Below are 55,456 nucleotides of genomic sequence, written 5' to 3'. Positions count from 1 at the left end.
GCTTCCGCGGTGACAGGATGCTTGGCGAAAGCTTGTCGCTCGCCCGACGGCAGCGCCAGCCATAGCGCTGTGCCGGCGACGCTGAGCAGCGCCACCGTGCCAACGGCGGCAATCACCAGATGAGATTGCGCCTGCACTTTCTGCCAGAAGGACGGCCGTGTATTGTAGCCGAACTGCATCGAGATGCGGTGCGGCCTGGGTGCTCGGAAACCGAGCGGCCTTTTCAACGCGGCCTCCGCTGACCGCTTTGGGCCCGATCGCTTATGGTGTCGACGGTCCCGCCGTCCGCGAAACAGAACTGGACCAACTTGAGCATCTGAGGTTCTGGTTACCCCTGAACACGGCCGACGTTCTTCGATCAAGGGCAGCGCCATGATCAGCGTCGGTCCCGAAATCCCTCCGGCCAATGCGAAGCTCTAGTTTCACAATGCCCAGTCTGGATCATCTTGCAGACGATTGTGGCATCTATGCGCCTTTCAAGCTTAAACGACAACCATTCGAACAAAACTTATGCGCAAATTTTATTGTCGCGGCTCGTAAAAATGCTTTTTGCAAGGATTTTGTAAGTGGTGACTTACTATAAAGGGGCGTCTGGCGAATCAGTTGGATATCCCAAATCGCCGTTAGGCGCCGGGTGATTGTCCCGTCTTTTCCTGCAATGTCCGGGTAATCTAGCGAGGTTAGCAGCGGAGCAGGGACACTACACGGGATCCATCATGCCTTCTCATAACATTCGTGCCGCATGCTGCGTCGCGGCATTTGCCGCGGCGATCTTTCTTGTCGGCTGCGCTTCCGACATCATGAAGAACTATGTCGGCCGGCCGGTCGAGGAAGTCATCGTCGATTATGGGCCGCCCTCCACCGTGCTCGAGCTGAGCCGCGACGAGCGCGCCTATCAGTGGCGCAAAGTCTCGACCAGCGTCGTTCCGGGATCGACCAGCGGCGAGATCAAGGACACCCGGCGTGGCACGCGCTACGAAGAGACGGTGACGCCGGGTTATGTCGAGGAACAGGAGTGTTTCTACACATTTTACGCGCGCCGCTGGGGGAAGGGCTGGTATGTGACCAGCTTCCGCAAGCCGAAGCTTGAGTGCGAGTGAGGGAAAGCCGCCTCGGCGGCAATCTGTGGGCGAAGGACAATGCGAATTCTGCTGCTCGAAGACGAGCCGGAGATGGCTTCGGTGCTGAAGACGGCGCTGGAGCGTCGGCATGTCATTGTCGATCATGTCGCGACCATCGCGGATGCCGAAGCCGCTGCCGCCTTCGGCCCTTATGATGCGCTCGTCCTCGACCGCCGTTTGCCCGATGGCGAGGGGCTCGACCTGATCCCGAAGCTGAGAGCCAGCCGCGTCGACGCGCCGATCCTGATGCTGACGGCACTCGGCGGGCTGGACGACCGTGTCGCCGGCCTTGACGGCGGCGCCGACGATTATCTGGCCAAGCCCTTCGCCGTGGAGGAACTGATGGCGCGGCTGCGCGCCTTGCAGCGCCGTCCGGCGGTCTTGCGTTCTGACCTCGTCGCGGTTGGCCGGCTGACCTATGATTTTCGCCATCGCGAGGCGCTGGTCGGCGACAAGCCGCTGGAATTGCTGCGCCGCGAACAGCTGGCGCTGGAAGCCCTGATCCGTCGTCCTGGCCGGGCGGTGCTGCGCTCGACGTTGGAGGAATCGGTCTACGCCATGGATGACGAAATCGGCTCCAATGCGCTGGATTCCCATCTTTCCCGGCTGCGGCGCAAGCTCGATGAGGTCAATGCGGGGGTCGAGATAAGAGCGATCCGCAATCTCGGCTATCTTCTGCGCGCCGTGACATGAAGAAGCCGCGTCCGCGTTCGCTGCAATGGGTGCTGGTGCGCAGGCTTATCCTGCTGCAGGCGGCCATGCTGCTTGTCTTCCTCGGCCTACTCACCTTGGTGTTCTTCATCGCGCAGCCGCGCCTTCTGGTCGACAATGAAGAGGCGGCTGTCGTCGTCGGCAAGGCGCTCAGCCGCGACGGCAATGGGCAGCTTGTGCTCAGGGATACAGAGGAGCTCAACAATTTCCGTCGGAGTTTTCCGAACCTCTGGTTCGTGGTGCGTGACCAGGCAGGTCAGGAACTGCGGCAGGGCAACGTTCCTCCGGTTTACGCCGGTGGCGGCGACGGGTTGCTCAAGAACATAGATCGCGCTGCTCTGGATTTCGCACAGAACGATCTGCGTCCGGCTGCCTCCTATGCCAATCTGGATACGCCGGCCGGCCGCGTCGGCGTGCTCGCCTCCACCCTGTCCTCCCGGGACGAGAACGACGGTGTCGAGGTCAATATCGACCTGCAGATCGAGCTCGCCCGCAATCCCGACGGCACCACCAACTGGCTGCGCGTGGGGCCGATCCTGGTCATCCTTACCATCGTCATGCTGTTGCCGATCTTCATCGTGATGGGCTTCACCACACTGGTGACGACACCTGCAGTCGTACGCCGCTCGCTCGCCGGGCTCGTCGCCACTGCCGATGAAGCCAGCGCCATCGACATCGACAATCGTGCCGTGCAATTGCCGACCGAACGGGTGCCGCAGGAGGTTGCGCCGCTGGTGCAGGCCTTCAACCGTGCGCTTGCCAGGCTGGGCGAAGGCTACGAGAAGCGTAATCGTTTCCTTACGGATGCGGCGCACGAACTGCGCACGCCGATCGCCATATTGCGCACGCGTGCAGAACTGTTGCGCGAGGATCCGGAGAGCCGGCGCCTTTTGAAGGATATCGAGCGCTTGTCGCATCTGGCTCAGCAATTGTTGGATCGACAGGTGCTCGACCATTCGGCCGGTCCGCGCGAAGTGGTCGATCTGGTTGCTCTGGCAAGGACGCTTGCCGTCGATTTCGCGCCGCTGGCGCTGGAGGCCGGCTACGAACTGTCGTTCGAACCGGCCGAGGGCAGGGTTCTGGTCAGCGTTCGGCCGCAGCAGATCGAACGAGCCGTGGCCAATCTTCTACGTAACGCCATCGAGCACGGCGGCGGTTCGGGCACCATCACCGTTCTGGTCGACGATAAGGGCGGGCTGGAGATCCAAGACGAGGGGCCGGGCATTCCCCCGGAAGAGCGCGAACGCGTGTTCGACCCATTCTACCGGCTGCGCCCGCGTTCGACCGGCGCGGGCCTGGGTCTTAACCTTGCCCGCGAGATCGCGCGCCTGCATGGCGGCAGCATCGAAATCATCGACGGCGCCTGGAAAGGCACGCGTGTCCGTTTGCAGTTGCCTTTGGCGAATGCTGTCGGACCGAAGGCCAGGAGTGCCTAGCGGGCCGGGTTTGCTGCTCTAGATCCGGTCGCGCAGCGCGAACCAGTTGAGTGCCAGGAACAGGAGCGGCGCGCGGAAGCGACGTCCTCCGGGAAATGGCGGTATCTTCAGGTCCTCGATCAATTTCAGCCGATCGCGATTGCCCGCCACCGTCTCGGCATAGAGCTTGCCGAAGAAGTTCGACAGCATGACGCCGTGGCCGGAATAGCCGCCGACGGAGATGACATTCGGCATCACCTCGCGCACGAAGGGCTTGCGCGGCACGGTGATGCCGACATAGCCGCCCCAGCCATGCGTGATCTCGATATCTTTCAGGGCCGGATAGATTTCGGCGATCTGCTTGCGGATGTGGATGTGGATGTCCTTCGGATCGTTGACGGCATAGACCTCGCGCCCGCCGAACAGCAGCCGGTTGTCTTTCGATTTGCGGAAATAACGCACCACGAAACGGGAATCATCGACCGACTCGCCACCCGGCAGCACCTTCAGCTCGTCGCCCAACGGCACGGTGGCACCGATGAACGAACCGATCGGCATGATATGGGATGCGCTGACGGGTTCCAGATTGCCACCGTAGGCGTTGGCGGCAACCAGGCACTTGTCGGCCGTGATGGTGCCGCGTGCCGTCGTCACCTTCACCTTGCCGCCTTGCGCCGAGATGCCGGTGGCCGGTGTCTTTTCGAAGATATTCGCACCGGCAGCGGCGGCTACACGCGCCGTGCCGATCACCAGTTTCAGCGGATGGATATGGCCGGTGCCTGTGTCGCGGCTGCCGCCGTAATAAAGCGTGGAGCCCAGCCGCTCGCCGGTTTCCCTGGCGTCCATGAATTTGATGTGCGGATAGTCGAAGCGCGTCGCCATGATCTCGGCATGCGCCTTGTAGTCATCGACGTAGCGCTGCTTGTGCGCCACCGACAGCTGGCCGGGCATGTAGTCGATCTCGATGCCGTTTGCCGAAGAGAATTCGAGAAGATGCGCCTTGGCTTCTTCGGCGAGATCGAACAGCGCCTTGGCTCGGGTAAAGCCATATTCGCTCTCCATCTCTTCGGCCCAGGCACGCTGGCCGGTGCCCATCTGGCCGCCATTGCGGCCAGATGCGCCATCGCCGAAACGATGGCTTTCGATCAGCACGACATTGCTGCCGGCCTTGGCCAGATGCACGGCGGCCGAAAGGCCGGTGAAGCCACCGCCTATGATGACGACGTCGGCCTGCCGGTCGCCGTCCAGCGAAGGATACTCAGGACGCGGCCCGGCGCTGTCTTCATACCAGGAACGGCCGGGGGAGACGGGGGATTGGTATTTCATGAGCGAATAGTGAGTAGCGAATAGTGAGTGGGGATCAGGGCGAGGTGTGGAAATAGCGAATAGCTGGAAGACGTTAGTGGCCGGTAGCCACTATTTGCTACTCACTATTCGCTATTCACTCCCTAGACATTCAGCAACAGATACTCCCGCTCCCATGGACTGATCACTTCCATGAAGGTCTCGAATTCCGCACGCTTGATCGCCGCATAGGTGGCTGCGAATGGGCGGCCGAGCATGGCGGCCAGTTCCTCGTCGCTCTCGAAAAGATCGACGGCTTCGAGCAGGCCGCGCGGCAGGTCGATCTCATCCTCGTTGGCGGTGGTCAGCACCGGCGGTTCGGCCGGCACCTTGTTGTTGATGCCGATCAGGCCGCAGGCAAGCGATGCGGCGAGCGCCAGATATGGGTTGGCGTCCGACGACGGGATGCGGTTTTCAACGCGGCGCGCATTGGGGTCCGAACGCGGCACGCGGAAAGCCGTGGTGCGGTTGTCGTAGCCCCATTTGTTGTTGACCGGGGCGGATGCCGCCTGCGTGAGGCGCCTGTAGGAGTTGACGTAGGGTGCGAACATGACCAGCGCATTCGGCACGTGCTTTTGCATGCCGCCGATGAAATGGAAGAAGGCCTCCGTCTCGGTGCCGTCTTCCGCCGAGAAGATGTTCCTGCCGGTCTTCTTGTCGACGATCGACTGGTGGATATGCATGGCCGAACCCGGCTGACCCTGGATGGGCTTGGCCATGAAGGTGGCGTAGACGTCGTGCTTCAGCGCCGCTTCGCGCAAGGTGCGCTTGAACAGGAAGACCTGGTCGGCCAGTTCGATGGGGTCGCCATGGCGCAGGTTGATCTCGAGCTGACCGGCGCCTTCCTCGTGGATCAGCGTATCGATTTCGAGGCCCTGAGCTTCCGAGAAATGATAGATGTCATCGATCAGTTCGTCATATTCGTTGACGCCGGCGATCGAATAACCCGAACCGCCGGCGATCGGCCGGCCCGAGCGGCCGACCGGCGGGGTCAGCGGATAGTCCGGGTCCGGGTTCTTGCGCACCAGATAGAACTCGATCTCCGGCGCGACGACGGGCCGCAAGCCATGCCGGTCATAGGCGGCGACCACGCGCTTCAGCACGTTGCGTGGCGTGAATTCGACCGCGCGGCCGTCCTGATGAACAAGGTCGCAAATGACGGCAGCGGTGGGGTCTTCCTCCCAAGGCACGACGGTCAGCGTCGAAAGGTCGGGCACAAGCTTCAGGTCACCATCGTCTTCCGGATATTCGAAGCCGTTGCCGTCTTCCGGATATTGTCCGGAGATCGTCATCATGAAGGGTGCGGAAGGCAGCGCCAGCGAGGTGTTCGAGGTGAATTTGGAAGACGGCATCATCTTGCCGCGGGCGACGCCGGCCTGGTCCGGCGTGATGCATTCGATGTCTTCGATACCACGCGATTCCAGCCAGATGCTCGCCTCCTTGAAGCTCTTCACTCCCCTGAGGTTTTTCAGAAAGGCAGGCGCGCGGGTTCGCGTCCCCCGGCTCGACGGACGGACTTCCTTCTTGGCAGGCGGCATCAATCACCAGATTGTGGTTGCAGATTGCCGAGTATAGCCGTGCCCTCGGAGGGAAGAAAAGGGGGGATCATGGGCGTTTTTGCTGGCACATGCGTTCCAAAGCGCTGGTTTTGGGCTGTTTTTCGCCCTAGATGCTCCGCATGACCACGTCGACGAACACCCTGACCATCATCGGTTTCGATGCCGACGACACGCTCTGGCAGAACGAACAGTTCTTCCGGCTGACCGAGCGCCATTTCGCCGAGCTGCTCTCCGAGCACGCCGAAAAGGAGCATCTTCTGGAACGGCTTCTGGAGGCTGAAAGACGCAATCTCGGCACCTACGGTTTCGGCATCAAGGGCTTCACGCTGTCGATGATCGAAACGGCGATCGATGTCACCGGTGGGAAGGTACCGAGCGAAGTCATCGGCAGGATCCTGGCTGCCGGGCGCGAGATGCTGAGCCATCCGATCGAGACGCTACCGCATGTGCACGACACGCTGGAGGCGCTGGCCGGGCGCTACCGCCTGGTGCTGATCACCAAGGGCGATTTGTTCGATCAGGAACGCAAGCTCGCCCAATCCGGCCTCGGCGACTTCTTCCAGGCCGTCGAAATCGTGTCCGACAAGTCGCGCCCGACCTATGAACGCATCTTCGCGCGCCATGGCGACGGTGCCGAGCATGCGATGATGGTCGGCAATTCGCTGAAATCGGACGTCGTCCCGGCAATCGAGGCAGGCAGTTGGGGCGTCTTCGTGCCGCACGAACTGACCTGGGTGATCGAGCACGTGGAAGCACCGACAGGCGCGTCGCGTTTTCGCGAGATCGGCCATCTCGGCGAATTGCCGGGGCTGCTTTCGGATATCGGCTCGGTTTCCGGCAAGATCTGAGGCTGTCCGCCGCCTCCTGGTGTATTCCAGGAAAAGTGCGTAGCGGCCGGCGCTACGTCCTGGTGCCGCTCTTAAGGCGATCGATGATCTGCTGCAGCCGATCGGGCGTGATCGGCTTGGCCACCACGAAATCCACCGCGCGCGGCAAGGCAAGGCTGTCGATCGTGCCTGTGCGGTTGGAAAGGAAGACGATGCAAGGCGCCGACCTGCCGATCATTCCGCGAATTGCCGCAACACCTGAAAGCACCGTATCGCAGTCACCGTTTTCGGGCCCCCCATCCAGAATTACGGCTCCGGGAATGACATCCGTCAACGCCGCCGGGGCCGTCTCGGGCGATTCCGCGATCGCCTTCAGTCCGCTTTGCTCGATGATCCTTGAGACGACGATACGGTTGATCGGAGACCGGCTCACGACCAGCACCTTGCTGAAGTCCAGCCTGGGTCCGTCACGTGCTGGTGGGGTTTCGTCAGCAACCGTCATGTCGTTCTCGTCGTGTCTCAGAAAAATGGGCTTGCGCTGTTTGTCCATAATTCAATGCTAGGTTGTACTCACGCCGGACAATGGGTTGAGGCCATCGCCTATGTCAAGCGTGCGGCTGTACTAGCCGGCCCGTTTGCGGATCACAATAATATTAGTGGCAGCCATGCAACTAAAGTCGCAGGCGATCGTCCGATAAAAGCACCCGCAAAACAAAAAACCGCCCCGCGGCTGTCCGCAGGGCGGTTTTTTGCTTTTATTTGGTAAGTATTGACTTTCGTCAGCCGTGACTTTGCTGCGTGACGATCACCGGGATCAAAAGATCACCCCAGTTGCCGTCGCCGCCATGATGGCGGGCCGAACGAACCAGTTCGACCGAAACGCCCGCCTCGACCGCCTTCATGACCGACTGGTTGAGGCGGTGCAGATCGTTGGCCACGATCCGGATCACCGCCTGCTGGTCGGCACTCATGGTGGTGGCCTGTTCTTCGGCTCTTTCCTTGACACGGGTACGCGGTGCCATCGTTATTCTCCTCGAATGTTCCTTCGCCTTCTCGGCGGTTCCTCTGTTGCCGCCCCGGCACGTCCGCGCCGGGGATGATATGCGGTCGGGCTTACTCGGCGGCCGGGCGGAACTGTTCGTGCTCGGTCGAGTCGTGCATGGCTGTCGTCGATGACTTGCCGCCGGTGATCGCCATCGAGACGGCATCGAAATAGCCGGTGCCGACTTCGCGCTGGTGCTTGGTTGCGGTGTAGCCGTTGGCCTCGGCCGCGAATTCCGCTTCCTGCAGCTCCGAATAGGCAGCCATCTGGCGATCCTTGTAGCCGCGAGCCAGTTCGAACATGCCGAAGTTGAGCTGGTGGAAGCCAGCCAGCGTGATGAACTGGAACTTGTAGCCCATCGCACCCAGTTCGCGCTGGAACTTGGCGATCGTGGCGTCGTCGAGGTTCTTCTTCCAGTTGAACGACGGCGAGCAGTTATAGGCCAGCTTCTTGCCCGGATGCGCCTTGTGCACGGCTTCTGCGAACTTCCTGGCCTGGGCGAGGTCCGGCTTGCCGGTCTCCATCCAGATCAGGTCGCAATGCGGCGCGTAGGCGATGGCACGGGCGATGCAGGGCTCGATGCCGTTCTTCACCTGGTAGAAGCCTTCCACGGTACGACCGGCATCCTTGTCGACGAAGGGCTGGTCGCGCTCGTCGATGTCGGAGGTGAGCAGCTTGGCAGCCTCGGCGTCGGTACGGGCGACGATCAGTGTCGGCACGCCCATCACGTCGGCGGCAAGCCGTGCAGCGTTCAGGTTGCGGATATGCGCGGCGGTCGGGATCAACACCTTGCCGCCGAGATGGCCGCATTTCTTTTCCGATGCCAGCTGATCCTCGAAGTGGACGCCCGCGGCGCCGGCTTCGATGAAGGCCTTCATGATCTCGAAGGCATTCAATGGCCCGCCGAAGCCGGCCTCAGCGTCGGCGACGATCGGCGCGAACCAGGTATCGACCGAAAGGCCCTTGCCTTCGGAGGTCTCGATCTGGTCGGCGCGCTGCAGCGTGCGGTTGATGCGCTTGGCCAGTTCCGGTGCCGCGTTCGCCGGGTAGAGCGACTGGTCCGGATACATGGCGGAAGCTGTATTGGCATCCGCCGCGACCTGCCAACCCGACAGATAGATCGCCTTGAGGCCGGCACGGACCATCTGCATGGCCTGGTTGCCGGAGAGCGCGCCGAGCGCGTTGACGAAGTCTTCCTCCTGGATGAGCTTCCACAGGCGGTTCGCGCCCATCTCGGCAAGGCTGTACTTGATCTGCACGGAGCCGCGCAGCCGCTTTACATCCTCCGGCGAATAGGGCCGTTCGACGCCGTCGAACCGGCCTTCTGCGGCCGAGGGGACGAGGTTGTAAAAATCGGTCATTGTCTGCTCCGCTTGTCAAATTGCGTTTCGCGAAACCGCCTCGTATTCTTCGGTTTGTGGCGATTTCCTGTGACTTGATTTACATTGCGGTGCGAAAACTACCCAGTGAATTCACGATTTTGACCAGAAAATAAGGGAAAATCTGTGTTGTGTTTGACAATGCGGCGCTGTAAATTTGTAAAATCTGTAAAGGCAAGAGACGCCGGAATTGCATGATTTCGATGTCAAGTTTTGTAAAATGGCTGACACGATATGGCTGAGCAGAAGATCTTCGCCGGGCCGCGCATCCGCCGCATCCGCAACCAGAAGGGGCTGACCCAGACGGCCATGGCCGAGGGGCTGGGCATTTCGCCTTCCTATCTCAACCTGATCGAACGCAACCAGCGTCCGCTTACAGTTCAGCTCATCCTCAAGCTCGCTTCCGTCTACAAGGTCGAGCCGGACGAACTGCAGGGCGAAGCGCGCGGTTCGATCTCGGCATTGCGGGAAGTCTTCACCGACCCGCTTCTGGCCGGCGAGTTGCCGGGCGACCAGGAACTGGTCGAGATCGCCGAGGCCGCGCCCAATGCGGCGGCGGCTGTCATCAAGCTGTTCCGCGCCTATCGCGAACAGGCCGAACGCCTGTCGGATCTTACGGAACTGCTTGCCCGCGAAGGCCATACCACCGCGCTTTCCGGCGCACGCCTGCCCATCGACGAGGTGCATGAGGTGTTCGAGCGCCGACAAAACCATTTCCCGATGCTCGAAGAGGAGGCCGAAGCCTTCACGACGTTGCTTGGTCCTGGCGATGACCTGCTCGGCGCTTTGAAGGAATGGCTGCGGCGCGAACACGGCATCGTCGTCAAGGTGCTTCCGGTCGCGACCATGCCCAATTGGCGTCGCCGTTATGACCGTCATTCGCAGCGCCTGTTCCTGTCGGAACGTCTGTCGCCTTTCGATCAGTTGCGCGAGGTGGCGATGGAAGCGAGCCTCATCCGCATGCAGGTGGCGGTGGCGGCAGAGATCGCGGCGCTCAAACTGTCGTCCGACGAAGCCAGGCGGCTCGCCCGCTTCGAGCTTGGCCGCTACGTAGCGCATGCGCTGATGATGCCGTACCAGGCCTTTCTCTCCGCCGCCCAGCGTGCCCGCTACGATGTCGATGTGCTGCGTTCGCGCTTCGGCGTCTCTTTCGAGCAGGCGGCCAACCGGCTAACCATGCTGCAGCGTCAGGGCGCTTCCGGCGTGCCGTTCTTCATGCTGGAGGTCGACAATGCCGGCAACCGTTTCCGCCGCGCCGGCGCGCAGGGTTTTCCGCACAGCCGCTTCGGCGGCGGCTGTCCGAAACTGGCCGTGCATGCTGCCTTCACCCAGCCTGGTCAGATCTTTGTCGAGGCGGTTGAAATGCCGGACGGCGCCGAGTTCCTCACTGTCGCGCGCACACTGGAAGGACCGCAGGGCGCTTTTTCGGAGCGACCGCGCCGCACCGCTATCCTGCTCGGCTGCGACATCGCCTTCCGTGACGAGATCGTCTATGGCGCGGCGCTTCCGGCATTGGCCCTGGGCGGCAAGGCGGGCGCCGTGAAGGCGACGCCGGTTGGGCCGGCATGCCGCCTGTGCGAGCGCTCCGGCTGCCTGTCGCGTGCCGAGCCGCCGGTCACCCGCCCGTTGGGGCTCGACGAAATGGTGACGGGACTGAGCGCCTTCGATTTCCAGTAAAGATCCGGCGGCGGTTGCAGAGCAGAGCCTCGCCGGCAATGGCAGTTGTCGTCAGGATCGCTTCAGCAGAGGTGGCATTTTAGCCGTCACTGACATTGACGCCTCTGGGCTCTGTCATCATCTTGCCGCTCGACGTTGTGTAACCGGTGAGGGAACCGATGGCTGGTACCGATCGTCCCGTGCGGCGCTGGTTGAAGCGCGTCGCTATTTTCCTTGCCGTGGTCCTGATCCTCGTGGTCGCTCCTGCCGCCTTCATTCTCTATCCGACCTTCAAGTCTTACCCGGCGGTGACGTTCTCGCCGGCTGCGTCCCAGGCCGAAAAGAACCAGCAGGATCTCGCGCTGCTGCGTCGCTTGCCTGAAGTCGAACGCAGCTTCACCGATAAGACGCGTTCGGCGTTCAACGCTGCGATAGGCGAGCTTTCCGGCCGCGCGTCCGACCTCGACCGCGCCGGCTTTGCGATGGGCGCTGCCCGCGCCGTGGCTCTGGCCGACAATGGCCACACCAGCGTGATGGCGCTGGTCGGTGGTCACGGCTTCAACGCCTTGCCGCTGCGTTTCGGATGGTTTGCCGACGGGTTGTTCGTGGTGTCGGCGCGTCCGGACCAGCGTGATCTCCTGGGGGCACAGGTCATGACGCTCGACGGCCATTCGGCAGAGCAACTGGTGGAAGGACTGGGCGCCTATGTCGGCGGGCCTGCCAATCTGGCGCGCGAGCTTTCGCCGAACCTGCTTGCCTCGCCAGAACTGCTTCATGCCGCCGGCCTTGTCGAAAAGGCGGACTCCGCTGCGTTGGTCCTGCGCCTGCGCGACGGAACGCAGGCGTCACATACACTCGCCGCTGAGCCTGGCACGCCGGAGCAGCTGACCAGGACATTCTGGCCGAAGCGCTATCTGAGCCCCGTTCCCATGCCGGATGACAGCGGTTCCTGGACCCATGTGCTGCAGGGCAGTCAGGTGCCACCGGCGCTGACGCGGCCCGATCAGTTTTTCTGGCATGACTATCTGGCCGATGGCAGCACCCTCTACATACAGATCAACCGGGTGCGCGATCAGGACGGCAAATCCCTGCACGGCTATCTCGCCGACGTGCTGGCCGAGGCCAAGACGCGCCAGATCAAAAATGCGGTTGTCGATCTGCGTTTCGATCCGGGGGGCGACTACACGCTAAGTGCCGATTTCTCGAAGCAATTGCCTGGGCTCCTGCCGCAGGACGGGAAGGTGCTGATCCTCACCAGCGGGAACACCTTTTCCGCGGCACTCAGCACCGCGGCGATGTTGAAGTATCATGCCGGCTCGCGTGGTATCCTGATGGGGGAGCCGATGGGCGACAGGTCCAGGTTCTGGGGCGAGGGCGGCAACGTCATCTTGCCGAATTCCAGGCTGGCGGTCCGCTACACCACCGCCTACCACGACTGGGAAGATGGCTGCAGCCTGGCGCAGCTCACCACGTGTTTTTTCCTCAACTATGTCTACGGCACGCCGTCCGGATCCCTGGCGCCTGCGGTCCCTGTCACGCAAACATTCGCCAGTTATGCCGCCGGCAAGGACGCGGTGCTGTTGGAGGCATTGAAGCAGGCGAAGTAGTGGCCCTCTTTGCCCTTCGGCGGAAGATCGGCGGCGGCCGGGTCAGGCTTTGGGCAGGAGTTTGGCGAGGGCTTCTTCGATCAGCGAAGGGATCCTGGCCGGATCGTCCAGATAGGCCCCCTCCAGCAGGCCGTCCGACAGCGCGACAAGCAGGCCGGCCGTCATCGCGGGAGATGGATCGCCGCTGGCGGCACAGAGTTTCTGCAGGCTGTCGCGATACCACACACGGCGTGCATCGATGGCACGCCGCACCGGGCTGGCCGGGTCCGGATATTCCGCCGCCGCATTGAGAAACACACAGCCCCGATAGTCGGCATCGGTCGCCGCGTCGCCGATGCGTCCCAGGATCGCAGCGATCATCTCGCGCGGTGGACTGGCCGGTAGTGCCGCGACATAGGCGCGGCCAAGCCGGTCCTGCTCTTCGATATGGGCGACGACGAGATCGTCCTTCGAGGGGAAGTGCTTGTAGAATGTCGCCTTGGCCACGCCTGCCTCGGCGATGATGCGGTCGATGCCGACGGCATGGATGCCTTCAGCATAGAAAAGCCGGGTCGCTGTATCCAGCAGGCGGCGGCGGGCAGGGGAACTGTCGTTGGTGTCAGGAGCCTTTTGCATGGGATTGACGCTAACAGACAGGTCTGTATATTTCAATTGATAGACAGACCTGTCTGTTCACGTAGGGAGGAAGACATGCAATCGAATGACACATTTGAAATCATGCAGCGGTTCAACCAGGCATTCCAGGAACATCAGCCCGCGATTCTCGACGACCTGATTGCCGAGGACTGCGTCATGGAATCGATCCAGCCTGCGCCCAACGGCACCCGCTATGAAGGGCGCGAAGCCTGCCTTGCCTTTTGGCACGCCATCGCCACCGATCGTGTTTCCTATTTCGAACTCGAGGATATCACGGCAATGGGGGACAACGCCGTCATCCGTTGGCGCTTCAATTTCGGCGATGGTGGCTCGGTACGCGGCGTCAACCTGATGCGCGTCAGGGACGGCCTGATCGTGGAGGCGCTCGGATACGCCAAGTCGCCTGGTCAGGCTGCCCCGCTGCCGGAGTGAACCCTGGATTGGCTCAAGCGATGCGGGCGGTTCGGCCCTTGAATGCCCGCGTCGTTTCTTCCACGCTCGGCCGCCTGGAAATCGGCAAATTCTGTCGTCTCCCGCACGATGCATCGCCTTAAGAAGGGCAATAGTGGGCCATGAACGCTACCGTGTCCGCTCTACCATCGGCATCGCGCGAGGAGCGCATCGGCTATCTGCTGGTGTTCCTGTCCGCCCTGATGTGGAGCCTCGGCGGCACGATTGCGCGTTTCATTGCTGTCGATGACAGCTGGGCGGTGGTGTTCTGGCGCTCGATCTGGGCGGCGGCCTTCCTGATTGCCTTCATGGCGTGGCGCGACGGTCCGCGCGGAACCCTGAAACTGTTCCGCGACATGGGCCTGCCGGGCCTTGCGGTGGCCGTCTGTTTCGCCACCGCTTCGACCTGTTTCGTCGTTGCGCTCGCCTACACCAAGGTCGCCAACATCCTGCTCATGCAGGCCGGCGTGCCGCTGCTGGCGGCGTTGCTGAGCTGGCTGCTGTTCCGCGAAAAAGTCTCGGCTGCCACCTGGGCGGCGATCGCGGGTGTGATCATCGGCGTCGCCATCATGGTTTCGGAATCGCTGGGCGGCGCGGTGTCGCCGATCGGTGACGGGCTGGCGCTGCTCATCGCTTTCATGTTTTCGGTCGCCACCGTGATAACCCGCCGCTTCGCCCAGGTGCGCATGACGCCGGCCACGTGCCTCGGCACGATCCTTGCGGCCCTTTTCGCTGCATCGCAGGTCACGCAGTTCGCGGTTTCGCCACGCGACATGGGCTTTCTTTTCGCCTTCGGCGTCATCAATCTCGGCGTGGGCCTGGCCTTCTTCGCTACCGGCGCCAGACTGGTTCCGGCCGCCGTGGCGGCGCTGCTTGGCACGTTCGAGCCGATCCTCGGACCGATCTGGGTCTGGCTTGTGCACGACGAGGTGCCTTCGGCCCGCACCATGATTGGCGGTGTCGTGGTCGTTGCCGCGCTGCTCGTCCATATCGGCCTGGAACTGCGGCGTCAGTCGCGGCCGGCGCGACCCGGCACCACCGGAATTCCGTCGCCTACCTGACATGCAAATGAGATTTGATTGTCAGGAGCGATTGGAACATCTTTGCCCATTGACAAGCCTGCTGCGCGACGGGCAGGCTGGGAATACGGCAACAACAAGACAGGCGCATCTTGCCACGTGACACAGCCGGCCAAACCAGGACCGAGCCTCACCGCCACGACCTGCCAGTCAGGCAGCAACGGGCGGTAATATCTCCAGGCAGCCTGCGCGCTGCAGCGCCTCTTCTTTCCATCGCACGCGTTCCCGGCCCCGTCGCTTGGGCAGGCCGTTGTCGTCGTGCGTTGCCGGGACACCGTTTAGCAATACATGCCGGACGATGGCCGTGATGCCATCTGTCGGTACGGGAACACTGACAAAGGGAGTGTGAAGAAAATGATCCGCAAAGCGATCTGGCTGGCGGCTACGGCCGTCCTGTTGACGTTGCCCGCGGCGGGGACCCAGGCACAGGAACGTGTCGTCAACGTCTACAACTGGTCGGACTACATCGACCAGTCGATCATCGCCGACTTCACCAAGGAAACCGGCATCAAGGTCGTCTACGATGTCTACGATTCCAACGAGATCCTGGAAACCAAGCTGCTGGCCGGCGGCTCAGGCTATGACGTTGTCGTGCCGACCGCCACGCCGTTCCTGGTCCGCCAGATCGCGGCCGGCGTCTACCAGAAGCTCGACAAGTCGAAGCTGCCGAACCTGAAGAACATGTGGGACGTCGTTCAGGAACGCGTGGCTGCCTTCGATCCGGGCAACGAATATTCGGTCAACTACATGTGGGGCACCACCGGCATCGGCTACAACACCAAGAAGATCAAGGAAGCGCTCGGCGTCGACACGATCGACAGCTGGGATACGGTGTTCAAGCCGGAGAACCTCGAGAAGCTCAAGGGATGCGGCGTGATGATGCTGGATTCGCCAACCGACATCCTGCCGACCGCGCTCAACTATCTGAAGATCGATCCGAGCTCGAACAAGGCCGAGGACCTCGCCAAGGCGGAAGAGCTGATGCTGAGCATCCGTCCGTCCGTCCGCAAGTTCCATTCGTCTGAATACATCAACGCGCTCGCCAACGGCGACATTTGCCTGGCCGTCGGCTTCTCCGGCGACCTGTTCCAGGCTCGCAATCGCGCCGAGGAAGCCAAGGCCGGCGTCGAGATCGCCTATACGATCCCGAAGGAAGGCGCCGAGATGTGGTTCGACCAGATGGCCATCCCGGCCGACGCCAAGCATCCGGCCGAAGCGCTCGAGTTCATCAACTACATGATGAAGCCCGAGGTGATCGCCAAGTCGTCTGACTATGTCTTCTACGCCAACGGCAACAAGGCCTCGCAACCGCTGATCAACAAGGAGATCACCGGCGATCCCACGATCTATCCCGACGAGGAGACGCTGAAGAAGCTGTTCACCGTCAAGCCATACGACCCCAAGACCCAGCGCACCATCACGCGCATCTGGACCAAGGTCATCACGGGACAATAAGCACTCCAGAGAACCCCGGCAGTCTGGCTGCCGGGGTTCTCTTAGAGCCGCGCCGTCCATTCGGACGCGCAAAGGACGCTCTGACACTTTGAGTTGGCGCATGACGGGCGGCGGATGCCGTCCCTCCTTCCCGAAGATCGATGCCGATTTTCGGGGTCACGCCAGGGGACACGAGAACGGGAGTGGGACATGAAATCGCTGGGCAGCATCCGTAGAGACTTTGCGCCGTGGAACGATCCGAACGCGAAGCCCTATATCCAGTTCGAAAACGTCACCAAGCGGTTCGGTGATTTCACCGCCGTCAACAATTTGTCGCTGACCATCTACGAGCGTGAGTTCTTCGCGCTGCTCGGCGCGTCGGGCTGCGGCAAGTCCACGCTGTTGCGCATGCTGGCAGGCTTCGAACAGCCGACTTCAGGCCGCATCCTGCTGGATGGCGAGAACCTTGCAGGAACGCCGCCCTACCGGCGTCCGGTCAATATGATGTTCCAGTCCTATGCGCTGTTCCCGCATATGACGGTGGAAAAGAACATCGCCTTCGGCCTGAAGCAGGAAGGCATGCCCAAGGCCGATGTCGAAAAACGCGTCGCCGAGATGCTGAAGCTGGTCAAGCTCGAGCCTTTCGCGAAACGCAAGCCGCACCAGCTTTCTGGCGGCCAGCGCCAGCGCGTCGCGCTCGCCCGTTCCGTCGCCAAGCGCCCGAAGGTGCTGCTGCTCGACGAACCGCTCGGCGCGCTCGACAAGAAGCTGCGCGAGGAAACCCAGTTCGAATTGATGGATCTGCAGCAGCAACTCGGCCTGACTTTCGTCGTCGTCACCCACGACCAGGAAGAGGCCATGACCATGGCCGACCGGATCGCCATCATGGACAAGGGGGAGGTCATGCAGGTGGCCACTCCCGCCGAGGTCTATGAGGCGCCGACCTCGCGCTTCGTCGCCAACTTCGTCGGCAATGTGAACATGTTCGAAGGCAAGGTTGCCGAGCGTACCGAGAGGACCGCGAGAATTACCGGTTCGACCGGCGCGCAGATCCTGGTCGAGAATGCCGGCGATGCGACCGCTGGCGCCGATGTCTCCTTCGCCATTCGCCCCGAGAAGATCCGCATTTCCTCGGCCAAGCCGGAAGGTTCGACCAACGCGCTGGAGGGCGAGATTTACGACATCGCCTATCTCGGCGACATGACCGTCTATCACGTCAAGCTGAGCGATGGGCAGATCGTGCGTGCGCAGAGCATGAATGCCGCGCGTATCTCGGACGACCCGTTGACCTGGAACGACCGCGCCTGGGTTTCTTTCCGGCCCGACGCCGGCGTCGTGCTGACACGGTAAGGGGGCGACCATGGCGGGTGCTACACTTTCTGCCACCACGACCGCGAACGGTACCGCTCAAGCGCAGGCAGCGCCCCAGCAGGCGACCAGTTTCACGGGCAAGCTGGTCATCATCATTCCCTACGCCTTCCTGCTGGTCTTCTTCCTCGTTCCCTTCTTCATCGTCTTCAAGATCTCGCTGTCGCAGACTGCGATCGCGATGCCGCCCTATACGCCGGCGCTCGATTTCAGCGGCGGCATCTCGGGCATCGTCGGCCAGCTCAGAGAACTGAACTTCGACAACTACCTCTTCCTCACCGAGGATCCACTTTATCTCAACGCCTATATCACCAGCGTCATTGTCGCAGGCATATCGACCCTCCTTACCCTGCTTGTCGGCTATCCGATCGCCTATGGCATGTCGCGGGCGCCGGCCACGCTCCGGCCGACCCTGCTGATGCTGGTCATCCTGCCGTTCTGGACGTCGTTCCTGATCCGCGTCTATGCCTGGATCGGCATCCTGAAGCCGGAGGGCCTGCTCAACCAGCTTTTGATGAGCACCGGCATCATCAGCGAGCCGCTGATCATCCTCAACACCTATACTGCGATCTTCATCGGCATCGTCTATTCCTATCTGCCATTCATGGTGCTGCCGCTCTATTCCGCGCTGGAAAAGATGGACTATTCGCTGGTGGAGGCGGCCCAGGACCTTGGCTGTCCGCCCATCACCGCCTTCTGGAAGATCACCTTCCCGATGTCGCTGCCCGGCGTTCTGGCCGGCTGCCTGCTGGTTTTCATCCCGGCTGTCGGCGAATTCGTCATTCCGGATCTGCTCGGCGGTTCGCAGACACTGATGATCGGCCGAACGCTCTGGAACGAGTTCAACGCCAATCGTGACTGGCCGGTGTCGTCGGCGGTGGCGGTGCTGCTGCTGCTGGTGCTGATCGTTCCAATCGTCATCTTCCAGCACGCCCAAGCGCGCGCACAGGAGCAGGGGCGCTGACATGAACACGACCTGGAGCCGTTTCAACATCACTTCGGTCACGCTGGGCTTCGCGTTCCTCTACCTGCCCATCGTGCTTCTGGTGATCTTCTCCTTCAACGAATCGAAGCTCGTCACCGTCTGGGGCGGCTTCTCGACCAAATGGTACGTGTCGCTGTTCCAGAACCAGGCGCTGATCGACGCGGCCTGGGTGACTATCCGCGTTGGGCTGATTTCGGCAACCGTGGCGACTGTGCTGGGTACGCTGGCAGCGCTTGCGCTGACCCGCTACACGCGCTTCCGCGGCCGTGTGCTGTTTTCGGGCATGGTGTTTGCGCCGCTCGTCATGCCGGAAGTCATCACCGGCCTGTCGCTGCTGCTCCTGTTCGTCGCGGTCGGCCTCGACCGCGGTTTCTTCACGCTGACGCTGGCGCACATCTCCTTCACCATGTGCTTCGTCGCGGTCGTGGTGCAGTCGCGCCTCGTCACTTTCGACCGGTCGCTCGAAGAAGCGGCGATGGATCTCGGTGCGTCGCCGGTGGCTACCTTCTTCCAGGTGACGCTGCCGGTCATTCTGCCTGCCATCGTATCGGGCTGGATGCTCGCCTTCACCCTGTCGCTGGACGACCTGGTGACCTCGTCCTTCACCTCGGGGCCGGGGGCGACCACCCTGCCGATGAAGATCTATAGCCAGGTCCGCCTCGGCGTGACGCCGGAGATCAACGCCGCCTGCACGATCCTGATCGCGATCGTGGCCACCGGCGTCATCATCGCTTCGGTCGTCAACAAGCGCCGTGAAGTGCAGCGCCTGCGCGACGAACAGGCGGCGTTGCGCGGGTAGCGCAAACGAAAAGCGGCCTCGGCTGCCTCTTCTATTCGCCAGCCTTGCGCCGCGCGATCGGTGATACGAATGGCGTGGTCCAGGTTCCGCCGACGAAGAAGGTCGCCTCGTTGCCATCCTTGCCCGGTGTGGCTGGCGCTGGCGGCGTGGCGGGAGGCGGCGTAGCAGCCGTGGTCTGGCCGGTCTCTGTCTGACCGTCGGGCGCGGTGCCCGGTTGGGCCTGGTCCGGCTGGTCAGTTGGTGTCGGCTGGGGCGCCGGTGCCGGCTGGGCCGCCGGCTTTGGCTGGACAATACCGCCCGAAAGCGCCAGGCCGCGTCCCGCATAGGGCACGATGCCCGACAGCCAGATCTTGGTCTGGCCCGACTTTGCCTCCGCGCGGTCGATGCGGGCCACGCCCTTGGCAATGTTGGCCTTGAGCTCGGCGCCGTCGATCGGCAAGGTGCCGTCTGATACTTCGTCGAGTGCGAAGAACCCGCCCTCATCCGTGCGTTTCAGGAAGGCCGGCAGGTTCAGCGACGTCAGATTGCCTGGACCGAAGGTGGCGGAAGCGGAGCCGTCGGCATTCTGCAGGATCGAGTTCCACGATTTGCCGGGACCTTTCAGGATCAGCGATACGGTGCCGGTTCCCGTCGGCATCAGCCGCGTCATGCCGGCTGCGGACGCGAAGTCGGCGCCGTTGACGTCGGATGCCAGCAGCTTCATCTCCACCTGCGTGCCTTCCGGGCGCAGGTCGAAGCGCACGCCGGCCTGGATGTTGCCGCCAAAGGCGGCGGCATCGGAAATATCGAACACCGCAAGGCCAGTTTTCACCTGTGCCGTGGCGGCAACATCGGCAAGCTGGATCGGCCCGGCCGTTGCGTGCGCCGCCGATAGCCTGAGGTCGAGATTGAACCGGTCGGCGAAGGATGTGTCGATCGCATCAAGATCGCCAGGTGTGGCTGCATTGGTGGTGAAGGCAGCCAGGAAGGCGGCAAGGTTCACCGTGTCGAAGGCCAGTGTGCCGGAGATAACCGGCAACCCCTCGGAGAAGGAGAGGTCAAGCGCGCCGGTTCCCGGGTTCTTGTCGACATTGATCTCGGCATTGTCGAATTTCACCCGGTCGGTGTTGCCCGTGACCTTGCTGGTTACCGAGACGGGCCCGGTGGTGGCGCCTGGGGCAATGCCGGCTCGCAGCCACCACAGCGCCCGACGCAGCGACGGAGCCGAGAATTTTGCCTGGCCGTCGAAGAACGACTTTGCCGAAAAATTGCCGTTGCCTTCGAACGAGAAGTTGGCCGGCGGCGCCTTCAGCGACACGGTGAAGGGCGCGGCACCTCCGGCGAGCAGCAGCATCGGTTGCGGCGAATTGGCCTCGACGGACACGTTCTCGCCGCGCCAGGTGCCGCTGGCCGAAACTGAACCGGAGGTGTTGAGTGCCTCCCAGTCGACCATGCCGGACAGGCCGGTCACCACGTCTTCCTCGGCACCGTCGATGCTGGCTATGACACGGCCGTCACGGAATTCGATGCTGCCGAAGCCTTCGGTTGGCAGCCTGACGGCATTGGGCTTGTCAGGATTGGCTTTGACGGTTTCCCTGGCTGCGTCGATGGCGCGGGCAACGCGTCCACCGGACGGCGCCGGGGGCAACAGCAACCCGTGCTCGGCCGGCTGGATTCGGAAGATCGGCTTGATCAGCTGCACGCCGGAGAACACGACATCGCCACGCAGCGCGGCCATGGCCGAAAGATCGATATCGACCCTTTCGGCCTGCATGACCGGCGGGGCCTTGTCGTCGCTCCATTTCGACAGCGTGACGCCCGACAGCGTCGCGCGGAACTGCGGCCAGATCGAGATTTCGGGCGTGCCCTCGATGGTGACGCGAAAGCCGCTCCAGGCGCTCATTTCCCAGGCGATGCGGTCGCGCACGATGCGGTTGGACGCAAAATAGGGTACGGCCACGAACGCCACGACGGCGACGATGACCGCAATCGAAACCGCCCAAATGGCACGCCAGATCAGGGGTGATGGCATCTGGTCCTTAGCGTTTTAGTTCAACCGCATTGAGGGGTGTAAACCCTGGCGGCTGCATTTCAAGTCTTTGTGACCATGCGATGGCGATAGCACACATGCTGTCGCAATACGCTGATCTTGCGTTGTTGCAATGCAGTATGCTTAACGGGTGACGCCACGGGAGGAACATTCATGGTCGCAGATACACCCCTTTGGACCCCGTCGGAGGCACGGATCGCCTCGGCGCCGTTGACGGAATTCACGCGCGCGGCGGAGCGGGTGAGCGGGCTGGAATTCGCCAGTTATCGCGATCTGCACAGCTGGTCGGTTGCCGACCGCGAGGCGTTCTGGGGTCTGGTATGGGAATTCTGCGATGTCGTCGGCGACAGGGGCGAGACGGTGCTGGCCGATGGCGACAGAATGCCGGGTGCCAGGTTCTTTCCCGATGCCCGGCTGAATTTTGCGGAAAACCTGCTGAAAAAGACAGGTTCCTCCAATGCGCTCGTTTTTCGCGGCGAGGACAAGGTCGAGCGGCGCCTGTCATGGGATGAACTGCACGCCAGGGTCTCACAGCTACAGCAACTGTTCGTGAAGCTCGGCGTCAAGCAGGGCGACCGCATCGCCGCGATGATGCCGAACATGCCCGAAACGGTTGCCGCCATGCTTGCCGCCACCTCAATCGGCGCTGTGTGGTCGTCCTGCTCACCCGATTTTGGCGAACAGGGTGTGCTCGACCGTTTTGGCCAGATCGAACCGGTCGTGTTCATCGTTCCGGACGGTTACTGGTATGCCGGCAAGGCCATCGAGGTCGCGGACAAGGTGGTTGCGGTCACTTCGAAACTGAAGAGCCTGCGCAAGGTGCTGGTGGTCGATTATCTCGGTACTGCGGAAGATGTCGCCGCCATCATCGAGGGGGCGGAGGCGCTGGAGACGGCACTGCAGCCTTTCGCGGCCAAGGCCGTCACCTTCGAGCGGCTGCCTTTCGCGCACCCGCTCTATATCCTGTTCTCCTCCGGCACGACCGGCATCCCGAAATGCATCGTGCATTCGGCGGGCGGCACGCTGATCCAGCACGTCAAGGAACTGCGCCTGCATGCCGGCCTAATCGATGGCGATCGCTTCTTCTATTTCACCACCTGCGGCTGGATGATGTGGAACTGGCTGGTTTCGGGCCTGTCCTGCGGCGCCACGCTGCTGCTCTATGACGGCTCGCCCTTCCACCCTTCGGGCAATGTGCTGTTCGACTTCGCCGATGCCGAGAAGATGACCTATTTCGGCACCTCGGCGAAGTTCATTGATTCCGTGCGCAAGGCGGAGCTGAAGCCAATCACCACGCATGATCTTTCCACCGTGCGCACCATTTCCTCCACTGGTTCGCCGCTGTCTCCGGAAGGCTTCCGCTTCGTCTACGAAGGTATCAAACAGGATATCCACCTCGCTTCGATCTCCGGCGGCACCGACATCGTCTCCTGCTTCGTATTGGGTGTGCCGACCGAACCGGTTTGGGAGGGTGAGATCCAGGGGCCGGGACTTGGCCTGGCCGTCGATGTCTGGAACGACGATGGCCAGCCGGTGCGGCAGGAAAAGGGTGAGCTGGTCTGCGCCAAGGCATTCCCGGCCATGCCGATCGGTTTCTGGAACGACCCTGATGGCAAGAAATACCACGGCGCCTATTTCGAGCGTTTCGACAATATCTGGTGCCATGGCGACTTTGCCGAATGGACGGCGCATGGAGGCATGATCATCCACGGCCGCTCGGATGCTACACTGAACCCTGGCGGGGTGCGCATCGGCACGGCCGAGATCTACAACCAGGTCGAGCAGATGCCCGAAATCCTTGAGGCGATCTGCATCGGCCAGGATTTCGACGACGACGTGCGCGTGGTGCTGTTCGTGCGGCTGGCTCCGGATGTCACCCTCGACGAAGAGCTGGAAAAGAAGATCAAGGCGAAGATCCGCATCGGTGCCAGCCCGCGCCATGTGCCGGCCAAGATCGTTGCCGTCACCGACATTCCACGCACCAAGTCAGGCAAGATCACCGAGCTTGCCGTGCGCGATGTCGTCCATGGCCGCGCCGTCAAGAACAAGGAAGCGCTCGCCAATCCCGAGGCGCTCGACCTGTTCAGGGATCGACCGGAATTGCGGAGCTGAGCCAGCAGGTTGTGGCTGAGAACAAGGTAAATAAAGCGTAGCGCCCAAATTTACCGCGTTTTCAGGAATGGTACACTTTCGTAAATTTTTCCGGGACCGGGTAAGGATTTGTTTACGACCCGGCCCTGATAGTCGCGGGTAACTTGAGGGAGAAATCCCATTCCCATTAGAGCATTTCCGTTTTTACGGAAACGCGGAAACGCTCTAATTCTTTGTTTCTACGCAATTCCGGACGGAAAACCGTTACACTTTTCCTGGAATTGCTGGAGGCGGGAACAGTATCGCTCAAGCCCGTTGTGACATTCTTTTCAGGCGCCCGTCGGGCGCCTTTTTCTTGTTCTATTTGCGGTCAGTCAGCCAGCACGCGTGTCGACGGGAAAGCAACTTCCACAAGCGTGCCTTCACCCGGTGTCGAGTTGATGGTGAACCTGGCGCGGTTGGCTTCCACCATCGCCTTGGTCAACGGCAGGCCGAGGCCGGTGCCGTCATTGCGCCCGCGCTTCAACGCATTGACCTGCTTGAATGGCTTCAGCGCATGCTCGATTTCGACCTGGGTCATTCCGACGCCGGTATCGCGCACCCGCATCACAACATCACCAGAGGTTTCATAGGCTGTGGAGACGATCACCTGGCCGCCGGCCTGCGTATAGCGCACGGCGTTGGACAGGACGTTGAGCGCGATCTGGCGGATCGAGCGCAGGTCGGCCACCACCTCCGGCAGGCGCGAGGCGAAGGATGAGCGGATGATCACCCGTTCACGATTGGCTTGCGGCTGCATCAGCGCGACGGCTTCGGCGAGCGTGTCGTTGAGCGACACCGCCTCATAGTCCATCTCCTGCTGGCCGGCCTCGATCTTGGAAATGTCGAGCAGGTCGTTGACCAGGTCGAGCACATGGTTGCCGGAGCGATTGATGTCGCGCAGATAGTCGCGATAGCGCTCGTTGGCGATCGGTCCGAATTTCTCGTCCACCATCAGTTCGGAAAAGCCGATGATGGCGTTGAGCGGCGTGCGGATTTCGTGGCTGATGCGGGCGAGGAAATCGGTCTTCTGCGAGGACGCCCGCTCGGCCACGGCACGCGCCTGGGTGAGCTCTTCTTCGGCTCGCTTCCACTGAGTGATGTCTCGCACGACCGCGCAATAGCCGCTGTCGCCAGGCAGGCGGCCAATGGTCATGAACAGCGGAATGAAACGGCCCTCGGCCTCACGGCCGATCACTTCGCGGCCGTCGTTGAGCACGCTGGCCACGCCGTTGTCGGAAAGCCCGGCGAGGTAATCGCGCGCCGCCTTCTGGCTTTCGATGGCGAACAGCGAGGCGAACGGCTTGCCGGCGACGTCGTCGCCGTCGAAGCCGAACAGGGCTTCTGCCGGCCGGCTGATCGAACGGATGGTGCCGTCGCGGTCGATCAGAACGACGCCGTCGGTGGCGGTATCTATGATGGTCCGCATTTCGGCGATGCGTGCCTTGAGTTCGGCATTGTCGGGCTCGGCGGACGGAAATGGCACGACCCGTCCCGGTTGGCTTTCCGTGGTGGCATTCAGCACCAGCATCAGCGCCTTGCCTTTGCCCCAGGGTACGGAACGCAGCACCGCATCGACCGGGACTTCCTCGCCATCGGCTTTCTTGAGCCGCAGCTTGTGGTCTGAATGATCGGGCGCGTCGTCGCTGGCGTAGGCATCGGCGAACAGTGCATCCAGTCCGCCGGCTGCTTCGAGCGCGGCAAGGTCGGCATAGCCGGTCAGGGTCAGGAATTCCGCATTGGCATAATGCAACCTGTCGCCGGAATGGATGAGCAGCGGCACAGGCAGCCTGCCCACAAGCGAGGTGTCGGGCACCGTTTCGCCGATGGAGAAGGCAGCGGGCACGAAGCCGCCCGCCTGCAGCGGCGGTGCGACGCGGTGGGCGGGCGAGAGCGTCGGCGGCGCGGGAACCGGCTGCACGGCCTCTGCGGCAATGGGCACTTCCGTTTCGTCGCGCGGGTGCGTCAGGTCGCCATCGTCTTCCAGGCGGGCCAGGTCGGCTTCGTCTTCAGCCGGTTCTTTTGTCTCTCCATGAGCCGCGTCGCGGCGCTTTTGTGCCGCCTTCGCGGCTGCCGCCCTGACATCGCCGGCGTCATCCAGCGCATGCGCTGGTCTGTTATCTCCGTCCGCCTTGTCTTCGTCGGGGGTAGCAAAGGCCAGCAGCGAGCGCGGCGCAGCCGGCTTGGCTGCAGGCTGAGCGCCTGGGTCCGAAGATTCACCAGAAACAGCAACCTGTGACTCGGATTCCGCCCATATCTCGGACGTCGCAACGGCGTCCTCGATTTCGGAAATCTGCTCGGCATCCGCGCCGTCGAGTCGGGCAAGGTCTTCGATGTCTTCGGCTTCCTGCGCTTCGGTCAGCGCTGCGCTATCGTCTTCGGCGACAACCGTCTCATCCGCCAAACCTATCTCGCCTTGCGCGATGGAGGCTTTCGGCTCCACCGCGTTTGTCCTGTCATCGTCCAGCGGCGGCTGCCGCTCGCCAGTGGACGCAACAGCAGGCGGGGTCTCGGCTTCGATCTTGTGTTCGGGCCGAGCAGCGTCGGCAGGTTTCGCGGCTTCGCCGTCACGATCGGATGCCGCCGTCGTTTCGATCTTGTCCGTCTGTGGCGCCGTAGCGCGGCTATCCGTCTCAGGCGCGGATGGAGCCGGGCTTCCGGGAACAGTCCTGGCTTGCGGGGCCTTGCCGGTTTCCGCGGCACTGTCCTTCTTCAGGCGCTCGCCGATCTCGCGGAAGGCGGTTCGCTCGACGTTCGACAGCCCCTTGTCGTTGGCAGGCGTCCGGTGTTCGGCCAGCCGTATCACCTTATCGGTGAAACGACGCTCCGGTGTCGGAGCGATGGCCAATGCCGGCGCCTCGCCATGGAACGGATGGTCTTGGGTCGCGTCTTCGTTCGACGAAGGCTGCTTCGCTTCCGGCACGACCGGATTGGTCGGTGCGGCGGAAGCGGATGCCGTTTCGGACGGCGTCCAGCCCGGTGTCAGCGCCTCGCCGACCTTTTCGTGATCTTCGGTGGCGTCCGCCAGCCGGGCGACGCCGAAGCCGCGAAACCCTTCGAAGTTGCGGTTGCGATCGTAGACGGGCAGGGCAGCGAGGTCGACCGGCACTTTGAGGCTGCTGCCGGCGATCGGCCACGCGACCGAACGGCCAGACCAGGTATCGCGTCGCTCCAGCAACCCGGCGATCTCGCCGGAGGGGTCGAAGCCGAAGGTTGTTGCCACGTCCTTGAAACGGCGGCCGATGACGTCGGCCGCCGCTTCCCCGACAACGGCGGTGAATTCCGGTGAAATCGCACTGAAGCGGCCGGCCTCGTCGGTACGCCAGACGAAGCGCACCGGGGCCGCGCCGCGGTCGATGGCCGGCTTGGCGGTCGGCGTCGTTTCGGCCGATTCGGATGGCGTACGATCCTCGCCGCCTTCCTCGGTGTCGCTGAAATACCAGCCATCATGATGCTGGTCGCTCGATGCCGCGTTTATTGGAGCGCTGTCATCGGCCGCACGCCAGCCTTCCGCTGCAGTGGCTGCAGGCTGCTCCGCCGAGGGCGATAGAGTGCTGGCGGAGTTCGTAACGGCAGGAGCCGTCCCAACCTGGCCAGCTTCCCCGTCATCGATGACCACCAGGAGATGGCGTGTCGGATCGTCCGTCAGCCTGGCCATGCCGGCGGGCAGGGTACGCGTTCCCGCCTGCAGGCGCCGCTTCAGCGTGCGGTCATGCTCATGGCTGGTTTCGGTTGCCAGCGAGCCAAGCGTTTCGGTGGTGATGCCGAGCGCTGAAAATCCTTCCGATGCGGCTTCGATGTTACCGTGGCCGTCGACGAAGGCGAGGAACTGGCCATCGGCGGTGAAGCCGCTGATGGCGCGTTCGGCGATCTCGGCCGTGCTGCGTGAGCCACTCTGTGCGGCTGGCACCGAAAGCAGGATCGCCGCCTCGCCATCCGGCATGGTGACCGCACTGGCCTGGAAGCCGATCGCCTGCGTTGTCATGCCCCTGGAAAGCCGTACCAGTAGGGCACGGTTGCGGCCAATGGCCGGGAAGCCGGCGGTCGCCGAGATCTGCCGCTTCGCCACCGGCGGCAGATTGGCCGGCGCGCCGATCGCAGCCTCGATATCGGCATGGCCAAGCAGGGCGGCGCCCGGGCCGTTCGCCCATAGCACCTGGTCGAGCTCGGCCGACAGGATGAGGAGCGCGTCGCCGGCAGCGAAACGCGTCCGCACCTCATCGAGGACGGCAACATCGAGGAACGAATAGCTCTCGGACGGCATGCGCTCTGGCGATCCTCCAGGAGATGGCCGCGGTTAATGCTTCGTTAATAAATGGGTGCCGCCGCAAGGTCCACAAGCCAGAAGCCAGGCCACTTGAAAAGTGAGGCTTTTGGTTAACGCGGCATCCTATTGTTTCTCTTTGGAAATGTTGCGATGCAACATAAATATTGCACTGCACAATAGGAAATGCTATGGTGTTAACAGAAATGAACGAGACGGCACGGCGCCAGAGACGGCGAATGTGCCCGTCCACAATGAGGATGGAAAATGTCCAAGACCAAGACCGCTGAAACCACCGAATTCCCGACCTTCGATGCTTCGCAGGCCGCTGATCAGGTTCGCGCTTTCGCCGAGAAGGGCGTCGAGCAGTCGAAAGAAACCTTCGCCAAGCTGAAGACCGGCGCCGAGGAAGCCAAGAAGGCTTTCGAGACCAGCTACGAGACCGCCAAGACCACTTCGAGCGACCTGTCGCTGAAGGCGATCGCCACGCTGCGCGCCAATGCCGAAGCCAATTTCTCGCACCTCGAAGCCCTCGTCAGCGCCAAGTCGCTGTCGGAAGTCGTCGAGCTGCAGACCTCCTTCCTGCGCAAGCGCGTCGAGACCGCCGTCGAGCAGGCCAAGGAATTTCAGGCTGCTGCCTCCAAGGCCGCTGAAGACGTTTCCAAGCCGTACAAGACCGCTTTCGAGAAGGCCTTCAAGGACGTCTCCAAGGCTGCCTGATGCATCGATCCGAAAATCGGGATCGATTTTCGGAAAGCACGATGCACGCCGGAAAGTGCGGCAAAATGGCAAGGGCCCGCCGGTGATCTTGTAAGCATCACACCGGCTTCCTAGCTTTATCGGGCAAGAGATACCTGGGGTGGTTCCTCCTCCCTCCGCTCCAGGGAAAAGCCGGTTCCTCCTCCCACCGGCTTCATATTGGAAAAAGGCCGGCTCCTCCTCCCGCCGGCCTTTTTCTTGAGTGCATGACCCCGAAAATCGGATTTTCGGAGAGGATCATGAACTAAGTAAAAGAGAGGTGGGACCTCTTCCGAAAATCGGTATTGCGTGTCGGGAGAGGCTTGGGTTCGAGTGGAATGTGCCGGCAGCCCCTTTGTAAGGTCGGGGTTCGGGCGTCCTGGTGAATACGGATGTGGGTGATCGGGCCTTTGCCTTCGCAAGAGCCTTGAATTACGATCCGATTGCCCGTATGGACGCTTCGCCGGATGACGGAGCGCGGCTGACACGAGTGGAGCTGGTGTTGCGATCATCGACGGGCATGAGTGCCGTTGTAGCTCAGATGGTTAGAGCGCCGGATTGTGGATCCGGAGGTCGCTGGTTCGATCCCAGCCAACGGTACCACTTCTTTTTCGCCGGGTGGATGCCCCGCAAACCAATCACTGAAATCAGGTCTTGTTCTTTGGTGCCGGTAAGGTTGCCGTGAGCTTGCGACTCGGTTTCAATTGAAACAGAGCAATTCCAGCAAAAGTGCCTAGCGGTTTTGCGTCCGGAATTGCAAAAAAAAGATAGAGCGTTTCCGCGTTTCCGTGAAAAACGGAAACGCTCTAAGGACACCGGCCCGCCGCGCTGATAGCGCTGGCAAGCCGGGAAGAACCGAAACGGGTAGTTCAATTATGAGCGAACACGCGATCGAATTTCTGCAGGACTGGATCGGCAAGGAATGCTGCGCTCCGTCCGAAGCGGTGAAGATCGAAAAGCATGCCGAAGTCCTGGCCAAGCAGTGCGCCGCCAAAGCCGCCGAAGCGGGCATCCCGCTGGAAGACCTCCAGGAAGAGGTCGGCGATATCCAGGAATTGATCGCTTCGCGTCTCGAAGAAGCCGTCGAGGCCGAGACCGACACCGACAAGCCGGCCGCAGACAAGGCAGCTTGATCTCGCTTCCCCAAGTCAAAACTTAGAGCGTCCTTTGCGCGTCCGGCAGGCCGCGCCGAGTTCGGTATGATCGCGGCCACGAAACACCCGGGTCAGCCACCAGCCAGAAGCCTTGCAACTTCGCTCTGGCAAATGACGCTGCCACAGGCAAGGCCCTGAACAGCCCGTCGTGTTGGCGCGCTCTGAGGGCGCGCGGGCTGACATATCCCCAGCCAATCCTCTCCCAAAGGAGGAGAGCTTTGCGGTCGCCATGTCGTGCGAACCGCCAACGATTTTTGCCAGGCATATGTAAGCCAATCTCTCAACGGGCGAGGTTAGGGGGCTCAACCCAATCCGCGCTGGCCAGATTGGTCTTGCGATATTATTTATCACTGATAAAGAAGCGGTGGGCTCGGTTCTTGCGGAGCGGATGCGCATGAGCGCCGTGCCACCAAATCAGGTGGATCACCGCCGCTGCCATTCGGTCGGCGACCATACGAAAACAATTATGGCCCCGCCGTCATTGTCGACGCCATTGTAGAGAAAGAGCTTCCCGCGGGAAAAGTGGATGAATTGAGAGATGCTACCGAATGATCAAGGTCGCAGGCTGCGGAGAATGCGACTGCTTCGCCAGATGAAGCAAAGCCACCTCGCTGAACTGATGGACGTGGATCAGGCGACCGTGTCACGCTGGGAACGCGGAATTCTCGACTTCTCCGAAGCACAGTGGGTTGTGGCATGTCAGTTGCTCATGGCTCCATTCGGTTCAGCACAAGATGCCTGGCTGAAGCGTCTTGTGGAATCCTCCGCACAAAAGGTTCACCTGGTTTGCGACCAGACGCATCGCCTGCTTGCCGCGTCCCGGCCAAGACAGGCCGAATGGCGAGCCGACCTACCCACGTTCCTGGGCAAGTCATTGCTTGTCTATGCCTCGCCGGAAATTCTGGCGGCAGACACTGCTCTCGACGATCTTGGATGGCATGATGGGCGGGTCGGTTCTCTTGAGGTCGATACGGGCCCAAACAGTGATGAGGACCTAACCATCCTGCCGGGGCGGGTGCTCTGGGAACGCATCATGCTTGCTGACGGTACTCCCGCACGTCTTGCTACCACCATCGCTTAGCGTCCGCGTGGCGGTCGCCTTGCCCCGTCATCTTTCGCATATTTTATGCGTCGTCGTTTTTCGTCGGGGGCTGTTAGTTGAAGCCTACCTTGCCCGGGGGAGCGTGAAAACGCTGAGGCTAAACGTGCCTGACGAAAGAGTGTTATCGATGAATTCTCAGCAGTTTGACATCAAGGCCGTTCCAAAAGCTGAGCTACACGTGCATGTGGAGGGAACTCTGGAGCCGGACATGCTCCTCGATTTCGCCCGCCGCAACGATGTTGCGATACCTTACCGGTCCATGGCCGACATCCTGGCTGCGTATCGCTTCTCCGATCTCCAGTCATTTCTGGAAATCTACTGGGCTGGCCTGACCGTCCTGCGCACCGAGCGCGATTTCTACGAATTGACGCTCGCATATCTCTCCCGTGTCAGGGAGGACAATGTCGTACATGCCGAAGTCTACATCACCCCTGCCGACCATACCGAGCGCGGAGTGCCGTTCGAGGCGGTCATGGAAGGCATCAGCGGCGCCTATGCGGACGCCCGGTCGCAGCTCGACATCACTGGTGGCATGATCCTCTGTGTCCGGCGCCACAAGCCCCTCGACGAGGCCTTCGCCGCCATCGAGGCTGCGCGTCCCTGGCGAGACGAGATATTGGCGCTTGGGATGGGTGGACCGGAAAAGGGCTATCCACCCGGACCGTTCGCGGAAGTTTTCGCGTCGGCCCGTACACTTGGCTGGAGGACGACGGCACATGCCGGCGAGGAAGGGCCGTCTGACTATGTGGGCGAAGCTGTCGACAGGTTGGGCGTCGACCGCATCGATCATGGCGTCCAGTGTGAAGCCGATCCCGTCTTGATGCGGCGCCTCGCTGATAGCGGAATCCCGCTGACGGTATGCCCGCTCTCGAATGTTGCGCTGAAAGTGTTTCCCAGCCTCGAACAGCACAATCTACGGCGACTTCTGCATGCTGGGCTCTGCGTCACCGTCAATTCCGATGATCCGGCTTATTTCGGCGGGCATGTGAATGAGAATTTCATCCGCACGGCCGCGGCCCTCGGCCTGACCCCGGAGGAGCAATTGGTGCTGGCAGACAACAGCCTCCGGGCCGCGTTCATGGATGAGGAAAGGCGTGGAAGGTGCCAGGACATCATCAGGGACCTGAGATCGCCCGGTGCTGCAACGGTCTCTGCGTGCCCATCCAGCCAGCCGCCGAGATAGAGGAGGTTGTCTGGGTCGATCCGTTCAGACCAATTGGCCTGCAACTGGCGCAGCTTAGGCTCGAGCATGTCCTGCCTGTCGCCAAAGGACGCCTGCGAAAGATCGAAGTGAACGAGGAAGAGCCAGAATGATAACCGCGGTTAATGTCGAGGCATCGACGCAGACACGTATTTCGAACGACGTCTATTCTTTTGACGCAGACACCACCGAGCCAAAGGGGATGGGTCAAGGATTTCGACCGCACGAACTCCTGGAAGCTGCACTGGCGAGTTGCACGGCAATCACCTTGAGACTGGTGGCGAAAGAACGCGGCATTCCGCTGAAGCGTATCCGTATTCAGATCGAACTCGACAGGAAAGACCCCGGCAGCGCTACTTTTCGGTCGAAGATTGACCTGGGCGATGAGATTACCGAAGTCGACCGCAAGACCCTCTTCGCGGCGGCGCGGCTTTGCCCGGTTCGCAAAACGCTTGGACGGCAACTTGTCTTTGAGGAAGCCGGTGCGTGATCGGCAACGCTCTAGGGTCAGGCAGCAATGACGATACTCGTGACCGGCAGCGCCGGGCATCTGGGCGAAGCGCTGATGCGAAGCCTGCGTTCCGCGGGACGTCCGGTGCGTGGCGTGGACATCAAGCCGTCGGCGTTCACCGATCACGTTGGGTCTATTGGCGATCGTGCGTTCATCAGGGAGGTGATCCACGGCGTGCATGCGGTCCTTCACGCGGCGACGTTGCACAAGCCGCATGTCGCGACCCACAACTACCAGGCGTTTCTCGATACGAACCTTGCCGGTACTCTTGCCTTGCTCGATGAAGCGGTCGCAGAGGGCGTCGGCTCCTTCATCTTCACCAGCACGACGAGCGCCTTCGGCTCGGCTCTGACGCCGGCCAACGGAGAGCCAGCCGCCTGGGTGACCGAGGATGTCGTTCCGGTCACCAAGAACATCTACGGCGCCACCAAACTCGGCGCTGAAGCCCTGTGTGAGCTCTTCGCGCGCAAGCATGGACTGCCTGTCATCATCTTGAGAACGTCACGTTTCTTTCCGGAAGTGGATGACGATCCCGCGATCCGCGACAATTATGGAGCGGCCAATGCCCAGGCAAACGAACTGCTCAATCGCCGCGTCGATCTCGAAGACGTCGTCAGCGCGCATCTGCTGGCCTTGGAAAGAGCGCGGAGCATCGGTTTTGGGCGCTATATTGTTTCTGCGACCACGCCGTTCACCCGGGATCATCTAGCCGCGCTACGTAAAAACGCGCCGGAGGTGGTCCAGCAGCTTTTTCCCGATTGTGAAGCGCTGTTTGGAAAGCGCAGTTGGTCCCTGTTCCCACATATCGACCGCGTCTACGTCAACGAACGGGCAAGGTCCGAACTGGGCTGGCGACCAAAATACGATTTTCGCCACGTGCTCGACTGCCTTCGTGCTGGAAAGGATTTTCGCAGCCCGCTGGCGCGGGATGTCGGCAGCAAAGGATATCACGACACGGTTTTTGAAGACGGGCCTTACCCGGTTGCCCAATGACGCCACACAGGATGATCTGCCGGCGCTCTAGCCGCTGCATAGGCTGTTAGAACAACGATCCCTGGCTGCTGGCGCTTTTCTCCTTCGGCGACGTCCTGGCTGGCCTGGGCGTTGCAGGGCCAGGCGCCGGGCCGCCACCCTCAGCCGTCGCATGCGCTGAACCGTCGGCAAAGCGCAGTTCCAGCGCCGCTCCTGGCGTCACTTCCGCCGCCCGCTTCACCAGCGTTCCGTTGGCATCCAGCACCAGTGCGTAGCCGCGCTCCAGGATCGCCTGTTCCGACAGTTTCAGTGTCGACAGCAGGCGATCGGCCTGCGTGAGGCGCGCACGCAGCCGGTCCAGCCGCACCGTCATTGCCTGGTCCTTACGGCGTGCAAGGATCGCCAGCGCGTCGCTCTGCAGTTTCTGTCGGCGGGCGATGGGGGCGGGTGTCAGCCTTGCGGCTGTGCGCATGAAGCGCGCGCGGCGCTCGCGTACGATGCCGAGGAATGCAGCCTGCGCGCGGGCGAGGTCACGCGCGATCAGCCGCCGTGCCTCGTCCATGCGCCGCGACAGCGTCGCCGGCGTCAGCCGGATGGCGCCGAGGCGGCCGCGCTTGCGCTCGATCGCCACCGACAGTGCTCGGCCGAGCCGGTTTTCCGCCTCGTCGAAACGGCGTCTCGGCATAGCCAGCAACTGGTCCGGCGAGGGCAAAGCCCGTGCCGCCGCCCGGGCCGCCTGGCGGCGGCGGTCGATGCCGCGCGAAAGGGCTGCGGCAAGCCTGGCCGACAGATTGGCCAGCGTTGCCTCCAGTTCGGCTTTCACCGGCACGGCGATTTCAGCCGCACCCGTGGGCGTCGGTGCACGCATGTCGGCGGCAAGGTCGATCAACGTCCAGTCGGTCTCGTGGCCGACCGCCGAAATGACAGGGATGTCGGAAGCCGCAACGGCGCGTGCCAGCCCCTCGTCGTTGAAACCCCACAGATCTTCCAGGCTGCCGCCACCGCGCGCCACGATGATCAGGTCAGGGCGTGGGATCGGCCCGCCCGGCTCCAGGCTGTTGAAGCCTTCGACCGCGACGGTCGCTTCCATGCCGGCCGTTTCGCCCTGGACACGCACCGGCCACACCAGAACATGCAGCGGGAAGCGGTCGCGGATGCGGTGCAGGATATCGCGGATGACCGCGCCGGTGGGCGAGGTGACGACGCCGATCACCATGGGCATGTATGGCAAAAGTTGCTTGCGGCCCGGGTCGAACAGGCCTTCGGCCGCGAGGCGACGCTTGCGCTCCTCCAGCATCGCCATCAATGCGCCGGCGCCGGCGGGTTCCAGATTGTCGATGACGATCTGATAGTTCGACTTGCCGGGATAAGTGGTGAGTTTGCCGGACGCGATCACCTCCATGCCCTCTTCGGGGCGGAAGCGCAGCCTGCTCATCGTGCCTTTCCACACCACTGCATCCAGCCGGGAACGATCGTCCTTCAACGCGAAATAGGCATGGCCAGAAGAATGCGGTCCGCGATAGCCGGAGATCTCGCCGCGTACGCGGACATTGCCGAACGTGTCTTCCACCGTGCGCTTCAGCGCGCCGGAAATCTCGCTCACCGTGTATTCGGTGGCGTTTGTCGCGCCCGGCCTCGAATCGTCTTCGAAAAAATCACTCATCCGCCGATTGGCGCGCTGGATGGGGGATGGGTCAAGTCCTTCCATAGGACTTGGGGATTGCTGGACCACACGAATGCGATGGACGCGCTCGGCTCATGGGCCTACCCATGCGCACTCTCAGAAATCAAGACATCCATGAACATGCAGCAATCCCGGCCGCCTGAAGCAGCACCCGTCGCGGCGCGTAGCGCCAGCGAGCGCCCCTTCGAGCCGCTCGACTACGGTCTTTATGCGCTTACCGTCATTGCCTGGAGCCTGTCCTGGTATGCCATCGAGTTCCAGGTCGGTACGGTCGCCAACGAGGTCAACATCGTCTGGCGGTTCGCCATCGCCACTGTGCTGATGTTCGGCTGGGTGGTGCTGAAGCGCGGCCGGCTGCGCTTCCCGCTGGCCGACCATATGCGCTTCGTGGCGCTCGGCGTGCTGATGTTCTCGTCCAATTTCCTGCTGTTCTACTACGGGGCCGGCTATCTGGTTTCGGGGCTTCTGTCGGTAGTCTTCTCGCTGGCCTCGGTCATGAACATGCTGCTCGGCGCCGTGGTCATGCGTGAAAAGCCGTCGCCGCGCATCCTGCTCGGCGGGCTCACCGGCTTCTGCGGCATCGCATTGATGTTCCTGCCCGAGATTGTCGGCCACGATCTCGGCGGCGGCACGCTGGTCGGCCTTGGCTTCTGCGTCGCCGGCACGCTCAGCTTCTGCATCGGCAACGTGATTTCGGCCGCTGGCATGCGCAAGGGCCTGCCGCTCGTCTCGATGAACGCCTGGGGTATGTTCTACGGCACGCTGTGGTCGGCGATCCTGGCTTTGGTGATGGGCCGCGCTTTCGCGGTAGAGCCGACGGCGGCCTATTTCGGCTCGCTGCTGTTCCTGGCGGTTGTGTCCACCATCATGGGTTTTGCCGCCTATCTTACCCTGCTCGGCCGCATCGGGGCCGCGCGTGCCGGCTATGCCACGGTGATGTTCCCGATCTTCGCGCTGCTGGTCTCGACAGTGCTCGAAGGCTACAAGTGGACCGCATTCGCCATCGTCGGCCTGGCGCTGGTCGCGATCGGCAACGTACTGGTGGTGCGCGGCGGCCGGCGCTAAAACATGATCGGCCTTGTCTTACCAGCCGGGCATGATCTGGCTGGGCTTGGTGCGCTTCATCTTGATGAAGGCGAGCGAGGCGAAGTCGAAACTGCCGGCCTCCTCGTTCATCGGCACCGAGATGTTGTCGAGGCTTTCGGCGATGTGACGCGCCAATGCCTCGACGATCTCCGGCCTGCTGGTCTGTCCGCGCATCAGGCCGATGCGGCAATCCGGCAGCAGGCCGAAGCCGTCGGCTTCGCCCAGCACCCGCATGCCGGGGCGCAGTGCGCATTCCGGCAGCACCGAGATCGCCAATCCAGACAGCACGGCCGCAGCGATAACCGTTGCCGAAAAGGACGAGAACAGGATGCGGTAGTCGCGGTGCATCTCGTCCAGCACGTCGCAGGCGGCGCGGCGCCAGATGCAGTTCGGCCGGCCGAAGGCCATGGGCAGCACTTCTTCCTCATGAGTGGCGTGGTTGGCCGAAGTGACCCACAGCAAAGGCTCGCGCCGCACCACCTCCGACTGGCCGCGCGCGTCGTTGTGGGTGACCAGCGCAAGGTCGAGATGACCGCGCTTGATCTGTTCCACTAGGCCGGGCGTCGGCTCGCAGGTGACGGTCAGTTCCACGCGCGGATTGGAACGGGCGAAGCGCGCCATGATCTCGGGCAGGAAACGGTCGGCATAATCGTCCGGCGTGCCGATGCGGATGGTGCCTTCCAGCCGGTTGTCGTCGAAGGCGGAAAGCGTTTCGCGGTTCAGATAGATCAGCCGGCGGGCATAGGACAAAAGGCGGTCGCCATCCTCGGTCAGCTTGTTGGAGCGGCCGTCCTTTTCGAACAGCGGCTTGCCGATGCGCTCCTCCAGCCGCCGCATCTGCATCGACACCGCCGACTGCGTGCGGTGCACTTCTTCGGCGGCGCGGGTGAAGGATCCTGTGTCTGCGATCGAGATGAAGGTTTGCAACTGGTCGAGATCGAGCGGCGCTTTCATGGCATCCATCCATCATCATAGTTGATGATAGAGATTAAAAACATTCGTTGGATTAATCAATCGCGACGTGGCATTTATCTAATCGTCCATATGAGCGCGTGTGAAACGGCAGCGGGCCGCCATTTTCGGTGACCCCGAGCCCTGTCGCGCGCGGTTTCGAGGAGAAGAGCCATGACCACGTATGATTTCGCCCCTGAGAGTGCGCGCATCACCGCGACCCCGGCTGCTGCGACGCGTGTGTTCAACCGAGTGATCGGCTTTTTCCATGCCTGGCAAAACCGACGCACCTTCTACCGTCTCGGCGAAATGTCGGATTCGGAGCTTGCCGATATCGGCCTGACCCGCGCCGACCTTTCTGTTGCCATCGACGTGCCCTTCGGCTCGGACCCGACGGTGAAGCTGCGTTCGATCACCAGCGAGCGCGTCCGCAAGGCAGCTTGATCTTTCCCGCTCGCGTCCCGGCCTCCAGCGAGACGCAGCAGAGCAAGGGTTGCTGCAGGTTTCCCACTCCCTTCCGGCTCGACCCAGCCGGGACCTGCGCACCGCCCGGTCCCCCCACGGACCGGGCTTTTTCTTTTGGAGGCGCTGCATCGAAGCAGCTTTTCTCACCCCGCAAACGGGGAGAAGGAAATTTTCACACCGCCGGCGGGTTGAGGCGCGCGAAGCCTTCCTGCCGGTGATAGGGGAAGTGCGGGTAGGGTGCGGTCACAGTGCTTGCCGCGTCGAGCCTGGCGACCTGTTCGGTCGTCAGCGACCAGCCGACGGCACCGAGGTTCTGCCGCAACTGCTCCTCGTTGCGCGCGCCGATGATGACGGATGACACCGTTGGCCGCTGCAGCAGCCAGTTGATGGCGATCTGCGGCACGCTTTTGCCGGTTTCCTTGGCCACGTCCTGCAGCGCATCGACGACGCGATAGAGGTGTTCGTCCTCCACCGGCGGGCCGAAGCTGGCGGTCTCATGCAACCGGCTGCCGGCAGGGACCGGCGCATTGCGGCTGATCTTGCCGGTCAGGCGGCCCCACCCGAGCGGGCTCCACACCAGTGCACCCAGGCCCTGGTCCTGGCCAAGCGGCATCAGGTCCCACTCATAGTCGCGGCCGACCAGCGAGTAATAGACCTGGTTGGCGACATAGCGCGACCAGCCGTGCCGGTCCGCCGTTGCCAGCGATTTCATGATCTGCCAGCCGGAGAAGTTGGAGACGCCGATGTAACGCAGCTTGCCGGCACGCACGAGGCCGTCGAGCGTGGACAGCACTTCCTCGACAGGCGTGTGCGCATCGAAGGCGTGCAACTGGAAGATGTCGATATGGTCGGTGCCGAGCCGGCCGAGGGCGGCGTCCACCGCGTCGATCAGCCGGCTGCGCGACGATCCCCACTGGTTCGGCCCGTCGCCCAGCGGCAGGCTGGCCTTGGTCGAAATCAGCACGTCGTTGCGCCGGCCCTTGATCGCCTCGCCGAGCACCGTCTCCGATGCACCATCGGAATAGACGTCGGCGGTGTCGAACAGATTGACGCCGGCCTCCAGGCAGATGTCCACCAGCCGGCGGGCTTCCTCGACGCCGGTATTGCCCCAGGCACTGAACAGTGGCCCCGAACCGGCAAACGTGCCTGCGCCGAAGGAAAGGGCGGGCACTCTCAGACCCGATTTGCCGAGGTTGCGATATTCCATCTTAGGAGTCTCCATCTGCCAATGGCGGCTAGATAGAGGTCCGTCGTTTCGTGAAACAGAGTGGCAGCAGGTAAAAGATCTGTGAGATCAATTCACAGGCGTCGAGACTTGGCGCTGCTATCGCCTCCTTGCGGGCAGGGCAGCGCCGGTGCTTTTGCCTATCGTCGGTCCATGCCTTTCAGGAACTGGTCGAAGATGCTTTCCACGCCCTGCTGATAGTCGTCGCGCTGCTGGCGGCCGGTCTCGAACATCTTGCCGAAAATATCGTCATAGGGGTTGCGCGCCTGTCCGCTCGGATTCGGCGCGGGTTCCGGAGCGCGGCGTTGCGGGCCGGGATCCGGCGCCTGCTGTGCGCCGCCCAGCATGTCCTGCAGGATCTTGCCCCAGGGATTGTTGTCGCCGAAGGGGTTTTGCGGCTGCTGTTGCGGTTGCGGCGCCTGTTGCTGCGCGCCGCCGCCGAACATATCCTGCAGCACCTTGCCGAGTGGATTGTCGCCCAGCGGGTTGTTGCCGAACGGGTTCTGGCCTTGTGGCGCCTGGCGCTGTTGCGGCTGCCCGCCCATCATGCCGCCGCCCTGCCGCATCATCTCCTCGATGATCTGGCCGAGCGGATTGTTGCCGCCTCCGAAGCCGCCGGCTCCCTGCATCTGGTTGGTGGTCTGCTTGAACAGCCCGCCCATCACCATCGAGGCCAGCACGGGCAGCATCTGCTGCAGCACCTGCTGGCCGACGCCGCTGGCCTGCGCGGCCTGCGCGGCGACAGCTCGCGACAGGTCCTTGGAGCCGAACAACTGGCCGAGCACGTCGTTGCCTTGTTGCACACCCTGCGGTGAAAAGGCCTGCGCGGCATTGTCGAAATACTGGCCATACTGGCCGCTGGCCATCGCATTCATGAAGGTGCCGACGCCATAGGGGTCGGCCGTGTTGCGCTTCAGGCCCTGGCTGAAGGCCGGCAGCAGCGCTTCCACCGCGGCTTGCGTCTGCTGCTGGTTCAGGTTGAACTGGCGCGCCAGCGCCTCCATGCCGTTGCCGTTCTGGGACTGGTTCAGCATGTCGAACAGGTTCAGCATCGTCTCCTCCGCAGCGTATGCGCCTTGGAGAAGCGTAGTGCCTTTCCAGGGAGGATTGAAGTGGGCAATTGGGTCGTTCTTGCGCAGAGGAAAACGATTCCGGCATCCGGTCTCACGAACGGCATTGGGTTTGGGACGTGTCCGGTTCGGTCCGATATGGACATCATGCGTGCGCAACGGCGATCAAATGGCAGCCTCTGGAATCGGCCATAAGGAAAAGGTCTTCATGGGAGCGCGCATGGATCCTGTAGGAAAAGCCCTATGGCTCATCGAGCACCGCTTCGCGCAAGCCATTTCGTTGGCGGAGGTCGCGGAGGCGAGTGGCGTCTCGCGCTTTCACCTGTCGCGAGTCTTCGGGGCCGCAACTGGCCACACCGTGATGGGATATCTGCGCAACCGCCGCCTTGCCGAGGCTGCCCGAGCGCTCTCGGGCGGCGCGCCGGACATTCTGACCGTGGCACTGGACGCCGGCTACGGCTCGCATGAGGCTTTCTCCAGGGCCTTCCGCAACCATTTCCGTCTCACGCCCGAGCAGGTGCGCGCGCAAGGCCATCTCGAAAACCTGAAACTTTTGGAGCCGATCAGGATGGATCATAGTCTTCTCGTCGAATTGGAAGCTCCTCGCATCGAGGACGGTCAGACCCTGCTGATTGCCGGCCTTGGCGAACGCTATACTTTTGAGACCAATGAGGGCATTCCGGCGCAGTGGCAGCGTTTCGGTCCCTCCATCGGCAGCATTCCCGGGCAGGTCGGATGGACGTGCTACGGCGTTTGCTGCAACGGCGACGATGCGGGCAATTTCGAATACATCTGCGGCGTGGAAGTCCGTGACTTCTCGGCCATCCCCGCGGAGTTGAGCCGCATTCGAATTCCCGCCCGCCGATACGCGGTGTTTACGCACCGGGGACATATCTCCGCGATACGCAGCACCGTCTACACGATCTGGAACAAATCCCTGCCGGAATCGGATCTTGAGGTGGCGTGTGCGCCCGACTTCGAGCGCTATGACGAGCGTTTCGACGCCGGCACCGGCTTCGGTGAGGTCGAAATCTGGATTCCGATCAAGTGATCGATGGAGTGGAGCATGCGGTCGGACCGGCCGCATGCGATTGCCCTGCCTACAGTTTAATACGCGTACTCCAGGAACACCGGCTCGATCGAGTCGCCCCAGCGCGTGTGGTAGGCGGCCAGCATCTCTTCGGCGCTGGTTGTACCGCGCGCCACCACCTCGTCCAGCGTCGACAGGAACGAGGTTTCGTCGAAGCCGTCGCGGTTCAGCTTGTTGCGGTTCTTCAGGCCCAGGCGCGACAGCGCCAGCACTTCGCGGGCGACGTCCCGCAGCGTGGTCGAACGGAACGGCGCGCCGATGCCTTTTTCCGGAACGGCATCGCGCATCGCCTTGACTTCCTCGTAGCTCCAGTCGCGCGTCAGCGCCTCGGCGGCGTCGAGGGCTGCCTCGTCATAAAGCAGGCCGACCCAGAAGGCCGGCAGCGCGCAGATGCGCCGCCACGGGCCGCCATCGGCGCCGCGCATTTCCAGGAAACGTTTGAGGCGAACATCGGGGAACAGCGTCGACAGATGATTTGCCCAGTCGCCCATCGTGGGCAAGCCGTCCGGCACCTCGTTGCGTGCCGCACCGTCCATGAACTGGCGGAAGGTGATGTGTGTCATGTCGTGGTAGCGGCCATCGCGGATGACGAAATACATCGGCACGTCGAGCGCCCATTCGACATAGTCGGCAAAGCCGAATTCCGGCGAGAAGCAGAAGTCGAGCAGGCCGGAGCGCTGGTTGTCGGTATCGCGCCAGATGTCGCCGCGCCAGCTCTGCAGGCCATTCGGGCGGCCCTCGGTGAAAGGCGAGTTGGCGAACAACGCGGTGGAAAGCGGCTGCAGCTTCAGCGAAACCTGCATCTTGCGGCGCATGTCCGCCTCGCTCTCGAAGTCGAGGTTCACCTGGATCGTGCAGGTGCGGTACATCATGTCGAGGCCCTTGGTGCCGACCTTGGGCATGTAGCGCGTCATGATCTCATAACGCGACTTCGGCATTTTCGGCGTCTCGGCCAGCGTCCATTTCGGGCTGCCGCCGAGGCCGAGGAAACGGATGCCGAGCGGCTCGGCGATTTCGCGCACCTGCGCCAGATGGGCGTTGCCTTCGCGACAGGTCTGGTGGATCGATTCCAGCGGCGCGCCGGAGAGTTCGAACTGCCCGCCGGGCTCCAGCGAAATCGCCCCTTGGCCGGTCGGCTCGACCAAGCCGATGATGCGACCTTCGTCCAGGATGGGATCCCAGCCGAGCTTGTCCTGCATGCCTTCCAGGATCGAGCGGATGCCGCGATCGCCGCCATAAGGCACCGGCGCATGGCCGTCGACATAGAAGGGGAATTTCTCGTGTTCGGTGCCGATGCGCCACTCGGAGCGTGGTTTGTTGCCCTTGGCCAGGTAGTCGACGAGTTCGTCCATACCCTCGATGGGTCGGAAATCGGTCGTGTCGCGTGCCATATAGCCCCTTTTGGAGCGGAATTCGATCAAAGGTGAATCGCCTTCCACTCTATCCCTTTGTCTTGTCGCATGATCTTTCCCCGAAAAGTCTGCAACTTTTCGGGATCATGCTCCAGGCGGCAGATCGGATGATCGCCGCGCGCTTGTGAACGAAATGTCAGGAGACGATCAAGCAAAAAATCCTGAGCCAATCGTCAACAGGATTTGATCGCGCCGCAATTGCTTTTTGTCTCCAAGCAATTTCAGCAAAAGTGCGCAGCGGTTTTGCGTCCGGAATTGCGTAAAAATAGGGATTAGAGCGTTTCCGCTAGAGGTGGAAACGCTCTAGAGGGAGCGTTGCGCCTGCGCCGCCCTGACAAGTGTGGCGGCCGCAGCGCCCGCGCTCTCCATGTAGGAGGGGTCGCGGTTGAGCAGCACCGTGGCAAAACAACCGTCGAGCAGAAGCAGGATCTGTCGCGCCAGCAACTCGGCCTCTTGAATGCCGTCGGCTTCGAAAACGGCCTTCAGCCAGTCTTCAAAACGCTTCTTGTGGGCGATGCCGATGCGGATCGCCGGATGGCCCGGCATGTCGGCAAGTTCGGCGGCGGTCCGCAGGAAACCGCAACCCTTCCAGGCCGGACGCCTGGCCGCTTGCCCAAGCGTCTGGAAGATGGCCGCGACCTTGTCAGCAAGCTCGCCCTCGCTCTCCGTGAACCAATGCCGGAACAGGCCGAGATTGGGCTGGTCGCGCCGCTCCAGATAGGCGGCGATCAGGTCGTCCTTGCTGGCGAAATGATAATAAAATGTGCGCTTGGTGAGCCCCGCTTTTTCGGCGACGGCATCGACGGAGACAGCGCGCACGCCCTGGCCATAGAACAGTTTGGAGGCTGCGGCGACGATGCGCTCGCGGGTCGTGTTCGCGGTCGGTTTCATGTGTCTATGTATACCGACTAGTGAGTGTAACAACAAGCCGATCTGCGCTAAGCGGAATCTCGTGTGTTCGTGCTCCACGAGAGGCCTGCCATGACCGTCTCCGCGCTGATCCAGGAAGCCCGGCCGATCGAGATCATCTCTACCGACGGCATCATCTTGGGCGGCCATTTCTGGCCTCGTATCCGCGGCACGGCCGCCGGCACCGTCATCATCAATCCCGCCACGGGCGTGCTTGCCCGCTATTATCACCGCTATGGCCGCTTCCTCGCCGCACATGGCTTCGATGTCGTCACCTACGACTATCGCGGCATCGGTGCCTCGCGCCCGGCAAGCTTGCGTGGCTGTGGCTATCGCTGGCGTGAGTGGGGCGAAAAGGATTTCGAGGCGGTGCTGGCCTGGGTGCTCGCACGCGATGGTTCCTCTCCCGTCTCCGTTGTCGGTCATAGCGTCGGCGGCGCCTTGCCCGGACTGGCCGCCCATGCCCCGGTCATCCACCGCCTGCTCTCCATCGGTGGGCAGTTCGGCTGCTGGCGCCACTACGCGCCGGCACATCGCACCCGTCTGTTCCTGAAATGGCATGTCGCGATGCCGGCGCTGACGGCGCTGTGTGGCTATTTTCCCGGTCGCCGCCTGGGCTGGCTGGAAGACCTTCCGGCTGGTGTCGCCTACGAATGGGCCTTTCGCCGGCCATATCTGGAAGACAACTATCCGCAACGGGAGCGCGAAGCGGTCCTCAGCCGCTTCGATGCGATGACGGCGTCGATTCTGGCCATCACCATGTCCGATGACGACATCGCCACCGTGCCGGCAATCCGCGCCATCCTCGACCGCTATCGCGGCGGGCCGCGGACACAGGTATTGCTCCAGCCCGCCGATCTAGGCCAGGAGACGGTCGGCCACTTCAGCTTGTTCCACAACCGTCATGCCATCGGTTTCTGGCTGGATACGCTGTTGTGGCTGCGCGACGGGGTCAATCCCTGGCCGGACAAGGAAGTCGGGTAGGGCGCCCTACCAATCCCCGACCGTCGCCTGCATCACCGCCAGCGCCGCGACAGCGGCGGTGTCGGCGCGCAGGATGCGCGGCCCCAGCGGAATGGCGGTGACGAAGGGCAGGGCGCGCAGCATCCGGCGTTCGTCGTCGGAAAAGCCGCCTTCAGGACCGACCAGCAGTGCCAGCTTCTTTTCCGCAATCGCCTGCAGCGCCGGCAGCGGATTGTTGGTCGAGGCGTCCTCGTCGCAGAACACCAGCCGTCTTTCCTTGTCCCAGCCAGCGAGCAGCCGATCGAATTTCACCGACTCGCGCACCGCCGGAACCGCCAGCACGCCGCATTGCTCGGCGGCTTCGATGGCGTTGGCATGCATGCGCTCGGCCGTGATCTTGCCTTGCGTGTGCTGGGTCAGCACCGGCTGCAACACGCCGGCGCCCATCTCCACCGCTTTCTGGATCAGGTAGTCCTGCCGCCCGACCTTCAGGGGCGCGAAGCAGTAAAGGAGATCGGGCAGTGGTGGCTGTAGCCTCTGCTGCGCCCGCACGGTCAGCCGCACCGCCTTCTTGGTCCTGGCGGTGATCGCGGCCGTCCATTCGCCGTCGCGGCCGTTGAAGGCCAGGAGTTCGGCGCCTTCGCCGAGGCGAAGCACATGCATCAGATAATGGCTCTGCTGGGCGTCCGGTTCGAACTCGACACCGGCCGACAGATCGTCCGGCACGAACAGCCGTTGCATTTTGTAGTTGGCGCGCATGGCCGAGCAATGCGGCAGGCCTTGCCGAAGGTCAAGCAGGGCTGAACGCATTGCCGGCAACGACGTGCGGGCGTCGGTTTTGCCTCATCGCCAGTCAAACAGTCCGCTTAGCTTCATGCCGGATGCTGATGGAGAGCACGCATGAGCAAGATCACGCGCGGCGGCTGCCTGTGCGGTGGCACCACCTATGAGCTGCGCGGCGAACTGCGCCCGGTCGTCGCCTGCCATTGTGTGCAATGTCGCAAGACCTCAGGGCACTATGTGGCGGCAACGCAGGTGGCTGCCGCCGATGCGATGATCGACGGCGACACGCTGACCTGGTTCCGCTCCTCGGACATCGCCGAACGCGGCTTCTGCAAGGTGTGCGGCTCCAACCTGTTCTGGCGCCGCTTCGAAAGCGACCGGCTTTCGGTATGGGCAGGCACGATCGACGGGCCAACCGGTCTCAGGATGGAAAGTCAGCTCTATCCGGAATGCGCCGGCGACTATTACGATCTGCCGAATGTCGCTTCGGTCGGTCAGGAAACGCTGGAATAGCGCTTATTCGCTTATGCGCGTCTGAGGCCCGGGATCGAACCAGCGATGCTTGCGCCGGGCGCGAAACAGCGTCGCCGGCGGTGCGAAGTCCGGATCGGAAAAGCAGCCGACCGAGATGGAGACCGCGCCGGGCAAGCCTTCTCCAGTCATGAACACCAGCGCGCCGCAGGTCGGGCAGAACGTCTGCTCCACCCAGCGCCCGACATCTCCGGTACGACGCCATGTCCGGCGCTCACCTTCCACGCTGACGACCGCATCCTCGACGAAGACCGCACGGTAGGAAAAGGCGGTGCCGGTGGCGCGCTGGCATTCCACGCAGGCGCAGGCATAGACGCTGCGTGGCTCGCCCGCGACGATGACAGTCAGCCCGCCGCAGCCGCAGCGGGCGGTTCTGGTCTTGAGATATCCCGGTCGTTCCGTCGTTTTCATACTGTCCATTCCTGCCGATCCTGTCAGGAGGTATCGGCCAGGCCGCCTTGTGCGCCTTGCCGCGACCGGGTTTGCGCCCATACCTCTCGTCAAACCTGTTGTCGTGATAGGTCGTTCCCAGTCCGGGGGTAAATTACGCACTTTGAAGTAAGTGCCGGCCCGGCGGACCGGGCCGGCGCGACCGGAACCGGAGGACGGCATGAAACATCTCGAGACCGACGGATGCGGTTTTGCCACGGCGCTGAATGCCATCGGCGGCAAGTGGAAGACCGGCATCCTGTGGGAGATCAATCTTGCGCCGCGCCGGTTCGGCGAATTGCGCCGGCTGCTGCCGGGCGTGAGTGAAAAGGTGCTGGCGCAGCAGCTGCGCGAGATGGAGGCCGATGGCCTGGTCAGGCGTGAGGTTTTTCCCGGCGCGGTGCAGAGGGTCGAATATTCGGTGACGGATGTTGGGCATACCCTCAACGAGGCGGTCGGCGTCATGTCCGCCTGGGGCAAGGCGCAGGAGCGCCGTATCGCCATGCGCCCGAGCGTTGTCCAGGAAAAGTCACGGCCGCTGATCCGCCTGCGCGCGTGACGGGAACGATCTTGCCCGACTACGGCGCCTGATCACCTCTCGCACTGGCATGCCAGATCGGCGCGAAGCCGGCCGCAAGCACGGCAACCGTTGTTGCAGGGGTGATGAGCGCAAGCGATGTGCTGCCTCCTGTTGCGGTCTCGATGCCGACCGGCTTTCCGTATCCCGCAAAGCTCCAGCGCAGCAATACACCGCCACGCACGGCGAAAGGCACGCCGCCGATGGCGACCATAGCGCCATCCGGCAGGCGTGCGATCTCTTCCGCTTGCATCGGTGGCAGAGGCTTGCGGGACGAAGCGAAACGTTCCTTGTGCAGCCGCGCGTCCACCTGCGGCGCACGTGGCTGCGCGATGGCGACGGCCTCGCCAAAACAGCCGAGGAATTCGCTCGCCCGTGCCCGCTGGCAGAAGAAGCAGGGCCGGTGTCCGGCGGCGAGTGCGGTCGGCTCGTCGAGAAAGAACAGCTCGGTCCAGCCGGCTTTGCCCCCAGGCCGGTTGCGTCCCATCGGCTCGCGCCTGCGACCCTGATACTCGCAGACGCAGATGATCCAGGCCGGCAGCGCCCAGCGTTTCTTCAGCAGCGTCTTCGTTTCCGGATCGTGGATGATGCCGCGATTGCCGGTGAACAGTCCGCGTTCCGGCACGGCGTGGATGGCGCCGAATGGATCGACCCGGTTCTGCAGTGGCATAGGCTTTTTCCGTTCCTGTCCGGCACCGGCGCTTGGCCAGTGCTTTGCTGCCATGATACGCAACCACCAGTGCAATTCATGTCAGGATGGTCATGCGGGTTCTTGTCGTCGAGAATTACCAGGGCACGGACCTCGGCAACGTCGGAGCGGCGCTCGCCGAAGCCAAGGCCGAGATCGATGTTCGCAAGGCCTATCTTGGCGACCGGTTGCCGAAGGACGCCAGCGAACATGACGCGCTGGTGATGTTCGGAGGCGGCCAGAATGCGCTTGCCGACGACAGCCATCCCTATTTTCCCGAATTGCTCGACCTTATCCGCGACTTCGCGCATAAGGATCGCTCGGTGCTCGGCATCTGCCTCGGCAGCCAGCTTCTGGCGCGTGCCTTCGGCGGCATGAACCAGGTCGGCGGCGCCTCCGAATTCGGCTGGCACGGCGTGACCTTGACCGACGCGGCCAAGACCGACGCGGTTCTCGGCGCAATGCCGGTGGCCTTCCCTATCTTCCAGTGGCACGACGACACCTTCACCTTGCCGCCCAGCGCCGTGCGGCTGGCCTCGAGCATGGTGGCCGAGAACCAGGCCTTCCGTCTCGGCCGCGCCGTCTACGCCTTCCAGTTCCATTTCGAGGCCGATCGAGCTGTGGTCGACTACTGGACAACTGCCTTTGCCGAAACCGTAACGGCGCGCTGGCCCGATTGGCCGGAGCGGCTTCCCGCCGAGGCTGCCCGCAATGCCGCGCTGGCCGACCAGTCAGGCCTTGCTATCGCCAGGGCGTGGGTAGCCACAATCTGAGCGTTTGGGTGGCAGACAAGCCGCAGTCCAGTTAGAATTGTCCGCCAGCCGGGGAATGCCGGTCGCGGATGCCTCCGGCTGGCAAGATCGTCACCGTTTGAGAATTGGATGCCGCGATGAACGACGTTGACCTGAAGCACCTGCGCCGCTGTGTCGACCTGGCGAGAACCGCCCTGGACACGGGCGACGAACCTTTCGGCTCGATCCTGGTGTCCGGCGCTGGCGATGTGCTGTTCGAAGATCACAACCATGTCGCGGGCGGCGATCATACCCAGCATCCCGAGTTCGCGATCGCGCGCTGGGCCGCCAACAACATGACGCCGGAAGAGCGTGCTGTCGCGACCGTCTACACGTCAGGCGAACACTGCCCGATGTGTTCCGCAGCTCATGGCTGGGTGGGGCTGGGCCGTATCGTCTATGCCAGTTCGACGAAACAGCTGACCACCTGGCTCGCCGAGCTTGGGGTGAGTGCTTCCCGGGTTCGGGCCTTGCCGATCGAAAGCGTCGTCGAAGGCATTGCGGTCGAAGGTCCGGTTCCCGAGCTTGCGGAACAAGTGCGGCAGTTGCACGTGGCTTTCCACGGTCGCTGACAGAGCACCCGGTGGCTTGTTGTTTATGGCACCGCCGTGATCAACAGGAAGATGACGAAGATGCCGAGATGCACCGCGCCTTGCAGCACGGTGGTGCGTCCGGTTCCGAGCGTGATCGTGCTGACGAACAGCGTCAGCAGCAGCAGGACCGTGGTGGCGGGGCTGAGGCCCAGGACCAGCTTGCGTTCCGTCAGCACGGCGACGGCGGCGACAACCGGGATCGTCATGCCGATGCTGGCGAGCGCTGAGCCGAGCACGAGGTTCACGCTATTCTGCAGCCGGTTCAGAAGCGCGGCGCGTACCGAGGCGATGCCTTCGGGCAACAGCACCAGCGTTGCGATCACGACACCGACGACAGCCTGGGGAAGGCCGGCGGCCGCGACAAGGCTCTCAAGCGGATGCGACAGCACCTTCGCCAACAGGATCACGACGAGCAGCGAGAGCGGAAGCATCACGGCACTCACCAACGTCACCTTGGATGTGGGTGGTTCGAGAGGCGCCTCGTCGGGGTCCTGTCCGGCGACGGGAACGTCCATGAAATAGTCGCGATGCTTGATCGTCTGGATGAAGACGAAGACCGCGTAGAGAACCAGCAGGACCACGCCGACGACCAGCAACTGGATGGACGAGAATTGCTGCGGGCCGCCCGCCGAGACGAAATTCGGCAGCACCAGCACGATGACTGCCAGCGTGCCGAGCACGGCAAGCGAGGCGGACGCGGCATTGAGCTGAAACGTCTGCTCGTGATGCCGTCGGCCGCCGAACACCAGGCAAAGTCCGATCACGCAGTTGAGCACGATCATCAGCGCCGAAAATACCGTGTCGCGCGCCACGGACTCGCTCCCCTCCGAGCCGGCAAGCATGATGGAGACGATCAACCCGACTTCCAGGATCGTTACCGCGGCGGCCAGGATGATCGAGCCCATCGGCTCGCCGACCCTCAGCGCCAGGATCTCCGCGTGATGCACGGACGCAAACACCGACGCACCGAGCGCAATTGCTGCAAGGATGATCACCAGCGTCGAATCGTCTGAAACCAGCCCTGCATATTTGAGGGCCACCAGCACGAGTGCCGCCGCCGGCGCTGCCCAGGTCCAGAACGGTATTGTCGTGTGGTGATCGAGAGCCATGTGTTCCTTAAGCGACGGAGATCATTGCAGGTTTGACGGTGTCGGCAGCGAAGGTAGTGGAAGAGGGCCGTCCTGTACATTCGCGACCGGCCGATATCGGCGCAAAAGCGCTGCCGCCCAATGTGTCTGGGTGGCAAACGGGAATGCGCCGGTGGTGTGGGATGCCGCTATCGTACTCTGTCGCGCGCAAGGGCACCGATATTTGTCGAGATGCCTCTGACAACCGCTTTCGTGGCTTCCAGCTCGGCCCGACCGAAGCAGGCCAGCAATTGCGCTGTATCGGCGGCGACTTTCTCGGTCAGTTTCGAGACCAGCGCCATACCTTCGGTGGTAACGAAAAGCTGCTTGACGCGGCGGTCGCTGTCATCTTCGAAGCGCCGGATCAGTCCCCTGATCTCAAGCCTTCTGGCCAGCCGTGCAAAGGTTGGTGTTTCGATCCGCAGTTTGTCGGCCAGCATCTTCTGACTGTTGGCGCCACCGTGCGCTATCCGGTACAGGGTCGCGCCTTCTGCCAGCGAGAGGCCCGTACCCTGCAGTGCGATTTCGTAGATATCTTGTAGACGTCTGACTATCTCCCCCATGTCTTCGAAAATTGTGATCGGGTTTTCCTGTTCTTCCATTGTCGACCTGTCCGCATATCACCCACTGAAGTCGCGGCACCCCGAAAGCTTCCGAAGAGGCCTGGAAGAAAAGAAGATCGCTTTGTCGTGAATGGGAACAGACGAGGTCCCTCCCACAGCATGCTCCACTGATCGATCATCCGCTTCCATTTGGTGGTGTTGACCTCGCCGGAGTTCCCGATCCGGCAAACGAAAAATGCAGGCAGGGAAAGGGAGTTCCCGCAACACGGAAATGTTACGGCCGGCTTCGGCTGCAACGTTCCGAAGTGTCTCTTGCAGCCAAAGCTGAGCCGCGGCCGACAGGGGTGGCGGCCGCGGATCAGCTGGATCATCGATGTCGTCTGCGCCGAAAAGGTCGAGCCGAAGTTGCTCGTGGGACGACGGCATCAGGATGTCCCAACCTGCGGTCCTGTTTCGTTCGGCCTGCCCGGGAGGACCGGGCCGAGAACTTTCGAGGAGATCGGCCAAGACAGTCCAGGCCGATCTCAGGTGATTTCTCACCTCGATAAAAAGAGCGAATGACTGGAGGTCAAACCGGCACCCGCTAAAGGAGAAACTTCCTAGAAGTCGCGCTGGAAGCGGAGGATGCCGCCAACGCTGCTCTTCTTGTCTGTCGTGGTCCAGTCGCCGAGCCAGTCGGCATCGCCGCGCTTGCCTTCGTTGAGGTAGTCAACTTCGGCCGTGACGGTGAAGCCCTGAACCAGCTGATAAGCGACGTTGGCGGCGATACCCAGGTTCTCCTGCTCGTCATACGAAGCCTGGAGATTGAACGTGGTTTTCTCGTTGAATTTGTAGGCGCCGCCGCCCCAGACGGCCCAGTTACCGCCCCATGGTTTGTAGAAGCTGCGCGCGGCATTGTCGTCGGTGCCATAGCCGCCCATGACCCACAGGGAGATCTGATCGGTGGCGTTCACGTCGAGGCGTACCTTGCCGGCCCATTCTTCCCAGCTGGGGTTGTAGGCGACGACACCGGTGATGCCGCCCCAGCCCTGGCTGTACTTGGCGCCGACCACGACGTTCGGAGCGTAGCTGTCGATGGTGTTGTCGACGATGCCCGGAACCCAGTTGCCAGCCCCGTCCTTCACGAAGGTATCATAGCTGCCCGAGCCCTGTTCCAGCGAGACGAGTGCCGAGAAGCCGTTGCCGGCGTCGAAGGTGTAGCTGATCAGGTTCGTGTCGAATTCGCCGTAAGGAACGATCGTGTCCTGGATGACGTTGCCGGCATAGCCGATGAAGGTGTCGTAGGCCGACTCGTCCTTACCGACGCGCAGGCCGCCGAGCTGGATCCAGGCGAAGTTCAGCGAAATGCCTCTGTTGCGGGCGTCGGCATTGCTGTTGTCGTTGCCAAAGTTGAAGCGGGTCTCGGTGTAGGTCTTCAGGGTGCCGAGTTCGGTCTCCTGACCGGTCCAGGTCTTCAGCGTGAAGCGGGTGTTCTTGTTCCAGGTATCCTGTTCCTTGCCATTGAGGCGGTCGTTGGTCTTGGCGCCATCGAAAGTGCCTCGATCCCCAAGCGCAGCGTCGTAGCGGATATATCCGCCGACGCGCAGGCAGGTCTCGGTGCCAGGTATGTAGAAATAGCCGGCGCCGTAGACGTCGCAGATCTTGACGTATTCAGCGGGTTCCGGCTCGGCGACGACGACCGCGTCAGCGGCGCGCGCGCCTGATACGGCAATCAAAGCCGCAGTCGAACCTAAAAGAAGCGTTCTGATGTTCACTGTAATCCCCTATCGATACTGGGTTCCGAGTATGTACGATCAACCTCGCACCCTGAATATTTTTAAGCTCAAATGGCGTTGAATGATATTACGTCGCGTCACTTAAGTTGATGTGTATCCAGACAGCAACGAGTGATCACATGTTCGTGTTCTATTTCGGAATAATGATTTCATATGAAACAGTTTCAATTGATTTGGTTTATATATATATTTGTTTAATATGAGAAATTTCTTCGGATGGTCGATTTTTAATTTTGTTTACTTTTAGTTGATCATCAAATGAAACGGTTTCAAACAAATATAGTCAGTCTCCGAAACAATTTCGATTGCACCGGAGAAGATGGATAGCGGGCTCTGGCGGTTTTCAGGGAACGATGACGAGGCGTGGTCGGGCGCCGTTCCTGTCACCTGAAAACGCGCCCCTAAGCTTCCGCAACGTCCGCGTGGCAAATTTGGCACGCCCGCCGGATTCCGCTGTGGACGGCGCATTTCGGGCTTGGCCTGTGTCGGCCCGATTTCCTAGAAGGCGGCGGCTGGCTTGGCGGCGCCGGTGTCCCACTGTGGCACAAGCGTCACACAAGCCGAAACAAGCATCGTCCAGACACGCAAATGTGCAGAAACACCGCCGCGACGTGTGCGTTTCAACACATTCGTAACCGTTCCTTTGCAGGACAATACAGAAGGCTCAATTTGAGATGACCTCCGTGAAAGCAGCGCTTCTGTCCTTCTTCATGCTGTCCGCGATCGTTGTGTGCGGTCTCGGCATCTACGCAGCCGATGCAGCCAACAACCATATCGCCGTCGACGGCTACGGCGTGGTCTCCGCCTCGCACTGAGAAGCCCCTCCAGACGGCCGTTTCCGACTGAACAGGCCGTCAATGTGCGCGGGCACAGCCTCGCGCCCGGTCGATTTAGCCAAGATCTGCGTGACTTGGATCGCGTCGACAGCTGTCGGCTCCGAAGGCTCGTTTCCCGACTGTCACAGCCGCGCAGGTCCCGTTGAGTGGCGCACCACCAGTTGCGGCGCCAACCGCACACGCTTGTTTTCCAGGGGCTTGTGGTTCAGTCGCGCGAACAGCATTTGAGCAGCGATTGTCCCTTGTCGGACGCCATCCGTCTTGATCGTGGTCAACGGGGGCGTCAGCCACGGAGCGAAGGGCAGATCGTCGAATCCGATGATGGAAAGGTCGTCCGGAACGCGGCGGCCTTGTTCCTGCGCTGCGTTGAGGACGCCGATGGCAATCGTGTCGTTGCCCGCAAAAAGTGCGGTGATGTCCGGGCGACGACGCAAGAGTGCTGTTGCTGCCGCGTAGCCGCTTTCGGCACTGAAATCGCCCTCTTCCACCGCATCCTTGTCCAGTGAAAGTCCGTGGTCTTGCAGGCTGCGTTCCAGTGCAGTCAATCGCGCATCGGTCGCTACGAAGCCTCGTGGCGAAAACGTTATGGCCCCGATCCGCTTGTGGCCGAGGCCGACGACGTGATCGACGGCTGCCTTGATTGCCTCGCGCGTGGTGAACGTCACCGACATCTCGGATGGGTGGCGGACTGAGCCGACAAGGACGACAGGAAAGTTCTTGTCGATGAGGGCGAACAGCGCTTCGTCGCCGGCACGCGGGTTGACTACGATCAAACCGTCGATGCGCCGCGATTCCACGAGATTGTCATAGGCTCCGCCTTTGCCGTGGGCTTCAAGCCCCTCGACCAGGACGTGGAAGCCCATCTCGCGGTTAGCCTTTTCGATACCGTAGAGGACCTGCGGAATGTATTGGTCGACCAGCAGGATCGAAGGATCGGAGACCACGAGCCCTATCGTTTCCGTGAGGCCGCTCACCAGCATGCGGCCGGCCGAATTGGGCTTGTAACCGAGTTCCGCAGCAGCCTGCATCACGCGTTCACGGGTCTCCTTGCTGAGAACCACGCTTTCCGAACGGTTCAGGACCAGCGATACCGTCGCACGGGATACGCCGGCGCGGCGTGCCACATCATGACTGGTCACACGGGTGGAACTCATCGGCAGCCTCCGGGCGCTTGAGCCGCACTGACTTTTGTCAACGCATTCAGTCGCTTCGCCCTGGATATGACCTACAACCGAAGACGCTGCTTGACAACAACGGCTTTTCGTCATTATGCATTGCTAACACGTGTTAGGAATGAAAATTCTGAAGGCTAACACGTGTAAAGGTCGATTGGGTGGAGATCGTATGCCGGGACGTGCGAGGAACGTTTCATTGCGTCAGAGGCGGCGGAAGGAGGCCTTGATCGGCTATCTCTTCGTGGCCCCGGCCTTTGTCGGTTTCCTGATCTTCTACCTGGTGCCCACCGTTCGCGCCGTCGAGATCAGCCTGACCGACTGGAACCTGATGCGTGCACCGAAATTCGTCGGGCTTGGCAACTATGCGACGCTGCTCTCGGACGGGAATTTCTGGCATTCGGCCAAGGTGACGCTGGCCTATGTCCTCTACAACATTCCGCTGCAAACCGTGCTCGGCCTGTTGCTGGCAGTGCTCTCGGACCGGCTGGCGCGCGCCGTCTGGCTGAGGGCGACGATCATCGCGCCTTATCTCATCTCCAATGTGGTCGCCGCGCTCGTCTGGATGATGATGCTGGATCCGATCCTCGGCCTCGTGAATGCATTCCTCACCTTCTTCGGTGTCTCGCCGCAAGGTTTTCTCGCCTCTCCGGATCAGGCGATGGTGTCGGTGGCTGCCATCTCCACCTGGAGGCATACGGGCCTGACCGCACTGCTGTTCTATGCCGGCCTTCAGGCCATCCCTGGCTATCTTTACGAAGCAGCCCGGCTGGAGGGGGCGGGGGAGTGGACGATGTTCCGCCGCATCACCCTGCCGTTGCTGCGTCCCGTGTTGGCTTTTGTCGTGGTGACCAGCCTCATCGGTTCGTTTCAGGTCTTCGACGTCGTGGCCGTGGCGACTGCGGGCGGCCCGTCCAATTCGACCCGTGTCATTCTCTGGTACATCTACGAGAACGCCTTCAAATTCAACAGGATGGGATACGCGTCGGCGATTTCCGTCGTGCTGTTCGCCACGCTGATCCTCATCACGCTCCTGCAGATGCGGGTGTTGCGGGCAGATCAGTCGGATCTGGATTGAGGCCGCGATGAAGAAGCTCACTCCACAGGCTGTCCTGGGTTATCCCGTCCTGGCGGTGTTCGTTTTCATATCCCTGCTGCCGCTGTGGATGGCGCTCAAGATCGGCCTCACTTATCCGGACGACGTCTACACCAGCGCTTCGAGC

At 62.2% G+C, this 55,456-nt stretch carries 52 protein-coding genes and 1 tRNA gene (2 of these 53 cut by a window edge); 31 read left to right on the top strand and 22 right to left on the bottom strand.

Annotated elements, in window-relative coordinates; translation table 11 throughout:
- Positions 1 to 227 carry the 5' portion of an SH3 domain-containing protein gene (locus tag ACFWXH_RS21635; protein WP_379123415.1) on the bottom strand. Its footprint begins 610 nt before the window's first position, so only the first 227 of its 837 coding nucleotides appear in the window; it begins with the start codon at positions 225 to 227; the stop codon falls past the left edge of the window.
- A 489-nt stretch (positions 228 to 716) separates the two neighbouring features.
- Here ACFWXH_RS21635 and ACFWXH_RS21630 point away from each other — a divergent pair, with 489 nt between their 5' ends.
- Genes ACFWXH_RS21630 through ACFWXH_RS21620 form a run of 3 tightly spaced genes read left to right on the top strand, consistent with a single transcriptional unit; the run spans position 717 to position 3,268 of the window.
- The gene (locus ACFWXH_RS21630; RefSeq protein ID WP_379123414.1) at positions 717 to 1,100 is read left to right on the top strand and encodes a hypothetical protein; all 384 of its coding nucleotides are present in this window, start codon (positions 717 to 719) and stop codon (positions 1,098 to 1,100) included.
- A 39-nt stretch (positions 1,101 to 1,139) separates the two neighbouring features.
- On the top strand, positions 1,140 to 1,814 hold the full coding sequence (locus ACFWXH_RS21625) for a response regulator transcription factor (protein ID WP_054310192.1): 675 nt from the start codon (positions 1,140 to 1,142) through the stop codon (positions 1,812 to 1,814).
- Complete coding sequence (locus tag ACFWXH_RS21620) at positions 1,811 to 3,268, top strand: sensor histidine kinase (protein WP_379123413.1); 1,458 nt, start codon at positions 1,811 to 1,813, stop codon at positions 3,266 to 3,268. Before ACFWXH_RS21625 ends, ACFWXH_RS21620 begins: the two co-directional genes overlap by 4 nt.
- Before the next feature lie 18 nt (positions 3,269 to 3,286).
- Here the strand turns inward: ACFWXH_RS21620 and ACFWXH_RS21615 are convergent, their stop codons facing one another.
- Positions 3,287 to 4,573: an NAD(P)/FAD-dependent oxidoreductase gene (locus tag ACFWXH_RS21615; RefSeq protein WP_379123412.1), complete on the bottom strand. Its 1,287-nt coding sequence runs from the start codon at positions 4,571 to 4,573 to the stop codon at positions 3,287 to 3,289.
- Between the two features lie 122 nt (positions 4,574 to 4,695).
- On the bottom strand, positions 4,696 to 6,129 hold the full coding sequence (locus ACFWXH_RS21610) for a glutamine synthetase family protein (protein ID WP_054310188.1): 1,434 nt from the start codon (positions 6,127 to 6,129) through the stop codon (positions 4,696 to 4,698).
- A 140-nt stretch (positions 6,130 to 6,269) separates the two neighbouring features.
- Here ACFWXH_RS21610 and ACFWXH_RS21605 point away from each other — a divergent pair, with 140 nt between their 5' ends.
- The gene (locus ACFWXH_RS21605; protein WP_379123411.1) at positions 6,270 to 6,998 is read left to right on the top strand and encodes an HAD family hydrolase; all 729 of its coding nucleotides are present in this window, start codon (positions 6,270 to 6,272) and stop codon (positions 6,996 to 6,998) included.
- A 52-nt stretch (positions 6,999 to 7,050) separates the two neighbouring features.
- Here ACFWXH_RS21605 and ACFWXH_RS21600 read toward each other — a convergent pair whose 3' ends face one another.
- The 3 genes from ACFWXH_RS21600 to aceA form a co-directional block, all read right to left on the bottom strand.
- Positions 7,051 to 7,479: a hypothetical protein gene (locus tag ACFWXH_RS21600; protein ID WP_054310243.1), complete on the bottom strand. Its 429-nt coding sequence runs from the start codon at positions 7,477 to 7,479 to the stop codon at positions 7,051 to 7,053.
- Positions 7,480 to 7,756: 277 nt separating this feature from the next.
- Positions 7,757 to 7,999, bottom strand: a complete 243-nt coding sequence (locus ACFWXH_RS21595) for a hypothetical protein (protein ID WP_024926069.1) — start codon at positions 7,997 to 7,999, stop codon at positions 7,757 to 7,759.
- A gap of 91 nt (positions 8,000 to 8,090) precedes the next feature.
- A complete protein-coding gene (aceA, locus tag ACFWXH_RS21590; protein ID WP_054310187.1) occupies positions 8,091 to 9,380 on the bottom strand; it encodes an isocitrate lyase in 1,290 nt (429 codons plus the stop codon).
- 252 nt (positions 9,381 to 9,632) lie between these two features.
- Here aceA and ACFWXH_RS21585 point away from each other — a divergent pair, with 252 nt between their 5' ends.
- On the top strand, positions 9,633 to 11,075 hold the full coding sequence (locus ACFWXH_RS21585) for a short-chain fatty acyl-CoA regulator family protein (protein ID WP_379123410.1): 1,443 nt from the start codon (positions 9,633 to 9,635) through the stop codon (positions 11,073 to 11,075).
- A gap of 158 nt (positions 11,076 to 11,233) precedes the next feature.
- The gene (locus ACFWXH_RS21580) at positions 11,234 to 12,661 is read left to right on the top strand and encodes a hypothetical protein (RefSeq protein ID WP_379123409.1); all 1,428 of its coding nucleotides are present in this window, start codon (positions 11,234 to 11,236) and stop codon (positions 12,659 to 12,661) included.
- Between the two features lie 42 nt (positions 12,662 to 12,703).
- Here ACFWXH_RS21580 and ACFWXH_RS21575 read toward each other — a convergent pair whose 3' ends face one another.
- A complete protein-coding gene (locus tag ACFWXH_RS21575; RefSeq protein WP_379123408.1) occupies positions 12,704 to 13,276 on the bottom strand; it encodes a TetR/AcrR family transcriptional regulator in 573 nt (190 codons plus the stop codon).
- Between the two features lie 75 nt (positions 13,277 to 13,351).
- Here ACFWXH_RS21575 and ACFWXH_RS21570 point away from each other — a divergent pair, with 75 nt between their 5' ends.
- From ACFWXH_RS21570 to ACFWXH_RS21545, 6 genes are all read left to right on the top strand, one after another.
- Positions 13,352 to 13,729: a nuclear transport factor 2 family protein gene (locus tag ACFWXH_RS21570; RefSeq protein ID WP_379123407.1), complete on the top strand. Its 378-nt coding sequence runs from the start codon at positions 13,352 to 13,354 to the stop codon at positions 13,727 to 13,729.
- 152 nt (positions 13,730 to 13,881) lie between these two features.
- A complete protein-coding gene (locus ACFWXH_RS21565) occupies positions 13,882 to 14,808 on the top strand; it encodes a DMT family transporter (RefSeq protein WP_379123406.1) in 927 nt (308 codons plus the stop codon).
- Between the two features lie 372 nt (positions 14,809 to 15,180).
- Complete coding sequence (locus ACFWXH_RS21560; protein ID WP_054310181.1) at positions 15,181 to 16,281, top strand: polyamine ABC transporter substrate-binding protein; 1,101 nt, start codon at positions 15,181 to 15,183, stop codon at positions 16,279 to 16,281.
- Between the two features lie 189 nt (positions 16,282 to 16,470).
- The gene (locus tag ACFWXH_RS21555; RefSeq protein ID WP_379123405.1) at positions 16,471 to 17,610 is read left to right on the top strand and encodes an ABC transporter ATP-binding protein; all 1,140 of its coding nucleotides are present in this window, start codon (positions 16,471 to 16,473) and stop codon (positions 17,608 to 17,610) included.
- Between the two features lie 10 nt (positions 17,611 to 17,620).
- Positions 17,621 to 18,592 (top strand): ABC transporter permease subunit, encoded by a 972-nt coding sequence (locus tag ACFWXH_RS21550; RefSeq protein WP_379123404.1) that lies wholly within the window; start codon positions 17,621 to 17,623, stop codon positions 18,590 to 18,592.
- 1 nt (position 18,593) lies between these two features.
- Positions 18,594 to 19,412, top strand: a complete 819-nt coding sequence (locus tag ACFWXH_RS21545) for an ABC transporter permease (protein WP_054310179.1) — start codon at positions 18,594 to 18,596, stop codon at positions 19,410 to 19,412.
- A gap of 31 nt (positions 19,413 to 19,443) precedes the next feature.
- On the opposite strand, the gene ACFWXH_RS21540 is transcribed toward ACFWXH_RS21545, so the two are convergent.
- Positions 19,444 to 21,423: an AsmA-like C-terminal region-containing protein gene (locus ACFWXH_RS21540; protein ID WP_379123403.1), complete on the bottom strand. Its 1,980-nt coding sequence runs from the start codon at positions 21,421 to 21,423 to the stop codon at positions 19,444 to 19,446.
- A gap of 171 nt (positions 21,424 to 21,594) precedes the next feature.
- Here ACFWXH_RS21540 and ACFWXH_RS21535 point away from each other — a divergent pair, with 171 nt between their 5' ends.
- On the top strand, positions 21,595 to 23,553 hold the full coding sequence (locus ACFWXH_RS21535) for an acetoacetate--CoA ligase (protein WP_379123402.1): 1,959 nt from the start codon (positions 21,595 to 21,597) through the stop codon (positions 23,551 to 23,553).
- Positions 23,554 to 23,902: 349 nt separating this feature from the next.
- Here the strand turns inward: ACFWXH_RS21535 and ACFWXH_RS21530 are convergent, their stop codons facing one another.
- The gene (locus ACFWXH_RS21530) at positions 23,903 to 27,835 is read right to left on the bottom strand and encodes a PAS domain S-box protein (protein WP_379123401.1); all 3,933 of its coding nucleotides are present in this window, start codon (positions 27,833 to 27,835) and stop codon (positions 23,903 to 23,905) included.
- 267 nt (positions 27,836 to 28,102) lie between these two features.
- Between ACFWXH_RS21530 and ACFWXH_RS21525 the strand changes: the two genes are divergently transcribed.
- The 7 genes from ACFWXH_RS21525 (at position 28,103) to ACFWXH_RS21495 (ending at position 33,534) form a co-directional block, all read left to right on the top strand.
- A complete protein-coding gene (locus ACFWXH_RS21525; RefSeq protein ID WP_379123400.1) occupies positions 28,103 to 28,555 on the top strand; it encodes a phasin in 453 nt (150 codons plus the stop codon).
- A 544-nt stretch (positions 28,556 to 29,099) separates the two neighbouring features.
- Positions 29,100 to 29,176: transfer RNA gene (locus ACFWXH_RS21520), tRNA-His, on the top strand.
- Between the two features lie 272 nt (positions 29,177 to 29,448).
- Positions 29,449 to 29,706: a hypothetical protein gene (locus ACFWXH_RS21515; protein WP_379123399.1), complete on the top strand. Its 258-nt coding sequence runs from the start codon at positions 29,449 to 29,451 to the stop codon at positions 29,704 to 29,706.
- 559 nt (positions 29,707 to 30,265) lie between these two features.
- On the top strand, positions 30,266 to 30,808 hold the full coding sequence (locus ACFWXH_RS21510; protein ID WP_379123398.1) for a helix-turn-helix domain-containing protein: 543 nt from the start codon (positions 30,266 to 30,268) through the stop codon (positions 30,806 to 30,808).
- Between the two features lie 148 nt (positions 30,809 to 30,956).
- Positions 30,957 to 32,012, top strand: coding sequence for an adenosine deaminase (locus ACFWXH_RS21505; RefSeq protein WP_379123397.1), 1,056 nt, complete (start codon positions 30,957 to 30,959; stop codon positions 32,010 to 32,012).
- A gap of 127 nt (positions 32,013 to 32,139) precedes the next feature.
- Positions 32,140 to 32,520 (top strand): OsmC family protein, encoded by a 381-nt coding sequence (locus ACFWXH_RS21500; protein ID WP_379123396.1) that lies wholly within the window; start codon positions 32,140 to 32,142, stop codon positions 32,518 to 32,520.
- A 27-nt stretch (positions 32,521 to 32,547) separates the two neighbouring features.
- Entirely contained in the window at positions 32,548 to 33,534 is a 987-nt protein-coding gene (locus ACFWXH_RS21495; protein ID WP_379123395.1) for an NAD-dependent epimerase/dehydratase family protein, read from the top strand.
- A 46-nt stretch (positions 33,535 to 33,580) separates the two neighbouring features.
- On the opposite strand, the gene xseA is transcribed toward ACFWXH_RS21495, so the two are convergent.
- Entirely contained in the window at positions 33,581 to 35,176 is a 1,596-nt protein-coding gene (xseA, locus tag ACFWXH_RS21490) for an exodeoxyribonuclease VII large subunit (RefSeq protein WP_379123394.1), read from the bottom strand.
- Between the two features lie 135 nt (positions 35,177 to 35,311).
- Here xseA and ACFWXH_RS21485 point away from each other — a divergent pair, with 135 nt between their 5' ends.
- Complete coding sequence (locus ACFWXH_RS21485) at positions 35,312 to 36,262, top strand: DMT family transporter (RefSeq protein WP_379123393.1); 951 nt, start codon at positions 35,312 to 35,314, stop codon at positions 36,260 to 36,262.
- Between the two features lie 18 nt (positions 36,263 to 36,280).
- Here the strand turns inward: ACFWXH_RS21485 and ACFWXH_RS21480 are convergent, their stop codons facing one another.
- On the bottom strand, positions 36,281 to 37,237 hold the full coding sequence (locus ACFWXH_RS21480; RefSeq protein ID WP_379123392.1) for a LysR substrate-binding domain-containing protein: 957 nt from the start codon (positions 37,235 to 37,237) through the stop codon (positions 36,281 to 36,283).
- Between the two features lie 171 nt (positions 37,238 to 37,408).
- On the opposite strand from ACFWXH_RS21480, the gene ACFWXH_RS21475 reads away from it, so the two are divergent.
- Entirely contained in the window at positions 37,409 to 37,678 is a 270-nt protein-coding gene (locus tag ACFWXH_RS21475; protein WP_054309542.1) for a DUF1127 domain-containing protein, read from the top strand.
- 193 nt (positions 37,679 to 37,871) lie between these two features.
- Here the strand turns inward: ACFWXH_RS21475 and ACFWXH_RS21470 are convergent, their stop codons facing one another.
- On the bottom strand, positions 37,872 to 38,906 hold the full coding sequence (locus ACFWXH_RS21470; RefSeq protein ID WP_379123391.1) for an aldo/keto reductase: 1,035 nt from the start codon (positions 38,904 to 38,906) through the stop codon (positions 37,872 to 37,874).
- 158 nt (positions 38,907 to 39,064) lie between these two features.
- A complete protein-coding gene (locus ACFWXH_RS21465; protein ID WP_379123389.1) occupies positions 39,065 to 39,976 on the bottom strand; it encodes a DUF937 domain-containing protein in 912 nt (303 codons plus the stop codon).
- Positions 39,977 to 40,214: 238 nt separating this feature from the next.
- Between ACFWXH_RS21465 and ACFWXH_RS21460 the strand changes: the two genes are divergently transcribed.
- Entirely contained in the window at positions 40,215 to 41,045 is an 831-nt protein-coding gene (locus tag ACFWXH_RS21460; protein ID WP_379123817.1) for a GyrI-like domain-containing protein, read from the top strand.
- 56 nt (positions 41,046 to 41,101) lie between these two features.
- On the opposite strand, the gene ACFWXH_RS21455 is transcribed toward ACFWXH_RS21460, so the two are convergent.
- The gene (locus ACFWXH_RS21455; protein ID WP_379123388.1) at positions 41,102 to 42,475 is read right to left on the bottom strand and encodes a glutamate--cysteine ligase; all 1,374 of its coding nucleotides are present in this window, start codon (positions 42,473 to 42,475) and stop codon (positions 41,102 to 41,104) included.
- A gap of 324 nt (positions 42,476 to 42,799) precedes the next feature.
- Entirely contained in the window at positions 42,800 to 43,387 is a 588-nt protein-coding gene (locus tag ACFWXH_RS21450) for a TetR/AcrR family transcriptional regulator (RefSeq protein WP_379123386.1), read from the bottom strand.
- Positions 43,388 to 43,477: 90 nt separating this feature from the next.
- Here ACFWXH_RS21450 and ACFWXH_RS21445 point away from each other — a divergent pair, with 90 nt between their 5' ends.
- A complete protein-coding gene (locus ACFWXH_RS21445) occupies positions 43,478 to 44,389 on the top strand; it encodes an alpha/beta fold hydrolase (RefSeq protein ID WP_379123385.1) in 912 nt (303 codons plus the stop codon).
- A gap of 6 nt (positions 44,390 to 44,395) precedes the next feature.
- Here ACFWXH_RS21445 and ACFWXH_RS21440 read toward each other — a convergent pair whose 3' ends face one another.
- Entirely contained in the window at positions 44,396 to 45,127 is a 732-nt protein-coding gene (locus ACFWXH_RS21440; RefSeq protein WP_379123816.1) for a 16S rRNA (uracil(1498)-N(3))-methyltransferase, read from the bottom strand.
- Positions 45,128 to 45,268: 141 nt separating this feature from the next.
- Between ACFWXH_RS21440 and ACFWXH_RS21435 the strand changes: the two genes are divergently transcribed.
- Entirely contained in the window at positions 45,269 to 45,664 is a 396-nt protein-coding gene (locus ACFWXH_RS21435; RefSeq protein ID WP_379123384.1) for a GFA family protein, read from the top strand.
- Positions 45,665 to 45,667: 3 nt separating this feature from the next.
- On the opposite strand, the gene ACFWXH_RS21430 is transcribed toward ACFWXH_RS21435, so the two are convergent.
- On the bottom strand, positions 45,668 to 46,102 hold the full coding sequence (locus tag ACFWXH_RS21430; RefSeq protein ID WP_379123383.1) for a GFA family protein: 435 nt from the start codon (positions 46,100 to 46,102) through the stop codon (positions 45,668 to 45,670).
- A gap of 190 nt (positions 46,103 to 46,292) precedes the next feature.
- Here ACFWXH_RS21430 and ACFWXH_RS21425 point away from each other — a divergent pair, with 190 nt between their 5' ends.
- A complete protein-coding gene (locus tag ACFWXH_RS21425) occupies positions 46,293 to 46,670 on the top strand; it encodes a winged helix-turn-helix transcriptional regulator (RefSeq protein WP_379123382.1) in 378 nt (125 codons plus the stop codon).
- 19 nt (positions 46,671 to 46,689) lie between these two features.
- Here ACFWXH_RS21425 and ACFWXH_RS21420 read toward each other — a convergent pair whose 3' ends face one another.
- Positions 46,690 to 47,358 (bottom strand): hypothetical protein, encoded by a 669-nt coding sequence (locus tag ACFWXH_RS21420; RefSeq protein ID WP_379123381.1) that lies wholly within the window; start codon positions 47,356 to 47,358, stop codon positions 46,690 to 46,692.
- A gap of 92 nt (positions 47,359 to 47,450) precedes the next feature.
- On the opposite strand from ACFWXH_RS21420, the gene ACFWXH_RS21415 reads away from it, so the two are divergent.
- Both ACFWXH_RS21415 and ACFWXH_RS21410 read left to right on the top strand, forming a co-directional pair.
- Entirely contained in the window at positions 47,451 to 48,149 is a 699-nt protein-coding gene (locus ACFWXH_RS21415) for a type 1 glutamine amidotransferase (protein WP_379123380.1), read from the top strand.
- 116 nt (positions 48,150 to 48,265) lie between these two features.
- On the top strand, positions 48,266 to 48,739 hold the full coding sequence (locus ACFWXH_RS21410; RefSeq protein WP_379123379.1) for a nucleoside deaminase: 474 nt from the start codon (positions 48,266 to 48,268) through the stop codon (positions 48,737 to 48,739).
- Between the two features lie 23 nt (positions 48,740 to 48,762).
- Here the strand turns inward: ACFWXH_RS21410 and ACFWXH_RS21405 are convergent, their stop codons facing one another.
- The 3 genes from ACFWXH_RS21405 to ACFWXH_RS21395 all read right to left on the bottom strand — a co-directional run bounded on the left by ACFWXH_RS21405 (position 48,763) and on the right by ACFWXH_RS21395 (position 52,204).
- Positions 48,763 to 49,869: a calcium:proton antiporter gene (locus ACFWXH_RS21405; RefSeq protein WP_379123378.1), complete on the bottom strand. Its 1,107-nt coding sequence runs from the start codon at positions 49,867 to 49,869 to the stop codon at positions 48,763 to 48,765.
- Between the two features lie 167 nt (positions 49,870 to 50,036).
- Positions 50,037 to 50,489 (bottom strand): MarR family winged helix-turn-helix transcriptional regulator, encoded by a 453-nt coding sequence (locus tag ACFWXH_RS21400; protein ID WP_379123377.1) that lies wholly within the window; start codon positions 50,487 to 50,489, stop codon positions 50,037 to 50,039.
- A 560-nt stretch (positions 50,490 to 51,049) separates the two neighbouring features.
- The gene (locus ACFWXH_RS21395; RefSeq protein WP_054309529.1) at positions 51,050 to 52,204 is read right to left on the bottom strand and encodes a porin; all 1,155 of its coding nucleotides are present in this window, start codon (positions 52,202 to 52,204) and stop codon (positions 51,050 to 51,052) included.
- Positions 52,205 to 52,899: 695 nt separating this feature from the next.
- Between ACFWXH_RS21395 and ACFWXH_RS21390 the strand changes: the two genes are divergently transcribed.
- Positions 52,900 to 53,040, top strand: a complete 141-nt coding sequence (locus ACFWXH_RS21390; protein ID WP_162531845.1) for a hypothetical protein — start codon at positions 52,900 to 52,902, stop codon at positions 53,038 to 53,040.
- Positions 53,041 to 53,183: 143 nt separating this feature from the next.
- On the opposite strand, the gene ACFWXH_RS21385 is transcribed toward ACFWXH_RS21390, so the two are convergent.
- Positions 53,184 to 54,215 carry a LacI family DNA-binding transcriptional regulator gene (locus ACFWXH_RS21385; protein ID WP_379123376.1) on the bottom strand — a complete coding sequence of 344 codons (1,032 nt, stop codon included), beginning with the start codon at positions 54,213 to 54,215 and terminating at the stop codon, positions 53,184 to 53,186.
- Between the two features lie 244 nt (positions 54,216 to 54,459).
- Between ACFWXH_RS21385 and ACFWXH_RS21380 the strand changes: the two genes are divergently transcribed.
- Both ACFWXH_RS21380 and ACFWXH_RS21375 read left to right on the top strand, forming a co-directional pair.
- Positions 54,460 to 55,311: a carbohydrate ABC transporter permease gene (locus ACFWXH_RS21380; RefSeq protein WP_379123375.1), complete on the top strand. Its 852-nt coding sequence runs from the start codon at positions 54,460 to 54,462 to the stop codon at positions 55,309 to 55,311.
- Positions 55,312 to 55,318: 7 nt separating this feature from the next.
- Positions 55,319 to 55,456, top strand: the start of a protein-coding gene (locus tag ACFWXH_RS21375; protein WP_379123374.1) for a carbohydrate ABC transporter permease. Its footprint extends 735 nt past the window's final position; the window shows 138 of its 873 coding nt (coding positions 1-138); it begins with the start codon at positions 55,319 to 55,321; its stop codon lies beyond the right edge, outside the window.

Source organism: Mesorhizobium sp. NPDC059054, from assembly GCF_042739215.1.
Taxonomy (GTDB): domain Bacteria; phylum Pseudomonadota; class Alphaproteobacteria; order Rhizobiales; family Rhizobiaceae; genus Mesorhizobium.
Note: the sequence above shows the minus strand (reverse complement) of the source record. Positions and strands in the feature narration are given on the sequence as shown.

Excerpts from the sequence above, each read along its gene's own strand:
- ACFWXH_RS21410 (WP_379123379.1), top strand. The coding sequence starts at position 48,266 with ATGAACGACGTTGACCTGAAGCACCTGCGCCGCTGTGTCGACCTGGCG.
- ACFWXH_RS21390 (WP_162531845.1), top strand. The coding sequence starts at position 52,900 with ATGACCTCCGTGAAAGCAGCGCTTCTGTCCTTCTTCATGCTGTCCGCG.
- ACFWXH_RS21555 (WP_379123405.1), top strand. The coding sequence starts at position 16,471 with ATGAAATCGCTGGGCAGCATCCGTAGAGACTTTGCGCCGTGGAACGAT.
- ACFWXH_RS21570 (WP_379123407.1), top strand. The coding sequence starts at position 13,352 with ATGCAATCGAATGACACATTTGAAATCATGCAGCGGTTCAACCAGGCA.
- ACFWXH_RS21495 (WP_379123395.1), top strand. The coding sequence starts at position 32,548 with ATGACGATACTCGTGACCGGCAGCGCCGGGCATCTGGGCGAAGCGCTG.
- ACFWXH_RS21625 (WP_054310192.1), top strand. The coding sequence starts at position 1,140 with ATGCGAATTCTGCTGCTCGAAGACGAGCCGGAGATGGCTTCGGTGCTG.
- ACFWXH_RS21535 (WP_379123402.1), top strand. The coding sequence starts at position 21,595 with ATGGTCGCAGATACACCCCTTTGGACCCCGTCGGAGGCACGGATCGCC.
- ACFWXH_RS21515 (WP_379123399.1), top strand. The coding sequence starts at position 29,449 with ATGAGCGAACACGCGATCGAATTTCTGCAGGACTGGATCGGCAAGGAA.
- ACFWXH_RS21400 (WP_379123377.1), bottom strand. The coding sequence starts at position 50,489 with ATGGAAGAACAGGAAAACCCGATCACAATTTTCGAAGACATGGGGGAG.
- ACFWXH_RS21605 (WP_379123411.1), top strand. The coding sequence starts at position 6,270 with ATGACCACGTCGACGAACACCCTGACCATCATCGGTTTCGATGCCGAC.
- ACFWXH_RS21575 (WP_379123408.1), bottom strand. The coding sequence starts at position 13,276 with ATGCAAAAGGCTCCTGACACCAACGACAGTTCCCCTGCCCGCCGCCGC.
- ACFWXH_RS21560 (WP_054310181.1), top strand. The coding sequence starts at position 15,181 with ATGATCCGCAAAGCGATCTGGCTGGCGGCTACGGCCGTCCTGTTGACG.
- ACFWXH_RS21425 (WP_379123382.1), top strand. The coding sequence starts at position 46,293 with ATGAAACATCTCGAGACCGACGGATGCGGTTTTGCCACGGCGCTGAAT.
- ACFWXH_RS21385 (WP_379123376.1), bottom strand. The coding sequence starts at position 54,215 with ATGAGTTCCACCCGTGTGACCAGTCATGATGTGGCACGCCGCGCCGGC.
- ACFWXH_RS21465 (WP_379123389.1), bottom strand. The coding sequence starts at position 39,976 with ATGCTGAACCTGTTCGACATGCTGAACCAGTCCCAGAACGGCAACGGC.
- ACFWXH_RS21620 (WP_379123413.1), top strand. The coding sequence starts at position 1,811 with ATGAAGAAGCCGCGTCCGCGTTCGCTGCAATGGGTGCTGGTGCGCAGG.
- ACFWXH_RS21450 (WP_379123386.1), bottom strand. The coding sequence starts at position 43,387 with ATGAAACCGACCGCGAACACGACCCGCGAGCGCATCGTCGCCGCAGCC.
- ACFWXH_RS21480 (WP_379123392.1), bottom strand. The coding sequence starts at position 37,237 with ATGAAAGCGCCGCTCGATCTCGACCAGTTGCAAACCTTCATCTCGATC.
- ACFWXH_RS21615 (WP_379123412.1), bottom strand. The coding sequence starts at position 4,573 with ATGAAATACCAATCCCCCGTCTCCCCCGGCCGTTCCTGGTATGAAGAC.
- ACFWXH_RS21585 (WP_379123410.1), top strand. The coding sequence starts at position 9,633 with ATGGCTGAGCAGAAGATCTTCGCCGGGCCGCGCATCCGCCGCATCCGC.
- ACFWXH_RS21630 (WP_379123414.1), top strand. The coding sequence starts at position 717 with ATGCCTTCTCATAACATTCGTGCCGCATGCTGCGTCGCGGCATTTGCC.
- ACFWXH_RS21455 (WP_379123388.1), bottom strand. The coding sequence starts at position 42,475 with ATGGCACGCGACACGACCGATTTCCGACCCATCGAGGGTATGGACGAA.
- ACFWXH_RS21580 (WP_379123409.1), top strand. The coding sequence starts at position 11,234 with ATGGCTGGTACCGATCGTCCCGTGCGGCGCTGGTTGAAGCGCGTCGCT.
- ACFWXH_RS21595 (WP_024926069.1), bottom strand. The coding sequence starts at position 7,999 with ATGGCACCGCGTACCCGTGTCAAGGAAAGAGCCGAAGAACAGGCCACC.
- ACFWXH_RS21485 (WP_379123393.1), top strand. The coding sequence starts at position 35,312 with ATGAACATGCAGCAATCCCGGCCGCCTGAAGCAGCACCCGTCGCGGCG.
- ACFWXH_RS21505 (WP_379123397.1), top strand. The coding sequence starts at position 30,957 with ATGAATTCTCAGCAGTTTGACATCAAGGCCGTTCCAAAAGCTGAGCTA.
- ACFWXH_RS21545 (WP_054310179.1), top strand. The coding sequence starts at position 18,594 with ATGAACACGACCTGGAGCCGTTTCAACATCACTTCGGTCACGCTGGGC.
- xseA (WP_379123394.1), bottom strand. The coding sequence starts at position 35,176 with ATGAGTGATTTTTTCGAAGACGATTCGAGGCCGGGCGCGACAAACGCC.
- aceA (WP_054310187.1), bottom strand. The coding sequence starts at position 9,380 with ATGACCGATTTTTACAACCTCGTCCCCTCGGCCGCAGAAGGCCGGTTC.
- ACFWXH_RS21420 (WP_379123381.1), bottom strand. The coding sequence starts at position 47,358 with ATGCCACTGCAGAACCGGGTCGATCCATTCGGCGCCATCCACGCCGTG.
- ACFWXH_RS21440 (WP_379123816.1), bottom strand. The coding sequence starts at position 45,127 with ATGCGCGCCAACTACAAAATGCAACGGCTGTTCGTGCCGGACGATCTG.
- ACFWXH_RS21470 (WP_379123391.1), bottom strand. The coding sequence starts at position 38,906 with ATGGAATATCGCAACCTCGGCAAATCGGGTCTGAGAGTGCCCGCCCTT.
- ACFWXH_RS21460 (WP_379123817.1), top strand. The coding sequence starts at position 40,215 with ATGGATCCTGTAGGAAAAGCCCTATGGCTCATCGAGCACCGCTTCGCG.
- ACFWXH_RS21525 (WP_379123400.1), top strand. The coding sequence starts at position 28,103 with ATGTCCAAGACCAAGACCGCTGAAACCACCGAATTCCCGACCTTCGAT.
- ACFWXH_RS21475 (WP_054309542.1), top strand. The coding sequence starts at position 37,409 with ATGACCACGTATGATTTCGCCCCTGAGAGTGCGCGCATCACCGCGACC.
- ACFWXH_RS21435 (WP_379123384.1), top strand. The coding sequence starts at position 45,269 with ATGAGCAAGATCACGCGCGGCGGCTGCCTGTGCGGTGGCACCACCTAT.
- ACFWXH_RS21510 (WP_379123398.1), top strand. The coding sequence starts at position 30,266 with ATGCTACCGAATGATCAAGGTCGCAGGCTGCGGAGAATGCGACTGCTT.
- ACFWXH_RS21550 (WP_379123404.1), top strand. The coding sequence starts at position 17,621 with ATGGCGGGTGCTACACTTTCTGCCACCACGACCGCGAACGGTACCGCT.
- ACFWXH_RS21405 (WP_379123378.1), bottom strand. The coding sequence starts at position 49,869 with ATGGCTCTCGATCACCACACGACAATACCGTTCTGGACCTGGGCAGCG.
- ACFWXH_RS21600 (WP_054310243.1), bottom strand. The coding sequence starts at position 7,479 with ATGACGGTTGCTGACGAAACCCCACCAGCACGTGACGGACCCAGGCTG.
- ACFWXH_RS21610 (WP_054310188.1), bottom strand. The coding sequence starts at position 6,129 with ATGCCGCCTGCCAAGAAGGAAGTCCGTCCGTCGAGCCGGGGGACGCGA.
- ACFWXH_RS21415 (WP_379123380.1), top strand. The coding sequence starts at position 47,451 with ATGCGGGTTCTTGTCGTCGAGAATTACCAGGGCACGGACCTCGGCAAC.
- ACFWXH_RS21500 (WP_379123396.1), top strand. The coding sequence starts at position 32,140 with ATGATAACCGCGGTTAATGTCGAGGCATCGACGCAGACACGTATTTCG.
- ACFWXH_RS21530 (WP_379123401.1), bottom strand. The coding sequence starts at position 27,835 with ATGCCGTCCGAGAGCTATTCGTTCCTCGATGTTGCCGTCCTCGATGAG.
- ACFWXH_RS21445 (WP_379123385.1), top strand. The coding sequence starts at position 43,478 with ATGACCGTCTCCGCGCTGATCCAGGAAGCCCGGCCGATCGAGATCATC.
- ACFWXH_RS21540 (WP_379123403.1), bottom strand. The coding sequence starts at position 21,423 with ATGCCATCACCCCTGATCTGGCGTGCCATTTGGGCGGTTTCGATTGCG.
- ACFWXH_RS21430 (WP_379123383.1), bottom strand. The coding sequence starts at position 46,102 with ATGGACAGTATGAAAACGACGGAACGACCGGGATATCTCAAGACCAGA.